Annotated in this window: 61 protein-coding genes and 1 pseudogene (2 of these 62 only partly in view); 12 read left to right on the top strand and 50 right to left on the bottom strand. The window is 60.6% G+C overall.

The window, feature by feature from the left end; genetic code table 11:
• The 5 genes in view from F1002_RS13615 to F1002_RS13595 are tightly spaced (at most 28 nt apart) and all read right to left on the bottom strand, a layout consistent with a single transcriptional unit that may run on beyond the window.
• Positions 1-45, bottom strand: partial view of a 5-carboxymethyl-2-hydroxymuconate Delta-isomerase gene (locus F1002_RS13615; RefSeq protein ID WP_150429581.1) — the start only. It extends 318 nt beyond the left edge of the window; only the first 45 of its 363 coding nucleotides appear in the window; it begins with the start codon at positions 43-45; its stop codon lies off the left edge, out of view.
• A complete protein-coding gene (locus F1002_RS13610; protein WP_223879601.1) occupies positions 26-1,846 on the bottom strand; it encodes an ATP-binding protein in 1,821 nt (606 codons plus the stop codon). The genes F1002_RS13615 and F1002_RS13610 overlap by 20 nt, the downstream gene beginning before the upstream one ends.
• Positions 1,847-1,874: 28 nt before the next feature.
• Positions 1,875-2,669: an ABC transporter ATP-binding protein gene (locus tag F1002_RS13605; protein ID WP_150429580.1), complete on the bottom strand. Its 795-nt coding sequence runs from the start codon at positions 2,667-2,669 to the stop codon at positions 1,875-1,877.
• A gap of 1 nt (position 2,670) precedes the next feature.
• A complete protein-coding gene (locus tag F1002_RS13600; protein WP_191090409.1) occupies positions 2,671-3,486 on the bottom strand; it encodes an ABC transporter permease in 816 nt (271 codons plus the stop codon).
• Positions 3,487-3,490: 4 nt separating this feature from the next.
• The gene (locus F1002_RS13595) at positions 3,491-4,471 is read right to left on the bottom strand and encodes an ABC transporter substrate-binding protein (RefSeq protein WP_150429579.1); all 981 of its coding nucleotides are present in this window, start codon (positions 4,469-4,471) and stop codon (positions 3,491-3,493) included.
• Positions 4,472-5,022: 551 nt separating this feature from the next.
• Between F1002_RS13595 and F1002_RS13590 the strand changes: the two genes are divergently transcribed.
• Positions 5,023-5,565 (top strand): phasin family protein, encoded by a 543-nt coding sequence (locus F1002_RS13590; protein WP_150429578.1) that lies wholly within the window; start codon positions 5,023-5,025, stop codon positions 5,563-5,565.
• Between the two features lie 60 nt (positions 5,566-5,625).
• Here F1002_RS13590 and F1002_RS13585 read toward each other — a convergent pair whose 3' ends face one another.
• From F1002_RS13585 to F1002_RS13540, 10 genes are all read right to left on the bottom strand, one after another.
• Entirely contained in the window at positions 5,626-6,039 is a 414-nt protein-coding gene (locus F1002_RS13585; protein ID WP_150429577.1) for an arsenate reductase ArsC, read from the bottom strand.
• Positions 6,040-6,057: 18 nt separating this feature from the next.
• Complete coding sequence (locus F1002_RS13580; protein WP_150429576.1) at positions 6,058-6,288, bottom strand: VF530 family DNA-binding protein; 231 nt, start codon at positions 6,286-6,288, stop codon at positions 6,058-6,060.
• A gap of 69 nt (positions 6,289-6,357) precedes the next feature.
• The gene (locus F1002_RS13575) at positions 6,358-6,843 is read right to left on the bottom strand and encodes a hypothetical protein (RefSeq protein WP_150429575.1); all 486 of its coding nucleotides are present in this window, start codon (positions 6,841-6,843) and stop codon (positions 6,358-6,360) included.
• A 183-nt stretch (positions 6,844-7,026) separates the two neighbouring features.
• Positions 7,027-7,974 carry an alpha-E domain-containing protein gene (locus tag F1002_RS13570; protein ID WP_150429574.1) on the bottom strand — a complete coding sequence of 316 codons (948 nt, stop codon included), beginning with the start codon at positions 7,972-7,974 and terminating at the stop codon, positions 7,027-7,029.
• Positions 7,968-9,389: a circularly permuted type 2 ATP-grasp protein gene (locus tag F1002_RS13565; RefSeq protein ID WP_150429573.1), complete on the bottom strand. Its 1,422-nt coding sequence runs from the start codon at positions 9,387-9,389 to the stop codon at positions 7,968-7,970. Before F1002_RS13565 ends, F1002_RS13570 begins: the two co-directional genes overlap by 7 nt.
• A 199-nt stretch (positions 9,390-9,588) precedes the next feature.
• Positions 9,589-10,770 (bottom strand): acetyl-CoA C-acyltransferase family protein, encoded by a 1,182-nt coding sequence (locus tag F1002_RS13560; protein WP_150429572.1) that lies wholly within the window; start codon positions 10,768-10,770, stop codon positions 9,589-9,591.
• Between the two features lie 22 nt (positions 10,771-10,792).
• Positions 10,793-11,713 (bottom strand): CobD/CbiB family protein, encoded by a 921-nt coding sequence (locus tag F1002_RS13555; RefSeq protein WP_150429571.1) that lies wholly within the window; start codon positions 11,711-11,713, stop codon positions 10,793-10,795.
• Positions 11,714-11,777: 64 nt separating this feature from the next.
• A complete protein-coding gene (locus F1002_RS13550; RefSeq protein WP_150429570.1) occupies positions 11,778-12,374 on the bottom strand; it encodes a CoA pyrophosphatase in 597 nt (198 codons plus the stop codon).
• Positions 12,371-12,628, bottom strand: a complete 258-nt coding sequence (locus F1002_RS13545; protein WP_150429569.1) for a hypothetical protein — start codon at positions 12,626-12,628, stop codon at positions 12,371-12,373. Before F1002_RS13545 ends, F1002_RS13550 begins: the two co-directional genes overlap by 4 nt.
• A gap of 9 nt (positions 12,629-12,637) precedes the next feature.
• Complete coding sequence (locus F1002_RS13540) at positions 12,638-13,225, bottom strand: TIGR02281 family clan AA aspartic protease (RefSeq protein WP_223879600.1); 588 nt, start codon at positions 13,223-13,225, stop codon at positions 12,638-12,640.
• Between the two features lie 73 nt (positions 13,226-13,298).
• On the opposite strand from F1002_RS13540, the gene F1002_RS13535 reads away from it, so the two are divergent.
• Positions 13,299-14,012, top strand: coding sequence for a type 1 glutamine amidotransferase (locus tag F1002_RS13535; protein WP_150429567.1), 714 nt, complete (start codon positions 13,299-13,301; stop codon positions 14,010-14,012).
• Positions 14,013-14,067: 55 nt separating this feature from the next.
• Here the strand turns inward: F1002_RS13535 and F1002_RS13530 are convergent, their stop codons facing one another.
• The 6 genes and pseudogenes from F1002_RS13530 to F1002_RS13505 form a co-directional block, all read right to left on the bottom strand.
• A complete protein-coding gene (locus tag F1002_RS13530) occupies positions 14,068-14,562 on the bottom strand; it encodes a YajQ family cyclic di-GMP-binding protein (protein WP_150429566.1) in 495 nt (164 codons plus the stop codon).
• Between the two features lie 60 nt (positions 14,563-14,622).
• Complete coding sequence (locus F1002_RS13525) at positions 14,623-14,934, bottom strand: pyrimidine/purine nucleoside phosphorylase (protein ID WP_150429565.1); 312 nt, start codon at positions 14,932-14,934, stop codon at positions 14,623-14,625.
• A complete protein-coding gene (locus F1002_RS13520) occupies positions 14,935-15,156 on the bottom strand; it encodes a DUF2788 domain-containing protein (protein WP_150429564.1) in 222 nt (73 codons plus the stop codon).
• 252 nt (positions 15,157-15,408) lie between these two features.
• Positions 15,409-16,632, bottom strand: a pseudogene (locus F1002_RS13515) (argininosuccinate synthase); the annotation flags it as partial.
• Between the two features lie 39 nt (positions 16,633-16,671).
• Positions 16,672-17,592 (bottom strand): ornithine carbamoyltransferase, encoded by a 921-nt coding sequence (argF, locus tag F1002_RS13510; protein ID WP_150429562.1) that lies wholly within the window; start codon positions 17,590-17,592, stop codon positions 16,672-16,674.
• A 2-nt stretch (positions 17,593-17,594) separates the two neighbouring features.
• The gene (locus F1002_RS13505; protein WP_150429561.1) at positions 17,595-18,767 is read right to left on the bottom strand and encodes an aspartate aminotransferase family protein; all 1,173 of its coding nucleotides are present in this window, start codon (positions 18,765-18,767) and stop codon (positions 17,595-17,597) included.
• Positions 18,768-19,014: 247 nt separating this feature from the next.
• Between F1002_RS13505 and F1002_RS13500 the strand changes: the two genes are divergently transcribed.
• Complete coding sequence (locus F1002_RS13500) at positions 19,015-19,314, top strand: DUF3579 domain-containing protein (RefSeq protein ID WP_150429560.1); 300 nt, start codon at positions 19,015-19,017, stop codon at positions 19,312-19,314.
• Between the two features lie 75 nt (positions 19,315-19,389).
• Here F1002_RS13500 and rpsT read toward each other — a convergent pair whose 3' ends face one another.
• From rpsT to F1002_RS13440, 12 genes are all read right to left on the bottom strand, one after another.
• Positions 19,390-19,659, bottom strand: a complete 270-nt coding sequence (gene rpsT, locus F1002_RS13495) for a 30S ribosomal protein S20 (protein ID WP_150429559.1) — start codon at positions 19,657-19,659, stop codon at positions 19,390-19,392.
• A gap of 99 nt (positions 19,660-19,758) precedes the next feature.
• Positions 19,759-20,181 (bottom strand): type IV pilin protein, encoded by a 423-nt coding sequence (locus tag F1002_RS13490; protein WP_150429558.1) that lies wholly within the window; start codon positions 20,179-20,181, stop codon positions 19,759-19,761.
• 10 nt (positions 20,182-20,191) lie between these two features.
• Positions 20,192-20,695 carry a PilX N-terminal domain-containing pilus assembly protein gene (locus F1002_RS13485; RefSeq protein ID WP_150429557.1) on the bottom strand — a complete coding sequence of 168 codons (504 nt, stop codon included), beginning with the start codon at positions 20,693-20,695 and terminating at the stop codon, positions 20,192-20,194.
• Between the two features lie 5 nt (positions 20,696-20,700).
• Positions 20,701-21,468 carry a PilW family protein gene (locus F1002_RS13480; RefSeq protein ID WP_150429616.1) on the bottom strand — a complete coding sequence of 256 codons (768 nt, stop codon included), beginning with the start codon at positions 21,466-21,468 and terminating at the stop codon, positions 20,701-20,703.
• On the bottom strand, positions 21,465-21,941 hold the full coding sequence (pilV, locus tag F1002_RS13475) for a type IV pilus modification protein PilV (RefSeq protein ID WP_150429556.1): 477 nt from the start codon (positions 21,939-21,941) through the stop codon (positions 21,465-21,467). The genes F1002_RS13480 and pilV overlap by 4 nt, the downstream gene beginning before the upstream one ends.
• Before the next feature lie 27 nt (positions 21,942-21,968).
• Positions 21,969-22,481, bottom strand: coding sequence for a GspH/FimT family pseudopilin (locus tag F1002_RS13470; protein ID WP_150429555.1), 513 nt, complete (start codon positions 22,479-22,481; stop codon positions 21,969-21,971).
• Positions 22,478-25,738: a pilus assembly protein gene (locus tag F1002_RS13465; protein WP_150429554.1), complete on the bottom strand. Its 3,261-nt coding sequence runs from the start codon at positions 25,736-25,738 to the stop codon at positions 22,478-22,480. Before F1002_RS13465 ends, F1002_RS13470 begins: the two co-directional genes overlap by 4 nt.
• A 164-nt stretch (positions 25,739-25,902) precedes the next feature.
• Positions 25,903-26,829 carry a 4-hydroxy-3-methylbut-2-enyl diphosphate reductase gene (ispH, locus tag F1002_RS13460; RefSeq protein WP_150429553.1) on the bottom strand — a complete coding sequence of 309 codons (927 nt, stop codon included), beginning with the start codon at positions 26,827-26,829 and terminating at the stop codon, positions 25,903-25,905.
• On the bottom strand, positions 26,829-27,260 hold the full coding sequence (locus tag F1002_RS13455; RefSeq protein ID WP_150429552.1) for a peptidylprolyl isomerase: 432 nt from the start codon (positions 27,258-27,260) through the stop codon (positions 26,829-26,831). Before F1002_RS13455 ends, ispH begins: the two co-directional genes overlap by 1 nt.
• Positions 27,253-27,735: a signal peptidase II gene (gene lspA / locus F1002_RS13450; protein WP_150429551.1), complete on the bottom strand. Its 483-nt coding sequence runs from the start codon at positions 27,733-27,735 to the stop codon at positions 27,253-27,255. The genes F1002_RS13455 and lspA overlap by 8 nt, the downstream gene beginning before the upstream one ends.
• Positions 27,728-30,526, bottom strand: a complete 2,799-nt coding sequence (gene ileS, locus F1002_RS13445) for an isoleucine--tRNA ligase (protein ID WP_150429550.1) — start codon at positions 30,524-30,526, stop codon at positions 27,728-27,730. The genes lspA and ileS overlap by 8 nt, the downstream gene beginning before the upstream one ends.
• 9 nt (positions 30,527-30,535) lie before the next feature.
• Positions 30,536-31,459, bottom strand: coding sequence for a bifunctional riboflavin kinase/FAD synthetase (locus tag F1002_RS13440; RefSeq protein ID WP_150429549.1), 924 nt, complete (start codon positions 31,457-31,459; stop codon positions 30,536-30,538).
• A gap of 163 nt (positions 31,460-31,622) precedes the next feature.
• On the opposite strand from F1002_RS13440, the gene F1002_RS13435 reads away from it, so the two are divergent.
• On the top strand, positions 31,623-32,660 hold the full coding sequence (locus F1002_RS13435) for a GGDEF domain-containing protein (RefSeq protein WP_150429548.1): 1,038 nt from the start codon (positions 31,623-31,625) through the stop codon (positions 32,658-32,660).
• Positions 32,661-32,678: 18 nt separating this feature from the next.
• Here F1002_RS13435 and F1002_RS13430 read toward each other — a convergent pair whose 3' ends face one another.
• Complete coding sequence (locus F1002_RS13430; RefSeq protein WP_150429547.1) at positions 32,679-34,019, bottom strand: N-acetylmuramoyl-L-alanine amidase; 1,341 nt, start codon at positions 34,017-34,019, stop codon at positions 32,679-32,681.
• Complete coding sequence (gene tsaE, locus F1002_RS13425) at positions 33,974-34,468, bottom strand: tRNA (adenosine(37)-N6)-threonylcarbamoyltransferase complex ATPase subunit type 1 TsaE (RefSeq protein ID WP_223879599.1); 495 nt, start codon at positions 34,466-34,468, stop codon at positions 33,974-33,976. The genes F1002_RS13430 and tsaE overlap by 46 nt, the downstream gene beginning before the upstream one ends.
• Between tsaE and queG the strand changes: the two genes are divergently transcribed.
• Positions 34,463-35,509: a tRNA epoxyqueuosine(34) reductase QueG gene (queG, locus tag F1002_RS13420; protein WP_150429546.1), complete on the top strand. Its 1,047-nt coding sequence runs from the start codon at positions 34,463-34,465 to the stop codon at positions 35,507-35,509. The genes tsaE and queG overlap by 6 nt on opposite strands.
• 87 nt (positions 35,510-35,596) lie before the next feature.
• Here queG and F1002_RS13415 read toward each other — a convergent pair whose 3' ends face one another.
• The 10 genes from F1002_RS13415 to F1002_RS13370 all read right to left on the bottom strand — a co-directional run bounded on the left by F1002_RS13415 (position 35,597) and on the right by F1002_RS13370 (position 45,882).
• Complete coding sequence (locus F1002_RS13415) at positions 35,597-36,316, bottom strand: molecular chaperone (RefSeq protein ID WP_150429545.1); 720 nt, start codon at positions 36,314-36,316, stop codon at positions 35,597-35,599.
• Positions 36,306-36,977, bottom strand: a complete 672-nt coding sequence (locus F1002_RS13410; RefSeq protein WP_150429544.1) for a 4Fe-4S dicluster domain-containing protein — start codon at positions 36,975-36,977, stop codon at positions 36,306-36,308. Before F1002_RS13410 ends, F1002_RS13415 begins: the two co-directional genes overlap by 11 nt.
• Complete coding sequence (locus F1002_RS13405; RefSeq protein ID WP_150429543.1) at positions 36,977-39,550, bottom strand: molybdopterin-dependent oxidoreductase; 2,574 nt, start codon at positions 39,548-39,550, stop codon at positions 36,977-36,979. The genes F1002_RS13410 and F1002_RS13405 overlap by 1 nt, the downstream gene beginning before the upstream one ends.
• Positions 39,551-39,562: 12 nt before the next feature.
• On the bottom strand, positions 39,563-40,417 hold the full coding sequence (locus F1002_RS13400) for a cytochrome c3 family protein (RefSeq protein WP_150429542.1): 855 nt from the start codon (positions 40,415-40,417) through the stop codon (positions 39,563-39,565).
• A 2-nt stretch (positions 40,418-40,419) separates the two neighbouring features.
• Positions 40,420-40,725 carry a hypothetical protein gene (locus F1002_RS13395; protein WP_150429541.1) on the bottom strand — a complete coding sequence of 102 codons (306 nt, stop codon included), beginning with the start codon at positions 40,723-40,725 and terminating at the stop codon, positions 40,420-40,422.
• A 70-nt stretch (positions 40,726-40,795) separates the two neighbouring features.
• A complete protein-coding gene (locus tag F1002_RS13390; protein WP_223879598.1) occupies positions 40,796-41,251 on the bottom strand; it encodes a hypothetical protein in 456 nt (151 codons plus the stop codon).
• Positions 41,252-41,513: 262 nt separating this feature from the next.
• Positions 41,514-42,845, bottom strand: a complete 1,332-nt coding sequence (locus F1002_RS13385) for a sigma-54 dependent transcriptional regulator (RefSeq protein ID WP_150429539.1) — start codon at positions 42,843-42,845, stop codon at positions 41,514-41,516.
• Complete coding sequence (locus F1002_RS13380; protein WP_150429538.1) at positions 42,842-44,671, bottom strand: PAS domain-containing sensor histidine kinase; 1,830 nt, start codon at positions 44,669-44,671, stop codon at positions 42,842-42,844. The genes F1002_RS13385 and F1002_RS13380 overlap by 4 nt, the downstream gene beginning before the upstream one ends.
• 24 nt (positions 44,672-44,695) lie before the next feature.
• On the bottom strand, positions 44,696-45,535 hold the full coding sequence (locus F1002_RS13375) for a sulfurtransferase (RefSeq protein ID WP_150429537.1): 840 nt from the start codon (positions 45,533-45,535) through the stop codon (positions 44,696-44,698).
• Positions 45,536-45,537: 2 nt separating this feature from the next.
• Positions 45,538-45,882 carry an STAS/SEC14 domain-containing protein gene (locus F1002_RS13370; RefSeq protein WP_150429536.1) on the bottom strand — a complete coding sequence of 115 codons (345 nt, stop codon included), beginning with the start codon at positions 45,880-45,882 and terminating at the stop codon, positions 45,538-45,540.
• 226 nt (positions 45,883-46,108) lie between these two features.
• Between F1002_RS13370 and F1002_RS13365 the strand changes: the two genes are divergently transcribed.
• Positions 46,109-47,101, top strand: coding sequence for a TerC family protein (locus F1002_RS13365; RefSeq protein ID WP_150429535.1), 993 nt, complete (start codon positions 46,109-46,111; stop codon positions 47,099-47,101).
• Positions 47,098-47,376 carry a hypothetical protein gene (locus F1002_RS13360; RefSeq protein ID WP_150429534.1) on the top strand — a complete coding sequence of 93 codons (279 nt, stop codon included), beginning with the start codon at positions 47,098-47,100 and terminating at the stop codon, positions 47,374-47,376. The genes F1002_RS13365 and F1002_RS13360 overlap by 4 nt, the downstream gene beginning before the upstream one ends.
• Before the next feature lie 18 nt (positions 47,377-47,394).
• On the opposite strand, the gene F1002_RS13355 is transcribed toward F1002_RS13360, so the two are convergent.
• Positions 47,395-48,246, bottom strand: coding sequence for a DMT family transporter (locus F1002_RS13355; protein WP_150429533.1), 852 nt, complete (start codon positions 48,244-48,246; stop codon positions 47,395-47,397).
• Positions 48,247-48,330: 84 nt separating this feature from the next.
• Positions 48,331-49,467, bottom strand: a complete 1,137-nt coding sequence (locus tag F1002_RS13350) for an aromatic ring-hydroxylating dioxygenase subunit alpha (RefSeq protein ID WP_150429532.1) — start codon at positions 49,465-49,467, stop codon at positions 48,331-48,333.
• Between the two features lie 104 nt (positions 49,468-49,571).
• Here F1002_RS13350 and F1002_RS13345 point away from each other — a divergent pair, with 104 nt between their 5' ends.
• From F1002_RS13345 to F1002_RS13325, 5 genes are read left to right on the top strand one after another with little or no spacing between them, the layout of a single operon-like run.
• Positions 49,572-49,811, top strand: a complete 240-nt coding sequence (locus F1002_RS13345) for an exodeoxyribonuclease VII small subunit (RefSeq protein ID WP_150429531.1) — start codon at positions 49,572-49,574, stop codon at positions 49,809-49,811.
• Complete coding sequence (locus F1002_RS13340; RefSeq protein ID WP_223879597.1) at positions 49,808-50,701, top strand: polyprenyl synthetase family protein; 894 nt, start codon at positions 49,808-49,810, stop codon at positions 50,699-50,701. Before F1002_RS13345 ends, F1002_RS13340 begins: the two co-directional genes overlap by 4 nt.
• A 9-nt stretch (positions 50,702-50,710) precedes the next feature.
• Entirely contained in the window at positions 50,711-52,576 is a 1,866-nt protein-coding gene (gene dxs, locus F1002_RS13335) for a 1-deoxy-D-xylulose-5-phosphate synthase (RefSeq protein WP_150429530.1), read from the top strand.
• A gap of 19 nt (positions 52,577-52,595) precedes the next feature.
• Positions 52,596-53,396 carry a GTP cyclohydrolase FolE2 gene (folE2, locus tag F1002_RS13330; RefSeq protein ID WP_150429529.1) on the top strand — a complete coding sequence of 267 codons (801 nt, stop codon included), beginning with the start codon at positions 52,596-52,598 and terminating at the stop codon, positions 53,394-53,396.
• A 59-nt stretch (positions 53,397-53,455) separates the two neighbouring features.
• Positions 53,456-53,839: a YkgJ family cysteine cluster protein gene (locus tag F1002_RS13325; protein ID WP_223879596.1), complete on the top strand. Its 384-nt coding sequence runs from the start codon at positions 53,456-53,458 to the stop codon at positions 53,837-53,839.
• 48 nt (positions 53,840-53,887) lie between these two features.
• On the opposite strand, the gene rplS is transcribed toward F1002_RS13325, so the two are convergent.
• The 3 genes in view from rplS to rimM are tightly spaced (at most 24 nt apart) and all read right to left on the bottom strand, a layout consistent with a single transcriptional unit that may run on beyond the window.
• On the bottom strand, positions 53,888-54,259 hold the full coding sequence (rplS, locus tag F1002_RS13320; RefSeq protein ID WP_150429528.1) for a 50S ribosomal protein L19: 372 nt from the start codon (positions 54,257-54,259) through the stop codon (positions 53,888-53,890).
• 24 nt (positions 54,260-54,283) lie between these two features.
• Entirely contained in the window at positions 54,284-55,048 is a 765-nt protein-coding gene (trmD, locus tag F1002_RS13315; protein WP_223879595.1) for a tRNA (guanosine(37)-N1)-methyltransferase TrmD, read from the bottom strand.
• Positions 55,045-55,366, bottom strand: partial view of a ribosome maturation factor RimM gene (gene rimM, locus F1002_RS13310; protein WP_150429527.1) — the 3' portion only. The gene runs 191 nt beyond the window's last position; the window shows 322 of its 513 coding nt (coding positions 192-513); its start codon lies off the right edge, out of view; it ends in the stop codon at positions 55,045-55,047. Before rimM ends, trmD begins: the two co-directional genes overlap by 4 nt.

Here is a 55,366-nt window from a genome sequence, read left to right as displayed (position 1 = left end):
GAAGTCGGCCAGGTTGCGGGTGTATTCAAGCGTCAGATGCGGCATGGTTTTCTCCTGCAGCGGGCAAGCGGAGCGCAAAGACGGCACCGCCTTCCGGAGCGTTGTAGGCGCTCAGGGTGCCGCCGTAACTTTCGGCAATGGTAAGCGAAATGGCCAGCCCCAGCCCGAGGCCTTCGCCCGCCGGCTTGGTGGTGTAGAAGGCCTCGAACAGATGCGAGCGCGCCTCATCGCTGAGGCCCGGCCCGTGGTCATGCAAGGCGATGCAGACCAAGGAACCCTCGGTCGCGACGGACACATCGAGCAGCGGTTGGGCCTGCCCAGCCACGGCGTCCAAGCCGTTGCGCAAGAGGTTCACGAGAATCTGCTCCAGGCGGCCCGCTTCGGCCAGGCAACACAAGCCGGCAGGCGGTGCGGCAACGGCGATGTGCGCGCCGATCTCGCGCCGGCGCGGCTCAACGATCAGCAAGGCATGTTCGATGGCCGGCGCTACGCTCACCGCCTGCGGCGTCGCCGCCTCCTTGCGGGCGAAGGTCTTGAGCTGGCGGACGATGCGTCCGGTGCGGCCGACCAGATCGGAAATCATCCGCAGGTTTTCGGCGACTTCCTCGGTACGACCGCGCGCCAGCAAGGCTGAAGCGTTGTCGGCAAAAGTCTGCAAGGCGGCCAGCGGCTGATTGAGTTCATGGCTGATGCCGGCCGACATCTGCCCCAAGGTGGTCAGCTTGCCTGCCTGCACAGCGGCGTCGCGGGTCTCGCGCAGGATGGCCTTGGTGCGTTCCAGCGCGGCGACCTGTTCGGTCAGGTCGGCCGTGCGCTCGGCGATGCGCTCCTCCAGCTCCGCATAGAAACGCCGCAGTTCTTCCCGGCGCTGGCGACGATGCCGGAAGTGGGCGGCCAGCCCGATCAGGAAGGCGACGGCAAACGCCACGGCAACGCCGCCGCCCAGCGCCACGGCGCGCGCCTCGCCGGTGTCGCCGAACTGGACGATCTGCCAGCCCAGGCTGCCGACCGGCCGGGCGTGGATCATCCTTTCGCGCGGCGTCCCGCCCGGCAGGGCGATACGCCGGGGTTCGCCCCCGGTGATGCCGATGGGCTGGTCTGCCAGCAGCGGAACCGGCTGGCTGCCGTATTGCTGGGTTTCCTCCAGCCGTGCCTTGACCGCCTCCGGCAGCGGCGCGAGGGCACGGTAACGCCACCGGCGCTCCGAAGCCAGGAAGACGACGCCATCGCTGTCGGTCAGCAACTGGGTGTCGCCCGTGCCGGACAGGGCCTGCTCCATGCCTTCCAGGCCGACCTTGAGCACGATGACGCCCAGCGCCCGGCCCTGATCGCGGACCGGTGCCGCCAGGAAGTAACCCGGCTCGCCGGTGGTGACGCCGATACCATAGAAACGGCCGAGCCCGCCTTCCAGCGCATCGCGGAAATAGGGACGGAAAGCGTAGTTATGGCCCACGAAACTGCGCGGCAGGCGCCAGTTGCTGGCGGCCAAGGTGTTGCCCCGGGCGTCGATCAGAAAGGCCACGGCAACCGAGGCGCCCTGCTGTGCGGCTTCGAGGTAGGCATTGGCGGCCGCCTGCCGCCGGGGATTGTCCGGTTCGCGCAGCAATGCGGCCAGCGCGGGATCGAGCGCGAGCAAGCCGGGCAGCGATTCGTGCCGGGCCAGCGTCGCCTCGAGCGACAGGGCGAAGGCATCGAGACGCTGCGCCGCCAGATGCCGCTCGCTGTCCAGGTGGCTGTTCAGCAGCAGGCGGTAAGCCAGCCAGCCGAGCAGCACGCAGGCGAGCAAGGCGGCCCCGGATAGCCACAGGGACCTGGATGGGCGGATGACGGCGTCCGGGGAATTCACGCCGTCATCCTAACGGTTTGGCAGGTACTCAGTCGACTGCCGCCAGCTTCATTTCGGCATCGGCATGACGCTGCTGCTCTTCCATGACCAGCCGCCCCAGTTCGCGCTTGAGGTCGTTGAACGCGGGCGACGCCGGATCGCGCGGGCGCGGCATGGCCACAATCTGGTCCCGCTTCACCGTGCCGGGACGGTAGGTCATCACCACGATGCGGTCGGCCAGGTAGATCGACTCCTCGATCGAGTGCGTCACGAAGAGGATGGTCTTGCCCAGCTTTTCCCAGATGCGCAGCAGCTCGTCCTGCAGGTTGCGCCGGGTCAGCGCGTCGAGCGCGCCGAACGGCTCGTCCATCAGCATGATCGGCGAGTCGAGCGCAAGCACGCGGGCAATCGCCACCCGCTGGCGCATGCCGCCGGAGAGGTCTTTCGGGAAGCGGTCGCGGAAGTCCTTGAGGTGCAGCAGGTCGAGCAGTTGATTGACCACGAGGCCGATCTCGGCTTTTTCCTTCTTCTGTACTTCGAGGCCGAAGGCGATGTTCTGCGCCACACTCATCCACGGGAAGAGTGCGTATTCCTGGAAGACCATGCCGCGGTCCGGGCCGGGGGAGCGGATGGCTTTCTGGTCGATGACGATCTGCCCGTCGGAGGGCGCCTGGAAACCGGCCACGGCGTTGAGCAGGGTGGATTTGCCGCAGCCCGAGGGGCCGAGCAGGCAGACGAATTCGCCGGGCTGGATGGTGAGGTTGATGTCTTTGAGGGCCACGACGTCGCCGCCAGGAGTCTTGAAGACTTTTTGCACGTTGTCGATCAGGATGGGGCTGCTCATGTTAGTGCTCCAGGCCACGGTGCCAGCGCAGCAGGTGGTTGTTGAGGCGGCTCACCGCCGTGTCGATGGCCAGGCCAAGCAGACCGATGGTGATCATGCCGGCGATGATCTTGTCGGACCACATGAATTCGCGGGCTTCGAGGATGCGAAAGCCCAGTCCGTCATTGACGGCGATCATTTCGGAGACGATGACGACGATGAAGGCGGTGCCGATGCCGATGCGCACGCCGGCGAGGATGTAGGGTGTAGCGGCGGGGAGGATGACGCGGGTGAACATGGTCCATTGTCCAACGCCGAGGTTGCGTGCCGCCCGCAGGTAGATGCCATCCACCTGACGCACGCCGGCGATGGTGTTCATCAGGACCGGGAAGAAGGCGCCGATGGCGATCAGGAAGAAGGACGGGGGATTGCCCAGGCCGAACCACAGGATGGCGAGCGGGATGTAGGCAATGGGCGGGATCGGCCGCAGGATTTGCATCAGCGGGTTGAACAGGGCGTAGATGCGGGTGTTGGCGCCCATCAGCAGACCGAGCGGCAGGGCCAGGCCGGCGCCGATGATGAAGCCGGCGATGACGCGGTAGAGGCTGGAGTAGGCGTCATGCAGCAGTTCGCCGGAGAAGGCCCAGGCCAGCCAGGATTGCCCTGCTTCCTGGGCTTGCGCCGGCAGCAGGTAGGCCCACCACTTGGCGGCAACGGCCGACGGCGCCGGCATCACGACCGCCGAGAACAGGCCTGCCCGCGAGCAGGCTTCCCAGAGGATGAGCACCAGAACCGGAACCAGCGCGCCGTGGGCGAAGTCTTTGATCTTGCGCATCATGACCTCATTTCACCTTCAGGTCCGCCTTGGCCTTCTGCAGCAGGTCAAGCTTCACCCACTCAGAGGCCTTCAGCGGCTTGCTCATGCGACCGACGCCATACTTGTTCATGTAGTCGGTAGTGATATCGACATGTTCCAGCGAAACATCATAGGTGTAGTCGGCGTTGTCCATCGCGTCCCTGAAATCCTGTGAGGTGATCTGCCCCTTGAACATCTGATCGCGCACGTATTTTTCGGCCAGCGCAGTGTCGTTGTTGAACAGCGTGGTGGTCTCGACAAAACACTTCATCAGGCGCTGCGCAACGTCCTTCTTCTCGTTGTACATCTTCTCAGTCATGACCAGCAGGCGCACCGGCTCGCCCATCTTGGTCGTGTAGGGCTTCATGATCTCGACCCCGAACTTCTTGTTGAGCGCCTGCGAGGACTGCGGCTCCGACTGGCACATGGCGTCGATCTGCTTGGCAGCCAATGCCTGGTTGAGATCGGCGAAGGCGAGGAAGACGATCTGCACGTCCTTGCCCGGCTTGTCCGACCAGGTCAGGCCGGCCTTTTCCAGTTCGGCGTAGAGCAGCAGCTCGTGCGCGCCACCGCGGGTCACCCCGACCTTCTTGCCCTTCATGTCCTGCAGCGACTTGATGCCGCTGTCGGTGCCGGCGACGATGCGCGCGCCGCCCTTGGCAAAGCCGGCTACGGTGACGATCGGCACGCCATTGGCCCGCCCGGAGATGGCGCCATCGGAGGCCAGCGCCGCAATGTCGATCTCCCCGGCGACAATCGCCGGCATGATGTCCGGCCCCTTCGGGAACATGCGTTCCTCGACCTTCAGGTTGTACTTGCCGCAGGCTTCCTTCATGTACGACACCGCGCCGTAATGGGCGAATTTCAGATTGCCGAGTCGAACGACATCAGGTGCCTGAGCTTGGGTCAGAAACGGTGTAGTCAGGCCAAGGCTGGCCAGGACGGCAAGACGAATGTTTTTTTGCATGGAACGCTCCTCCGGGTTTTAGTCAGATCCGCTTGGCGGACGATTACCTATCGCAGGAGGCATGCCAGCACGAAAAAGGCGGCAACCCATTGTATTGACGGTTATTTCAATGGGCGCCAACGCCCAACAAATGCGAAAACCCGGATTTTCATAGCCAAATCGTGCGGAATTCCGCACAACGCCGTCTCCCGCATCGGGATGCCTGCATTTCGCACTCCTGACGCGCTTTTCGGCTCGCCGGAATCAACAAACGAGGCTTGAATTAATCATCGCAATGGCAGCGCAAACAAGGCAGCATCCAGCACGATGGCATTACAGTGTTGCACAGCAACATGAAGGGGGCACAAGCCACCCCTCCTTCATCTTTCACGCACAGAGAAACAAACGCTTGTTTATTTCCATAAGCTAGAAATTCGCCACTACATTCAACAAAAAAGCGACAGCACTTGATTTACATCAACCATACAGCATGCTGCGGTGCAACAATGTCCACTGAATATTGTTACAATCGACCCGTTGTAATTATTAATTTCCAATTTAAGGAGCCTCCGATGTCTATCAATCCCGAACAGTTCGCTGCCGCCAACAAAGCTGCCGTTGATTCCCTTCTGGCCGTTGCCAACACCGCCCTGGCTTCTGCCGAGCGTATCGCCACCCTGAATCTCGAAACCGCCCGTTCGGTGCTCGAAGACTCCGCCGCCAATGCCAAGGCCCTGATGGCAGCCAAGGACGTCAAGGATGTCGCCGCCATCCAGGCTTCGCTGGCTCAACCCGGCGTCGAGAAGGCTGTCGCCTACGGCAAATCGGTTTACGAAATCTCTGCCCAGATGCAAGAGCAAATGGCCAAGATGGTCGAAGCCCAGTTCGGTGACTTCCAGAAGAACGTTGCCGGCATGCTGGAAAAGGCCGCCAAGTCCGCTCCGGCCGGCTCCGACGTTGCCGTCGCTGCCGTGCAAAGCGCCATCGCCGCCGCCAACTCGGCCTTCGACAACATGCGCAAGGCCGCCCAGCAAGTGACCGACCTGACCCAGAGCAACATCGCCGCCGCCACCAGCGCCACTGTCAAGGCCGCCAAGAAGGCTTCCGGCAAGTAATCCGGCTGTTTTTCAGCCATCCGAAGCCCGCGCCTGACGCGGGCTTTTTTCTGCCTGCTTCTACAACCCCAAGGCAACGCGAACAGCTGGAGCCAGCCGGGCACGAATATCGTCGCGCACGGCAATGAAGCTTTCCAGGCTTTCTCCGTGCGGATCGTGAAAACCAACATGGATGCGCGGCACCGGATACGGAAAAACCGGGCAGGTTTCCTTGGCGTTGTCGCAGACGCTGACCACCAGATCAATCGCCGTCCCCATCACGCTCTCCACATCTTTCGGGAACAGGCCATCGGTCGGCAGGCCGGCCAGGTGCAAAGCCTCTATCGCGCCGTCCGCCACCTTGGCTTGCGGCTGCGTACCCGCCGACAGGGCGCGTACCCTGCCCGCCAGATCGTGGTTCAGGATCGCCTCGCCCATCTGGGAGCGGCAGGAATTCCCGGTACACAGCACCAGCACGACTTTCAATGGCGACATGTACTTTCCCTCCCCCGCTCAGCGCGCAGCCGAGCGCAGCATGTAAAGGTACAGCGACTCGACCCGCTCCCTTGCCCACGGTGTACGGCGCAGGAACTTGAGACTGGAGGCGATGCTCGGCTCGTGGTTGAAACAGCGGATGTCGATCTGCCGCCCCAGTTCATCCCAGCCGTAATGCGCGACGAGCTGCTGCAGGATCATTTCCAGCTTCACGCCATGCAGCGGGTTGTTCGGTTGTTCTTGGACCATTCCTGAGCCAACCGGATTCGCGCCGGTCGTGGTGAGGTTAAATCGGCAGGCTGCCTTTCGCGAGGGAAATCAGCGCTTGCGCTGTTTGGGCAGCGGCTTGCGCTGGCGCTGGCCGGGACGGGCCTTGGCGGCTTCCGGCTTCGGTTTGGGCACGAGCAGGTTCTTGCCCCCGCCGGCCGCCGCCGCGCGATGGGCCAGCATGGCGGCGCGCAGCTGTTCAGCCGGAATGGCCACGGCTTCAGCATCGCCAGCGGTCGTATAGGCTGCCAGCAGGCTGCGCAAGGCGCTCAGGCGATCGGCCATCTCACCCTTGCGCGGCAGGGCTTCGATCTGGCTCTCGGCTGCCGGGGTCAAGGCCACCCCGCCGTCGAGCGCAAGCAGCAGACCATTTTGGCCCAGGCGGACGAAAGCTTCACTGAGCTTTTCCTCGTTCGGGATATTGCCCTGAATCAGGTCGATGGCGGCCATGATTTCAGGCAGTTCGGCTGGGCGGCGCTTGGCGGCGAGTGCCGTGGCAAGCAGGAGAAGCGGATCATGATCGTGAATCGGGTACATGGACGGCCTTGAGAAAAGCAAAGATCAACCGAACATCGGCTGGCGTTCGCGAGGTTCGCAGTTTAAAGCCAGCCGCCGTTCATTGCCGGATTCATTTTGGTATTTCGGAAAATAAACCACGCCGCACTCCCTCATGAAAAAGGCCCGAGCAAGCCGGGCCTCGTCCAGGTCATGCCTGCCGCATCAGCTCGCCTCGGCCATCGGGACCAGGAAATCCTTGCTGATTCCGTCGCCGAGCAAGTAAATGCGGTCCATGAAGTCCTCCAGCCATTCGTGCAGGCCGTGCTCCAGAATGTCGCCGATCCGCCCGTAGTGCAGTTGGGCATGCAGCAACCCACCCTGACGCAGGGTTTCGCCCGACTGCCGATTGGCGATCAGGTCCAGATTCTTGATCACGCCATTCAGGCAGAAATGCAGCGAACGCGGCATGTCCTTGTTGAGGATCAGCAGCTCCGCCACGCGGTCCGGCGTGATCACATCGCGATACACCTTGCGATAGACCTCGAAGGCCGACACCGAACGCAGCAGCGCCGCCCACTGGTAGAAGTCGGTTGCCCCTTCGTCGCCATGCGGGCGCAGCACGTGGTATTTGAAATCGAGGATGCGCGCCGTGTTGTCGGCTCGTTCGAGCAGCGTGCCGAGGCGGATGAAGTGATAGGCCTCGTCCTGCAGCAGCGTGCCCAGCGTCGTACCGCGCATCAGCGAGGAGCGTGTCTTGACCCATTCGAAATATTCGCCGATACCGCCTGCATTCAGTTGCTCGAAGGTGCGCCCCCGTGCCTCCAGCCAGGTAAAGTTCAAGGTCTCCCACATTTCCGTGGTCAGCGTACCGCGCACGGCATGGGCATTTTCCCGCGCCATGCGCAGGCAACTATGGATGGACGAGAAATTGTCCGCGTCGCTGACCATGAACTTCAGCACGTTCTCGCCGTTGACCGCGGAATACTTGGCGGCATACGCCTCCTCCAGGCTGTTCAACGCGATGATGGCACTCCAGCTCTGGTTGGCCGCCTCCTCGGACTGCGGCACCATCGACATCTGGTAAGTCACGTCGAGCAGACGGGCGAGATTCTCGGCGCGCTCGATATAGCGCGACATCCAGAACAAATGATCGGCAGTACGACTCAGCATGACTCATCCTCCAGAACCCAGGTGTCCTTGGTACCGCCGCCCTGCGACGAATTGACGACCAGCGAGCCCTTGGTCAGCGCGACACGGGTCAGGCCACCGGGCACCATGTTGACGCACTCGCCCGAGGACAGGACGAAGGGGCGCAAATCCAGGTGGCGCAGTGCAATTCCTTCCTCGACGAAAGTCGGGCAGTTGGACAGTGCCAGCGTCGGCTGGGCGATGTAGCCGTCCGGTTTCGCAATCAGCAACTGGCGAAAGTGCGCGATCTGCTCCTTCGTCGCGGCCGGGCCGACCAGCATGCCGTAGCCACCGGCACCGTGCACCTCCTTCACGACGAGTTCCGGCAGATGATCGAGCACATATTTCAGGTCGTCCGGCTTGCGGCACATGTAGGTCGGCACATTGTTCAGCTTCGGTTCCTCGCCGAGGTAGAAGCGGATCATGTCGGGCACATAGGGGTAGATCGATTTGTCGTCGGCGACACCGGTGCCGACTGCGTTGGCCAGCGTGACGTTGCCGGCCCGGTAAGCCTGCATCAGGCCGGGCACGCCCAGGGCCGAATCGGCGCGGAACACCTGCGGATCGAGGAAGTCGTCGTCGATACGGCGGTAAATGACATCGACGCGCTGCGGACCCTGTGTCGTCCGCATGTACACGACATCGTCCTTGACGAAGAGATCGCGCCCCTCGACCAGTTCCACCCCCATCTGCTGGGCCAGGAAGGTATGTTCGAAATAGGCGCTGTTGTAGGCGCCGGGCGTCAGGACCACCACCGTCGGGTTGCCGATCCCATTGGGCGAGACGGCACGGAGTTTCTCCAGCAGCAGGTCCGGATAATGCTGTACCGGTGCCACCTTGTGGCGGGCAAACAGCTCCGGAAACAGGCGCATCATCATCTTGCGGTCTTCGAGCATGTACGAGACACCCGACGGCACCCGCAGGTTGTCTTCGAGCACATAGAACTCGCCAGCGCCGGCACGCACGATGTCGACACCGGTGATGTGCGCGTAAATCCGCCCCGGCACATCGATCCCTTTCATGATCGGGCGGTACTGCGCATTGTTCAGCACCTGCTCGGCCGGGATGATCCCCGCCTTGAGAATCTCCTGATCGTGGTAGACATCCCACAGGAACATGTTGAGTGCCTTGACCCGCTGGCGCAGGCCGGCCTGGAGCGCCTTCCACTCGGCCGAAGGTATCACCCGGGGAATGATGTCGAACGGAATCAGGCGCTCCTTGCCCGCTTCCTCGCCGTAAACCGCAAAGGTAATGCCCACCCGGTGAAAGGCCAGATCGGCCTCCGCCCGCTTGCGCTCGATGCGCTCCGGCGGCGTCGCCTTCAACCAGTCTTCGTACCCCTTGTAGTGCGCCCGGACGCCGCACTGGGCGTCATACATCTCGTTATAGAAGTTCATTTTGGACTCGTCGCTGAGGAAGCTCTTGTTCCGGATTCAGCAGGTTCCATGCCACCCGGAAATACCCATCAAATCATGCGCCGAATACAACTTCATGACTATTGACGCACTGCAAAGGTGCGCCTGATTTTCAACATGGTGCAAATAAAAAACCCGCTGGATTTCTCCAGCGGGTTTTCCGGAAACGACCGCGAATCGCTTAGACGCGTTCGAAGATCACGGCGATACCCTGGCCACCACCGATACACATGGTGACCAGGCAGTACTTGCCGCCGATACGGTTCATTTCGTAGATCGCCTTGGTGGCGATGAAGGCGCCGGAACAGCCGACCGGGTGGCCGAGGGCGATGGCGCCGCCGTTCGGGTTGGTCTTGGCCGGGTCGAGACCGAGAACCTTGGAAACCGACAGGGCCTGGGCGGCGAAGGCTTCGTTGGATTCGATGACGTCCATCTGGTCCAAGGTCAGGCCGGCCTTCTTCAGGGCCAGCTTGGTTGCCGGGATCGGGCCTTCGCCCATGACGTCGTTCGGCACGCCGGCAACGGCATAGGAGACCATGCGGGCAATCGGCTTCTGGCCGGCAGCTGCAGCCTTGGCAGCATCGGCGAGCACGAAGAAGGCAGCGCCGTCGTTGATGCCGGAGGCGTTACCGGCGGTGACGGTGCCGTCCTTCTTGAAGGCCGGCTTCATCTTGGCCAGCGACTCCATCGTGGTGCCACGCTTCAGATGCTCGTCGGTGTCGAACACAACCTCGCCCTTACGGGTTTGCTTGACGATCGGCATGATCTGCGACTTGAAGTGGCCGGCGTCGATGGCGGCAGCAGCACGACGCTGCGATTCGACGGCAAAGGCGTCCTGGTCTTCACGGGAAATACCGTGCTTGGCGGCCAGGTTCTCGGCAGTGATACCCATGTGGCCGACGCCGAACGGGTCGGTCAGCACGGCAACCATGGCATCAATGGCCTTGGTGTCGCCCATGCGGGCGCCGGAACGCAGTGCCGGCATCAGGTAGGCCACCTTGGACATCACTTCGACGCCGCCGCCGATACCGTAGTCGGAATCGCCAAGCAGGATGTTCTGGGCAGTGGTGACGATGGCTTGCAGGCCGGAGGCGCACAGGCGGGAAACCTGCATGGCGACGGAATCCATCGGTAGGCCGGCCTGAATGGAGGCAACACGGGAGACGTAGGCGTAACGGGAATCGACTGGCATCGTGGTGCCGACGGTCACGTAGTTGATGGCTTGCGGATCGACGCCGGAACGGGCGATCGCTTCCTTCATCACGGTACCGCCCAGATCGCACGGATCCATGTCGGCCAGCGAACCACCGAAAGCACCGATGGGGGAACGAACAGCACTCAGAACGACAACATCTTTGCTCATGAAAACCTCCTGATATAAGTATTCAGCCCACCAGACTAGCGAGCCCCAGCAAAAAGAGCAACAACATCCACACCACCGTGGCTCGCCAGACGAGGCCCACGGCACTCTGCATGAAATCTACGTCGGCCGGATCGCCCAACCCGAGTTCCCCGCGATCGGCAACTTCAACGCCATCGGCAACGGGCCTCCCCAACTGCACGCCCAAAGCCCCCGCACCGGCTGCCAGCACGATACCCAGGTCGCGATCGGGCCACTGCGCCGGCTGCGTCCGCCAGCAATACACCGCATCCTCGAAGTCGCCCACAATGGCGAATGCCGAAGCGGTCGTCCGCAAGGGCAGCCAGTCGATCACACTGAACGCCTGACGGGAAAACAGCGCAAACTGGTTTTCCTCATCGACCTGCTCATTCCAACGATCGCGAACGATCAGCGCAAGGCGATAGAGCAAGGCGCCACAAGGCCCGGGGAGCAGGATGAACCACAGCAACACGGCGAAGACATGCCGGTGCGAAGCCGCCAAGGCCCCCTCGATCGAGAGGCGCGCGATGTCTTCCGATCCCAGGTTGTAGGTCGAGCGCCCTTGCCACTCGGCGAGCAAGGTACGCGCCCGTTCCAGATCGCCGAGGCGCAAGGCCAGCTGAATCTCGGTGTAGTGGTGGCTGAACTGTCGGAAACCCATGGTCAGATAGAGCACGCCGACATTGAGAAGCAGGCCGAACAACGGATTCAGCGCATGCAGGGCGCCATAGGCAATGCCGACCAGAGCGACCGGCAGCAGAACGGCAAAGCACCAGGCCAGAATGCCGTGGCGATAGGCGCCGGCATTAAAACGGGACTCGATGAATTCCGCCCAGGCACCCAGCGGCTCGGCGATGATGCGACGGTAATCGAGGGGCTGCAGCTGCTCGATGAGAAAGACTGCAATCAGCGAAAGAAGACTCATGTGGGGCTGAGGATTGCCGTGTTCGGCTTATTTTCGTATTGCAAAACGCCACGATACCACAAGCTCAGGGCGCCTGGAGCAGCCCGAGCCGTTCGGACAATGAACGAATCATGCCGGCCGTCGCCCCCCAGATGAAATAGTCTCCATAGGGCATGGCGAAGTAATGGCGCAAGGCTCCGCGATAATGCAGCGAATGTTGCTGGTGATTGGCCGGGTCGATCAGGAAAGCGAGCGGAACCTCGAAAATCTCCGCCACCTCGAAGGGATCGGGCTGCAGGTCAAAAGGCGGGCGCACCAGCGCGACGACCGGAGTGACGCGGAACCCGGTACCTGTCCGATATTCCGGCAGGAACCCGACAATTTCCACCCGCTCCCGCGACAGGCCGATTTCCTCCTCCGTTTCGCGCAGGGCCGTATCAACCGGCGACTGGTCATGCGCTTCGACGCGACCGCCGGGGAAGCTGATCTGCCCGGCATGGTCGCGGAGATGGGCCGTCCGCTGGGTGAGCAGGACCGTATGTCCGTCATCCCGCAGAACAATGGGAAACAGGACGGCCGCCGGGGTCAGGGGCTGATCCAGCGCACCATCTTCCTGAACGAAATGACCGGCCCTTTGCTCCGAGAGCAAACTGGTTCGCAGTCGATCCAGATCGACCGTCATTTTGCCAGGGAATCTTCCTCGATTTCCGCATTCACCGATGCCAAGGCATCCTGCAGGGTTTCTTCGGACAGACCATTGATCGTGGTAGCCACCAGGTCAGCCGACTCGACCGCCCCCACCGGCAGCCGCTTGCTGTCCAGGCTGGCAATCAGTACCGCCGCTGAACCGGCCACCCGGAGCAAGGCCTGCCGCTCCCCCATCATCAACTCGATCTCACGGCGCAACAGCGCGATTTCCTGATCTTTCTGCGGCATTGTTCTCTCCTAGAATCGTTTTTTAAGTGTCATGGTGCTGCCATCACGAAGCATTTCCATCCGGTTCAGAAAGCTCATGCCGAGCAGGGCTATCGGCATCTCTGTCTGATGGATCAGCGCATCGACGTTGTGCAGCGTGACATCGCCGATACGGACGGTATCCAGTTGCACCTTGCTCACGACGGCCTGACCGTTGGCCGTATTGGCCATGGCTTTCTGGCCACGGTTGAAATCCACACCAACCCGGCGGGCATCGGTGGCACCCAGGGAAACCATCGTCGCCCCGGTATCGACCAGAAAGCGGACCGAGGTGCCGTTGATCGTACCGGTTGTATAGAAATGTCCCTGACCATCGGCCGTCATGATGATCTTGCCGGAGCCATCCGAATTCACTGCGCCGATGGCATGCTGGCCGACGCGCAACGGACGCTTCTTGCCGCCAATCTCGAGCATGACCTGATCGTTCTGGATGGAGAGCACCTTGACGCCATCGACCGTATGCCCGACCGGTACGGCCTGCGGTTCGGAACCATTGATCATCAACATGGCCTTGCTGCCCATGATGCCTGCCAGACCGACATCCTGGGCATCAGCCATAAACGGCAGCCAAACAAGCAGCAGCGCGAGAAGCGTAAAATGGCCGCTCATCTTTCCGGATGTTTTTTCCGCCATGAAGCCCGTTGCCATCTTTCGCCACTCCCCAACAGAAGGTCCCGGCTATTTTGCCATATTCCTTGAGCAGCAAGGGATTCCGTGGCAGCTGATCGCCATTGACGAGGGTGAAGGCGTGCCCGGAGACCCGCATGACTATTCCGGCCTGTGCTTCATGGGTGGCCCGATGAGTGTCAACGACCCCCTGCCCTGGATCGAACGGAGTTGCACATTGATCCACGCCGCGGTCACCGCCGGTATGCCGATCATCGGACACTGCCTTGGCGGCCAGCTGATGAGCAAGGCGCTGGGTGGCGAGATCACCCGGAACCCGGCCAGGGAAATCGGCTGGGGCGACGTATTCGGGGAAAGCCACACCGTGGGCAAGCACTGGCTGGGCGATCTCGCCGGACAGAGCGGCAACGTCTTTCACTGGCACGGTGAAACCTTCAGCATCCCGAATGGTGCAACCCGGCTGCTATCGAGTCCGCACTGCGCCAACCAGATGTTTGCCCTCGGTCCCCATCTGGCGATGCAGTGTCACGTCGAAATGACCCCGGAAATGGTCGCCCGATGGTGCGAGGACTGGACGACAGAAGTTCAGGGGGCTGCCGACCAACCCAGCGTACAAACGCCGGAGCAGATGGCGAGCGAACTTTCCTCCCGCTTGCCCGGCATGCGACGCCTGTCCGAACAGCTCTATTCGGTGTGGATTCGCGGCCTGGCCCGCTGAAAGCAAAAAGGGCGGCCATCGCCGCCCTTTCCTGCATTGGCAAGTAACCAGGCGCTCAGTCGCGGAAATTCCCCGCCTTGATCGGAAAGTCGGTCACTTCCTTGCGGATCAGCGCGATGCAATCCTGAAGATCGTCACGCTTGGCCCCCTGGACGCGCACGGCATCGCCCTGGATCGAAGCCTGCACCTTGAGCTTGGCATCCTTGATCATCTTGACGAGTTTCTTGGCCAGTTCGGTCTCGATACCCATCTTGATCTTCAGGTCCTGCTTGACCTTGTTGCCGGAGATTTTCTGCACCGACTGGTGGTCGAGGCGCTTGGTGCTCTCGACCTCCTTCTTCTCCATGGCCGGAAAAAGGATGTCCTTGATCTGGTCCAGCTGGAAGTCGGAATCGCCGTGCAAGGTGATGACCTTGTCCTTCTCGTTGAACTCGACCTTGGCCGAGGTGCCCTTAAAATCGTAGCGGTTGTCGATCTGGCGAACGGCAACGTCGATGGCGTTCTTCAACGCCACCATGTCGGCTTCGGATGTGAAGTCAAAACTGGGCATGAAATCTCCTCAAATCAAAAAGCCCGGCGCGACGGCCGGGCTGGTTGGCGCACCGGCTGCTTAGCCGAAGTGGCAAACGTAGTGGTACGGCTCGTCGCAGGCAATCTCGAAGCTGGAGTTACCCGGCACGTTGAAGGACTGGCCGTCACCGTAGGTTTTCCACTCGCTTTCGCCCTTCAGCTTGACACGGCACGAACCGCCAACACCTTCCATGACTTCAGGCGCACCGGTATTGAAGGTCAGGCTGGACGGCAGGATCACGCCGACCGTCTTCTTGGTGCCATCGGCGAGAACCACGGTGTGGCTGACGCACTTGCCGTCGAAATAAACATTGGCCTTCTTGACCACCGAAACGTTGTCGTATTGCGACATTTAAATACCCCAGATTTTCTGAATGACACTCTTGGCGATAAAACCGACCATACCAAAAGCCAGCACGAAGAAGAGTACGAAAGTCCCCATCTTGCCGGCCTTCGATTTCCAGGCAATCTCGCCGATGATGAACAGCATGAAAAGGATGAAGGCGCCGACGCCCCAGGTCGAGAAGAAATCCGCGATCTGTTCTTCGTTGAACCCGAATACGGTGCCGTCCATCGCTTAACCCTTCTTCTTCGCCGCCGGTTTCTTGGCAACAGCCTTGGCCGGCGTGGCAGCCTTCTTGGCGACCGGCGCGGCAATGGCCTTCTTCACCACGGCCTTGGCAGCTACCGGCTTGGCAGCCGCTTTCGGTGCTGCCTTGGTGGCTTTGGCTGCCGGTTTGGCAGCGGCCTTGGCTACCGGCTTTACTGCGGCCTTGGCCGCAGCGGCTTTCGGCGCAGCCTTCTTGGCCGCCGCCGGCTTGCCGGCCTTCTTCGCCGACAGATTGGCCGCGATACGCATGCGCAGGGCGTTCAGCTTGATGAAGCCGCCAGCGTCACGCTGGTCGTAGGCACCGGCGTCATCCTCGAAGGTGGCGATAGTCGAGTCGAACAGCGAATCGGTCTTCGAATCGCGGCCGACAACGATCACGTTGCCTTTGTACAGCTTCAGGCGGACGGACCCGTTGACGGTCTGCTGGGTATGGTCGATCAATACCTGCAGCGCCTTACGTTCCGGACTCCACCAGTAGCCGTTGTACACCAGGCTGGCGTAACGCGGCATCAGGTCGTCCTTAAGGTGGGCGACTTCGCGGTCCAGGGTAATCGATTCGATGGCGCGGTGAGCACGCAGCAGGATGGTGCCGCCCGGGGTTTCGTAGCAGCCGCGCGACTTCATGCCGACGTAGCGGTTCTCAACCAGGTCGAGACGGCCGATGCCATGCTTGCCGCCCAGCTCGTTGAGCAGGGCCAGCACTTCGTGGGCCTTCAGTTTCTTGCCATTGACGGCAACGACGTCGCCCTTGGCGAATTCCAGGTCGAGGTACTCGGCCTTGTTCGGTGCCTTTTCCGGCGATACGGTCCAGCGCCACATCGACTCTTCGGCCTCGGCCGCCGGATCTTCAAGGTGACGACCTTCGTAGGAAATGTGCAGCAGGTTGGCATCCATCGAATACGGGGAGCCGCCCTTCTTGTGCTTCATGTCGATTTCGATGCCATGCTTCTCGGCGTAGGCCATCAGCTTCTCACGCGACATCAGGTCCCATTCGCGCCACGGGGCGATGACCTTGATGCCCGGCTTCAGCGCATAGGCGCCCAACTCGAAACGCACCTGGTCGTTGCCCTTGCCGGTAGCACCGTGGCAGATGGCGTCGGCGCCGGTTTCGTTGACGATCTCGACCAGGCGCTTGGCGATCAGCGGACGGGCGATGGAGGTGCCGAGCAGGTACTCACCTTCATAAACGGTGTTGGCGCGGAACATCGGGAAAACGAAGTCGCGGACGAACTCTTCGCGCACATCGTCGATGTAGATGTTCTTCGGCTTGATGCCGGCCTTCAGGGCCTTGGCGCGCGCCGGCTCGAGCTCTTCACCCTGACCGAGGTCGGCCGTGAAAGTGACGACTTCGCACTTGTAAACATCCTGCAGCCACTTGAGGATGACCGAGGTATCCAGACCGCCCGAATAGGCCAGCACAACCTTCTTGATGTCGCTCATTTGCGTTCCCTTGTTTCGATTTTGATTCAATCCAACTGCTCAGCCTTGGATGCGGCCCAGCAGCAAATATTCCATCAGCGCCTTCTGCACATGCAGACGGTTTTCCGCTTCATCCCAGACCACCGACTGCGGCCCATCGATCACCTCGGCTGTGACCTCCTCACCCCGATGCGCCGGCAGGCAGTGCATGAACAGGGCCTGCGGATCGGCCACGCGCATCATGTCGCCATCGACGCACCAATCGGCGAAGGCCTTGAGGCGCACCTCGTTTTCGGCTTCGAAGCCCATCGAGGTCCACACGTCGGTATTGACCAGATCGGCGCCACGACAGGCATCCATCGGATCGGCAAAAATCTCGTAGTGCGCCGCGGTAACACCGGCAATCAGGTCCGGCTGCAATTCATAGCCCGGCGGGGTCGACACATGCACCTTGAAATCCAGCACCTCGGCCGCCTGCAGCCAGGTGTTGCACATGTTGTTGGCGTCGCCGACCCAGGCCACGGTCTTGCCCTGGATGCTGCCGCGATGCTCGATATAGGTGTAGATGTCGGCCAGGATCTGGCACGGATGGTATTCGTTGGTCAGGCCATTGATCACCGGCACACGCGAATTGGCCGCGAAGCGCTCGATGATCTCCTGCTCGAAGGTCCGGATCATCACGATGTCGCTCATCCGCGAAATGACCTGCGCCGCATCTTCGACCGGCTCGCCGCGCCCCAACTGGGAGTCGCGGGTATTCAGGTAGATCGCCGCACCGCCCAGTTGATGCATGCCGGCTTCGAAAGACAGACGCGTCCGCGTGCTCGCCTTCTCGAAGATCATCACCAGCGTGCGGTCCTCAAGAGGCCAATATTTCTGATAGGACTTGAACTGGTTCTTGATCCACGCCGTGCGCTCGAAGACGTAGTCGAGTTCGCTACGGGAGAAATCCTTGAATTGCAGAAAGTGTTTGATTGCCATAATTAAGCAGCCAGAAATTCCTTGATCAGCGGTGCGGTACGCTCCACCAGCTCACGTGCATCGGCCTCGCTGAAAATCAGCGGCGGCAGGAAGCGGACAACGCTATCCGCCGTCACATTGATCAACAGGCCAGCCGCCAAACCGCGGCCCACCAGTTCGCCACATGGACGATCGAGCTCGATGCCGATCATCAGGCCGTGGCCGCGAATATCGACCACCCCGCGGGTTCCCGCCAGGGCTTCGGCAAACAGCTTGCGAATCAGGTCACCGATATGGGCTGCATTGGCCAGCAAGCCCTCCTGCTCGATGACTTCGATGGTGGTCAAGGCAGCCGTCGAAACCAGCGGATTGCCACCGAAAGTCGACCCATGGTTGCCCGGCCCGAACAGGCCGGCCGCCTTGCCGCCAACCAGGCAGGCACCGATCGGCACACCCGAGCCGAGGCCCTTGGCCAGCGTTGCGATATCCGGCTGGACACCGACCTGCTGATAGCCGAACCAGCTACCAGTACGCCCCATGCCACACTGGACCTCGTCACAGATCATCAGCAAACTGCGAGCATCGCACAGCTCCCGAACCTCTTGATAGAAGTCCGGATCAGCCAGATGGATACCCCCTTCGCCCTGGATGACCTCAAGCATCACGGCAACAACATTGTGGTGATGCTCTACAACATAACTAATTGCCTCGAGATCGCCATAGGGAACCCGAACGAAACCGCTCACCAGCGGCTCGAAACCGGCCTGCGCCTTGCGGTTGCCGGTTGCCGAAAGCGTTGCCATCGTCCGGCCATGGAATGCTTTTTCCATCACGATGATGGTGGGCAGTTCGATTTGCTTCTTATGCCCGTAAAAACGAGCCAGCTTGATTGCCGCTTCGTTGGCTTCAGCCCCCGAATTGCTGAAGAACACCTCGCTCATGCCGGACAGCGCGCACAACTTGTCGGCAAGTTGCTCCTGTTCGCGAATACGGTACAAATTGGAGGTATGCAGCATGCGGCCGGCCTGGGCGGAAATAGCCGCAACCAGCTTCGGGTGGGCGTGACCCAGCGTCGAGACAGCGATGCCGGACAAGGCGTCCAGGTACTCCCTGCCCTCGATATCGGTAATCCGGCACCCCTGCCCGTGACTAAAAGTCACCGGCAAACGAGCATAGGTATTCATGACATGCGACATGAGGCAACCTCAGAAAACGAAAACGGCGGCAAATGCCGCCGAAACGACCACCACCACGAGCGAAACAAGCCCGTCGGGCAGCAGAAAGCTGAATTTTATGAGAAAAACAAGTCCTTGTATAGAACGGAAACCGGCACCGACACGGGAGTTACAGCCCGTTCACCTGCCCTGATTATGGAAAGTTCAATCGCTTCTGCTAGAATGCGCCCACGCAAGGTCGTATCGCCCGCAAACGCAGAGTAAAACAATGACAATCCAAGAATCGACCACATTCATCATTGTTGGCCTGACCAAGGAAGGACGAAAGTTTCGCCCCAGTGACTGGGCCGAACGCCTATGTGGCGTCATGTCCGCCTTCGGCGCCGAACGCAAGATGAAATATTCCCCCTACGTCGGCCCCGGCGACTACAACGGCGAAAAAGCGGTCTTCGTCGACGGCCGCCTCGGCGAACTCGAACCGATGGCCTACCGTTTCATGCTCAACTTCGCGCAGGATAACGACCTGCAAATTGTCGACGGCGTCTGCTCGATCGACGACAAAAAATAAGCAACGGCAAGTACAAATAACGACAATAAAAAAGGCGCCCGCAGGCGCCATTTTTATTGGTCCAACCTATCGATATCAGGCAGCAGCAAGCGCCTTGATCTGAGCGGACAGACGGCTCTTGGTACGGGAAGCCTTGTTCTTGTGAACAATCTTCTTGTCAGCAATGCGATCAAGCACTGCGACGGACTGCTGGAAGACGCCCTGTGCGGCGGCTTTGTCACCAGCTTCGATCGCCTGACGCACACGCTTGATCGCGGTACGCAGGGTCGAACGCAGGCTGGCGTTATGGGAGCGCTGCTTGTCAGCTTGACGGGCGCGCTTGCGGGCTTGTGCGCTATTGGCCATGAATATTCCGAACGACGAAAAGATTAAAACAGGGATTATAGCAAAATAACTGCACGACTATCAAGACACAACGGCACCTGCCTGAAATTTCCGTCCAGATCAGAACTTCCAGCTACCATTATTCACACTACCTCCTCTAGCTCCGCTTTGTGTCAGTGTCTGTGTACCATCTACAGCTTGCAACCCAGATGCTCCCGGTGTGGCAGTAATTGTAAAGGTTGTATCAGTGCAGGCAGTCACTACCGCATAGAAGTCGCTGGTTGGGTCGGCACCGCCTCCACATGTATTGCCGCCAGCCACCGTTACATAGCGTCCATTGGCCGTGAAATAACGTTCCAATACCTGAGAACGCTCAACCAATAGCCTCTGAACATCCGCTCGACGAGATGCTCTTACATTGTTCTGGTACGAAGGGACCACGATACTCGCTAAAATACCGACGATCACAACCACGATCATGATTTCAATCAGGCTGAATCCTGCTTGCCTTGCCTCTCCCTGTGCGGAATGCCTTGCGCTCATTACTCCCCCTCTACGAAATTGGACAGACATAGGTTACGGTCTGCAAAATTACGACAGCCCGACTATCGACCCCCTCACCACGCCCCATGATGCTGTAGGCCTTGCAGTCGGTTTTGTCTGCGGCTCGCAACGCGTCATTTAGCTGAGCGACTTGAAACTTGCCCCTCGTCATCTGGCCATAAGCCGTGGTAATCGTTGCAGATCCAGGATCTGCCCACACCGACGGGATTGCGTTGACCGCTGCCGATGAGGCCGACACAGCCCCCGCAGTAACCGCACAGCCATTCAAACAGGTTTGGCCATTGTCAGCCCCAAGCAACGCAGCCTCACCTTGACGCAACGCTTGCTCAGCTGCTTGCATGGCCCTGTTTCTGTCCATGTAGTTCCCAGCCATTTTCTCGCCCAGAACGGAACTGCGAACTGAATTAACCACCAAGATGGTCAACACTAGCAGGACCAGCATGGAGACAATCAGGACAAAGCCTCTTTCCTTGGAGCGACACAAAGTCTTCATGGCAGCTACTTCACAGGATTTCGAATCAGGATGGTGGAACGGAATGTCCGATAAAGTCGATTGTCGTTTTGCGAATTGGCGACATCACCATTGCTGCAATCCTTGTAGGCTGCAGCTTTCGCAAATGACCTACCCGACTCCTCCGAGCGCAATACAATGCAGGCCTTGACGGCGACGATCTGCAATGGGGTCGCCTGCGCCGTTGCCAGCACATAGGTATCGGCAACGCAATCCCCTGTCTTGGAGACACTGACCACGACATCGGGACCGCAACCGAAGTCCTTGACCGTCGTTGGTCCATTGTCAACCCCAAAATCGAGTCGAAAATCGACGAGTTCGCTGGCGCCGCCAACCGGTGCGATCCAGTCCACTGCATCGCACTGCAACCTGCCGACACCGCCCGCAATGGTCAGCGTCCGGACCGCGTTTGCGTTGTTCGGCAACACAGAGCCGTCGCATCCAACCTGATTGGTTCCGTCAGCAATGAAACGGACGCTGGCCGACGTGGCCGATGCGGCGGTCACAGGGCTGGCCCCGCCAAGGGTGAGGGTCGGATTGGGGCGAAACCCGGCTTGCGTCAGGACTCGCTGCAACATCGACAACGCAAAACGCCCATCCTCAGAGAGGGTCGCCTGCATGGCCTGGAGCCGGTTCGCCTCCCGACTTCCCAAATACATCTGTGTTGCGGCCAAGATCGCGACTAGTGCAATGACCAAGGAAACCATCAACTCGATGAGCGTAAATCCTCGGCATTCAGTCATTCCGTTTTTCATTCGATCACCGTTACATAACTTTCATCGGCTCCGGCCCCGCGATCATCCAGCCAGGTAATGGTCAGCGTGTAGCGAAACCCTTGGGAAGCAGCCACCGACACCAAACCAAACCGGCCATTCGGAAGCAAGTTACGTAGGTTGGCATTCCATTCCGTCATATCGGCTGCAACTTGGAAGGTTGCGGGACACCCGGTCACGCTAGCCCCCGACTGAACACAGGTTGCAAAGTCCGGCGCTGCAGTCAAACCCACTGCAAGATTTGCTGCTTCATCGACACCAATGTATGGCATGCGGTTTGCCCTTATTCGATCGGCCAAATCGGCGGCCAAGTCAGCGGCAATGCTCCGGTAATGCGAACTATCGCTCCAGACGAGCGTACGCGCCTGAAGCGAGGCAAGTCCCAACAGGCCCACCGCCAAGACCAGCACTGCCACCATAACTTCAATGAGAGACATTCCGAATTGGTGTTTCATGTATTCACCCAATCGATACGATTCGCTTTACGGGCATATCGTTGCATTGATCTGCTTGCTGATACGCCCGGATACTGCCACATTGACCTGTTGCTCCCGTCGCCCTGGCACGCATAACGTAAACGTCGTTGCCGTCGCACTCCCGATCGTGCCAGCGAACACAACGGATACTGCCGCGTTGCTGTTCACCGTCATGTCCCGTTTGCTTTGGATTCGCTGCGTAATCGCAGCACCATCCCAGACCATGAGGCCATTCGCCCAATCCGTGGCACTGGCAGAACACACGTTATCGGTATCGGGATTGGCCGCCGGACAAACTGTCATACTGGCTCTTTGCTTGACTGCTTCCAGACGGGCGATATTTAGCACGTGGATGAGCAGGTCCGTCTGAGCAGAAAGCCTGGCATCCCGGATCATGTTATTCATCGACGGCACCGCCACCATGCTCAGAATGCCCAGAATAGCCAATCCGATCAGCAATTCGACCAACGTGAACCCACCGTACTCAGTTCCAAGCGACCTCGCGCACCTATGGATCACTTAATTTCCCTCCACAGCGTGGTCTCGAGCTTCACTCCTGTACCAGGCGCCTTGTTGATGTCATCCTGGCTACATCCGGGCGTACCCAGCTTGCACTTGATCAACTTGCCGCCCGAGCCGCCATCTGCAGGCCGGCCCATCGGATTCCCCTTGGTTGTCCCGGCAGCGGCATTCCCGGTGTAGATCGCCATCAGATTCGCTTCCTTGAGCGCGATAACACTACCCGCGTCGCCATACGTACTGGTTCCGCTGGAGGAAATTGTAATCAGTTTGCTCGAATCCGAAACGTAGGTCAGTTCGGTCGGAATAGCATCAGTGGACAGACCACTGGCATACGCATCACCAGAACTAAAACTCAGTTGATCATCGACTGTCGATTTACCGTCGACCTTGATATCGATGAACGAATATGGCTTCTTAGTCTTGTTGACCGTAACCCCGCCCGTCAGTGGATCGACCCCCATTACCCAGCCCGCCCCACCCGGCATGCACTTTTCTGCTGCCAACGGAATACCCGTGCCAAACATCAACAAATAATCAAGCAAGACCGGAGAACTGACCAGCCTCTCGGAGGAAGCCGGAAGATCGATATACCAACCCTTCTTGGTCTCCGTAGACAGCGTCAGATCAAGCCTCACTCCGCTTGCTAACGGTTCGACCTTGCGGTAGGTTCCGCTCCGGTACCCAGTGGCTGCAACAGATACATTCACGGCATCGTTCACCACGCGTTGCACAAGGCTGGCCTTTGAAACCGTGATAGGGGTTGCCGACATGTCATCAAGCACCCCATAAAAACTCTGGGTCGTCGTCGTTGATCGATCCGAATCCAGAAGAAGCTTTCCTGTACCAAATAAAACAAGGTTGCCGCGTGAGTTTCCCGACGCATCGGAAACTGGTTTGATAGCTGGGCGCAGCGTAATTGGCTGTGATGATCCTGCATCGAAGATCGGATTGGCAGCCACCTTGAAATTGTTCGGATCATCAGACGTCAAATCGAAGCGCCAGAGCTTCCCATTCATATCTCCGGCATAGACATAATCCAGGATGCCGTCCTGTCCAAAATCCACACCAGCTGGAGAAGACAAGCCACCGATTCCCGTCGAGTTTCCCGGTATCGCAATCTTCTTGATCAGTTTGCCGTTATCGGCATTGACGACATAGAGGGCAGACGTATTGCATGGCTTTGTCACACCTGAAACGGTCCTCGTGCACTCCGCAGTATTTTCAGCCTTACGCTTTCCGCCAACCGCCGTATCGTCATAATCATTTTCATAACCATTGACCAGAATCACGGCAGGGACCACGGTACTTGCCGAGGTACGAACGTTATAGATCAAAGGCGCACCAAAAGTGTAGCCCATGCCTGTATCATGCTGATCATTCCATTCCCACTTGAATGCATTGTTAGCCGCAGCGGTCAGGGTTGCCGAATCCGTCGCATCAAGCGCATAGAACCCTTGCCCGCCCTGGGCAAGACCACCCACAACGACAGTCTTCCATGTCGGGGAAGCCCCGAGTTTGAGATCAGCCTGGCGTGCTTCTCCATTTGCCCCGTAAACATGCGCAGTACCACCCGAAGCACCGTAGGTTATGGAGGGCAACGCAGCCAGATGCGGATATACAGCCGCCGGGACGTAACCCATAAGCTCCGTCATATCGGCCACATTGAAGGCATGCATCATCCCGTCGTTTGAACCAATGAAAACGACATTGCGCGCTGCATTGGTCGTCTGGAATGCTGCATAGCTGGCATCCGAGGTGGCTCCCGATGGTGCAGCGACCACCACGGGTTGTGCATCGGTAATGTCACCGAGCAACCCGTTGCTACGCGCCCGATTGCTGCCATCGATGCCACGCACAAAATTGATCGCATTCTTTTGGTCAATCGCGGTACTGCCAAGATCGGCCAGTTGGGCGGCAGTCATCAACGTCGTTGCCGTATCCAGGAATTCGAACGCCCCTGTACCCGATACCGCTGCACCGGCCCCGACCTGCCCCGTAGCCGGGGCCCACGTCGACGACCAGATCTTGCGACTGGCCGCCGCAGGAACCAATGACTTCGCATTGGGTGTGCACTGCCCGGAAACGATATTTCCCGAGGAGTCGAATGTCATGCTAGCAAAATCGTAACAGCGCAATTCACCATACCAGCCATTGGGATTAAAGACAGGCTGGAACACTTTGTTGCCTGCAACCTTATACGGATTGGTCGTTGCAACACCACCGGCATTGGAAATCGACGCGATGATGCTCGCAACCACCGTATTTAAGGCATTAGACAATTGAGACCGATTGCCCGCTGTGTAATAAGCCCCCCCGCCGACCGTTGCGGAAGCCTTAAGAACAGGGTCATCAACCGCGAAGCCTACGGTATAGGTAATTACATTTTGCTTCGGAAATTTTGGATCATCAAAGCTCTTTCCATCCAGATCATTGCCACCTACGCGCATATCCTTGTCAAACGAAAACATTGCCACGTCACGAATAGAACGACCGTAACTTGCGCCATCGTCTACCGTTCCAACAAATTTGTTCGAACCAACCCCCGCCGCTTGAACTGAACCTTCAAGGACAGCCGGGCAGGTTACAGACGACACGGTATTCGCATCTTGGCAAGCCTTGAACGTTTTGGTCAGCGCCCCCCCATTCGTATCATAGGATCTGTAATTAACTCCCGCAAAACCAGGCAAACCCGGAATTTTGTTGTCTTTCGTTGACACACCATCGGTAATGACGATGTTGAAATTCTTTTGGCACCGATACTGTATGGGACTGGTGTATTGCCCGCCTGGAGCATTCTTGGTTTTGCCAAAGTAGGAAGTTTCGCCTGCCCAATAGCGAGACATCTCAAAGAGCGTCTCTCCTAAAGGAGTCCATGTGTCAGGACCCAAGGCGTTAATTGCAGTATCCAAAGTTGCCTTGGTCGAGCCCACTGGTGCCTGCAAAACTCCCGCAGTTTCGTTAGAGTTTGGATCGAACGAAAACAAGCCCCAGCGCAAACTCTGGTTGTTACTGATCAAGTCCTTTGCAACGTCGCGTGCAATAACGATCTTTCGATCAGTCCCCCCGCTCGGAGGATAGCTATTCATACTCCCCGAGTTATCGACATGCAGCAAAACATTGGGAGTAACAGCCGTTGATAAGGCCGGAGGTAGCGCTGGCCACGGCTCGGCGGCAAGGACGGGCAACGTCAAAGCCGGATAGGCCAGGCAAAGTGCCAGCTTGATCGTGTTTATCTTGAATCCATTGCGTTTCATCGCAACCTCCGCTTCAGTTCGTACCCACAGCCATCGATAGCAGCCTGCCACACGCAAGCCATCTTGCTATGGGACAATCTAAGCCAATTCAGCGCAATGTGTTAGCAGGCGACGACGAACGGAAGTGAATCTGAAACCAACGGTATGTTGCCGTCAAGAATCGACTACCGACCAGCAAGTTCCTTCGGCAACGGAAACGAAACACCTTCATCAACGCTGGGGCTACGCGTAATCGAGGCACCGGTCAACTCACTGATGCGCTCGACTACCTGTTTAACGAGGACCTCTGGCGCAGAAGCGCCCGCCGAGATGCCAATGCTTTTCTTCCCGCGCACCCACTCCGGCTTGACTTCAACGGGACCATCCACCAGGAAAGCGACAACCCCCTTACCCAGTGCAACCTCCTTCAGCCGCCGTGAATTCGAACTGTTCGGGCTGCCCACGACAATGACCAGATCACATTGCTCGGCCAAGGCTTTAACCGCATCCTGCCGGTTTTGGGTGGCGTAGCAGATGTCGTCCTTTTTCGGCCCCTGAATATCCGGAAAGCGAGCCCTCAAGGTCTCGATAACCTGTGTCGCGTCATCAACCGACAAGGTAGTCTGGGTAACGAATGACAAGGAATCCGGATGCTGGACTTGCAGCTTCTGGACATCGTCCGCCGTCTCGACCAGATACATCCCCCCCTCGCTCTGCCCCATCGTCCCTTCAACTTCAGGATGACCTTTGTGGCCGATCATGACGACTTCGCGGGTCTGGTTGCGCATTTTGCCAACTTCGACGTGCACCTTGGTAACCAGCGGGCAGGTGGCATCGAAAACCTTGAGGCCACGTGCTTCGGCGTCGGCACGAACGGCTTTGGAGACGCCATGTGCACTGAAAATGACCGTACTACCGGACGGCACCTCGTCCAGTTCCTCGATAAAAACAGCCCCCTTCGCACGCAGGTCGTCGCAGACGAACTTGTTGTGCACGACTTCGTGGCGGACATAGATCGGCGCACCAAACTTTTCCAGTGCCCGCTCGACGATGGCGATGGCACGCTCGACGCCGGCGCAGAAACCGCGGGGGTTGGCGAGGATGATTTCCATTACATGATTCCGATGATTTTCACCTCGAAGCGGATCGTTTTTCCGGCCATCGGGTGATTGAAGTCGAAGAGCGCGTGCGTGGCGTCCAGTTCGCGCAGAAAGCCGGCGAACGTACCGCCGTTGGGCGCGGTGAATTCGACGACGGAATTCTCCTTGAGTTCCATTTCCGGGGGCAGGCCGTTACGCGCGATGCGCTCGACCAGGCGGGCATTGTGCTGGCCAAACGCCTCATCCGGGGGCAGTTCGAATACAAAGTGCTCCATGGCCGGCAGGCCGATCAATACCTTTTCGAGATTCTCGGCCAGTTGCCCGCTCCCCATCTGCAGGGTGGCCGGGCTCATGTCGAAGGTGGACAGGAATTCTTCGCCATCCTGTGCGGTGATCCGGTAATGCAGAGTCAGGTAGCTGTCGGAACGAACGGTATTACTCATCGGAAGTTTCTTTCTTGGCAAAAAGCGTGGCCCAAACCATAAGGACGGCACCTAGCGTGATTGCGGAATCGGCAACATTGAAGGCCGGCCAGTAGTAGCCGGCGGCATGCCATTGAATGAAATCGACGACAGCACCAAAACGAATACGATCGATCACGTTGCCCAGCGCCCCTCCCATGACCAGCGTCAAGGCCAGCGCCATCAGCCGCTGTTCGGGATATCGCTTGAGTTCCAGCGCAATCCATCCCGACACGCCCAAGGCCAGCACGCTGAAAAACCAGCGTTGCCAGCCCGGCTGGTCGGCAAGAAAGCTGAAAGCCGCCCCCGGGTTGAAGGTCAGCACCCAGTTCCAGAACGGGGCTACGTAAATGGTTTCGCCATACTGCACATGGTTGAGCACCACCCACTTGCTAAGCTGGTCGAGCACGACAACGATCGCGGCCAGCCCGTACCATCCATTTGCCGATCTAGGCACAGGCACGTACCTCGCCATCGCCGTACAGGTTGCTGACACAGCGGCCGCACAGCGTCGGGTGCTCCGCATTCGTACCGACCTCTTCGCGGACGTGCCAACAACGTTCGCACTTGGCATGCTCCAGCGGGGTGGCCAGAACCTGCTCCACATCGTCACGAACGGCACTCGCTGCCGACACGATGAAGACAAACTTCAGGTCGTCGCCGAGCGACGCCAGCGCCTCGAATTTCTCGCCTGTGCAATGGACAGCGACCGCGGCCTGCAGCGCCGAGCCGATCTTGCCGGCCTCGCGCTGCGCTTCGAGCGCCTTGGTCACGTCGGCGCGGGCGGTTCGGATCAGGCTCCACTTGGCAAGCAGTTCACCTTCGCCCGCCAGCGCCGGCAGTTCGTGCCATCGCTGGAACATGACCGAATCGTCTTCCTTCCCGGTCAGCACAGCCCAGACCTCTTCAGCAGTGAAGGAGGTGATCGGTGCCAGCAGACGAACAAAGGCTTGCGTGATGTGCCACAAGGCCGACTGCGCCGAACAGCGGGCCACCGACTTAGGTGCCGTGGTGTACAGGCGATCCTTGAGGATATCGAGATAGAAACCGCCGAGGTCTTCGGAACAGAAGGTCTGCAGTGCCTGGACTACGCGATGGAATTCGTACTTGTCGTAATCGGCGCGGCAGCTGTCCTGCAGTTCGCGGGTCAGGGCCAGGGCGTAACGATCAATCTCCAGCCATTGCTCGACCGGCAGCATGTCGGCTGCGGCATCAAAGTCGGAGACATTGGCCAGCAGGAAGCGCAGGGTATTGCGGATGCGGCGGTAGCCTTCGACGACGCGTTTGAGGATTTCGTCGGAAATGCTCAGTTCGCCGGAGTAATCGGTCGACGCGGTCCACAAGCGCAGGATATCGGCGCCCATCTTGTCCGAGACCTGCTGCGGTGCGATGACGTTGCCCTTGGACTTGGACATCTTGTGGCCCTTGCCATCGACCACGAAACCATGCGTCAGCAGCGCCTTGTACGGAGCGCGGCCGTCGATGGCGCAGCCGGAGAGCAGCGAGGACTGGAACCAGCCGCGATGCTGGTCGGAACCTTCGAGATAGAGATCGGCCGGATGTGTCGATACGGCAGCATGCGAGCCGCGCAGGACATGCCAGTGCGTCGTGCCGGAGTCGAACCAGACGTCGAGCGTATCCTTCATCTTGACGTACTGTCCGGCCTCGGACCCGAGCAATTCGGCGGCATCGAGACTGAACCAGGCTTCGATGCCGGCTTTCTCGACGCGCTGTGCAACCAGTTCGACCAGCTCGGCAGTACGCGGATGCGGCTGGCCGGTTTCCTTGTGCAGGAAGAACGGGATCGGCACGCCCCAATTGCGCTGGCGTGACACGCACCAATCCGGGCGGGTCTTCATCATGCCTTCCAGGCGGGCGCGGCCCCAGGCCGGGAAAAACTGGGTTTCGTCGACGGCACGCTCGGCGATCCAGCGCAGGGTCGGCTCGCTCTCATCCTTGCGGTTTTCCATGCCGATGAACCACTGCGTCGTGGCACGGAAAATGATCGGCGTCTTGTGGCGCCAGCAGTGCGGGTAGCTGTGCTGGATGCGTTCCTGCTTGAGCAGGCGGCCCTTGGCTTCAAGTTCGGCAAGCACCAGCGGATTGGCTTCCCAGACGGTCTTGCCGGCCAGTTCGCCGGTCGACAGTGCGGGAATGGTGGAGATGAACTTGCCATCGTTGCCGACCGGGTTGTTCACCGGCAGGCCGTATTTCTTGCCGATGTTGTAGTCGTCCACGCCATGTGCCGGCGCCGTATGCACCAGGCCGGTACCCGCCTCGGTCGTCACGTGGGTACCGCAGATGATGGCCACATCGCGGTTCTGGAACGGATGCTTCAACAGCATCTGATCCAGTTTGTCGCCGGTGCATGAACCGGCCACCGTCCCCTCCAGCCCGTAGCGCTTGAGCGCCGCCTCGGCCAGTTCGCGAACCAGGATCAACCCGCCCTTTTCAGTCTCGATCAGGTCGTAGGTCAGCTCCGGATGCACGCTGACCGCCTCGTTGGCCGGCAGTGTCCATGGCGTCGTCGTCCAGATCACGGCAAAAGCCGGGCCGCGCAAGTGGGACAAGCCAAAAGCCGCGGCGAGCTTGGCCGCGTGATTTTCATGAACCTCGAAAGCGACATCGATGGCCGGAGAATTCTTGTCTTCGTATTCGACCTCGGCCTCGGCCAACGCCGAGCCGCAGTCCAGGCACCAGTTCACCGGCTTCAGGCCCTGGTACAGGTAGCCCTGCTCCAGGATCTTGCCCAAGGCACGGATTTCCTCGGCTTCGGCCTTGAAGGCCATGGTCAGGTAGGGGTTGTCCCACTCGCCCAGCACGCCGAGGCGAATAAAGTCCTTCTTCTGCCGTTCGACCTGTTCGGCCGCATAGCTGCGGCACAACTCGCGCACCTTGTCGGCCGGGATGTTCTTGCCGTGCAGCTTCTCGATCTGGTGCTCGATGGGCAGACCATGACAATCCCAGCCCGGCACGTAGGGCGCATCAAAACCCGACAGCGTCTTGGAACGAACGATGATGTCCTTCAAGACCTTGTTGACCGCATGGCCGATATGGATGTCACCGTTGGCATACGGCGGGCCATCGTGCAGCACGAAGCGCGGACGCCCGGCGCTGATTTCTCGGATGCGCTGATACAACTTTTTCTGCTGCCACTGGGCAACCCATTGCGGCTCGCGCTTGGGCAGGTCGCCGCGCATCGGGAACGGAGTATCGGGGAGATTCAGCGTGTCTTTGTAGTCAGCCATTTTGCGTGCTCACAGCTTGAAGAAAGCCCGCGCCGCCGCGGCATCGGCCGCGATCTGCGCCTTGAGGGCGTCGAAATTGGGAAAACGTTGTTCGTCGCGCAACTTGTGCACGAAACGCACCGAAATATGTGCGCCGTAGATATCGCGATCGAAATCGAACAGATGCACTTCGAGCAGCGGCCGGGTCGTTCCGCCGACAGTGGGGCGAACCCCAAGGTTGGCAACGCCGGGCAGGGGCTTGTCATCCAGACCGCTGACTTCGACGGCAAACACGCCGGACATCGGCAAGGGGTTGTGCTTGATGCGCAGGTTGGCCGTGGCGAAGCCGAGCTGTCGGCCCAGTTTCTGGCCATGCAATACCTGCCCATCCATGATGTAAGGGCGACCGAGCAAACGGGCGGCATGCTCCATATCGCCCGTCGCCAACGCCCGCCGCACGCCGGAACTGGAAACACGTTCGCCATCGACCATCACGCTGCCCATGGCTTCGACGGTGAAACCCCAGCGGGCGCCTGCCTGTTGAAGATAGGCATAGTCACCGCTACGCCCGCGGCCAAAGCGGAAGTCGTCACCGATGATCAAATGCTTGACCCGGCACCCGAGGACCAGCACCTGCTCGACGAACTCCTCGGCCGACAGTGCGGCGAAGCGGGCATTGAACGGGCACACCATGGCCTGACGGGCGCCGCACTCGGCAAGCAATTCCAGCTTCTCGCGAACCGTACTCAAGCGGGCCGGTGCCGAACCCGGGGCGAAAAACTCCCGGGGATGCGGTTCGAAGGTGAGCACCATGGGCACCAGCCGATGGTCGCGCGCGTAGCCCGCCAAACGACCGACCAAGGCACTGTGCCCCAGGTGGACGCCATCGAAATTGCCGATGGCAAGCGCAACAGGAGCAGGAACAGGGCGTGAATGGCCGCGAAAGACGCGCATGGATTACTGGGCAGGAAAAACGTTGAATTATAACGGTTTGCCGCCCCCTCGGTGGACCCTGGGCAGCGCCGCCCCATAGGCAGTCTGCACAGCCCCAACAATCAACACACTCAATTTCGCTATAATTAACAAATTGAGCCATTCAATTTTCCGACCCGCAGTCATGCATGAATTGATCAACCACGTCATCCAGATTTCGTCGCGCCGGGATCGCACGGAGATCAACTCATCGATGGTGGATGCGCTACGGACCTTGTTCCGTCCGCAGCAGCTGACCATTTACCGCTGCTACCCCGGCACCCGGAAGCCCATGGTCTTTGCCTGCGCCAGTCACGGTCCCGATGGAAAGCGGCTGCGCAACGCCTACGTACCGGACAAGAAATTCTGCCAGCCGCTCGAACGCGATCCCATTCTTGCCCGCTGCCGCAAAGAAAAGTCCGCAGTGCTCGACTACCTAGCCGACGGCTCCCATCGCATCGTGTTCCCGATCATGGATCACAACGAGCCGATCTACCTCATCGACCTGGTCCTCTCGGACTGCTTTTCGGCCGACGAGCGCGTGACCCTGATGGGACTGGTCGAGTATTTCGGCAACCACATCGGACTGCTTGATTACGGTGAAACAGACACACTGACCGGGCTGTCCAATCGCAAGACGTTCGACAAACACCTCTTTGAACTCCTCGGCAAGGCGTCCATCGATCCGCAAAACGGCACCCATGAAAGCCGCCGGCGTGGCTGCGACAGCAATCCGCATTGGCTTGCCGTCTGCGACATTGACCATTTCAAGCGCGTCAACGACACATTCGGGCACCTGATCGGCGACGAAGTGCTCATCATGCTGGCCCAGGTCATGCGCCAGTCCTTCCGCTTCGACGACCAGCTGTTCCGCTTCGGCGGCGAGGAATTCGTGACGCTGCTGCAGCCGATGACCGAACAAGACGCGACATCGACGCTGCAACGCTTCAGGAGCCGGGTCGAAGAGCAGTCATTCAGCCGGGTCGGCAACATCACGGTCAGCATCGGATTCAGCGCGCTACAAGCGCACGACACCCCGACCGATGCCATCGACCGCGCCGACGAAGCCCTTTATTTCGCCAAGCACAATGGCCGCAACCAAGTGGCCTGCTATGAACAACTGATTGCGACAGGCGATCTTTCTGCCAAGGAAATCGCCAAGGGCGAGGTCGAGCTGTTCTAAGCCCCCGCCAAAGCCGGCCTACGCCAGCTTGGCCTTCGGCCCGGGAGGATGCTTGATGAAATACTGGCGAATGCCACGCACGATCGCACCCGCCAGCTTTTCCTGATAGGCATCGTCGTTGAGGCGCGCCTCTTCCTCCGGATTGGAAATGAAGGCCGTTTCGATGAGGGCTGACGGGATATCGGGTGCCTTGAGCACAGCAAAACCGGCCTGTTCAACATTGGCCTTGTGCAAGGTATTGATCGACCCCAGTTCGCCCAACAGGTACCTGCCCAGCTTAAGGCTGTCGTTGATGGTTGCCGTCTGCGACAGATCGAGCAGTGTACGCGCCAGGAAGAGATCCTTGTTGCCGAGGTTGACGCCCCCGATCAGGTCGGCATCGTTTTCCTTTTGCGCCAGAAGACGGGCCTGCGTACTCGAAGCCCCCTTCTCGGACAGGACGAAGACCGAGGAGCCGCGGGCATCCGGCTTGATCCAGGCATCGGCATGGATCGACAGGAACAGGTCGGCGTGGACGCGGCGCGCTTTCTGGACACGCATCTGCAAAGGTACGAAGAAATCAGAATCGCGGGTCAGCACGGCACGCATGTTCGGCTCGGCATCGATGCGGGCCTTCAGGCGACGGGCGACTTCGAGCGTCACCGTCTTTTCATGGGTTCCCGCCCTGCCGATGGCGCCGGGGTCCTCGCCGCCATGCCCGGGGTCGAGCATGATCGTCACCAGGCGATCGACGACGGGTTTGCCTGACTTTTTGCTGGTCTGCACCTCGGGCGCCTCGACCGGAGGCTTGTCGGACTTCCTGGCCGCCGGCTCTTCGGGCCGTACCTCGGCAATCTGGAAGTCCTGCCCGCCCTTCAAGGGTTCGACCGCTTCCTTGCGGCCTTCGAGCAGCGCCATCATGGGGTCCGGCGGATTGACCGGATAAACATCGAGCACCAGACGATGACCGTATTCGCCGACCGGTGCCAGCGTGAACACCTGTGGATTGACCTTGCCCTTCAACTCCATCACCAGACGAACGACGCCCGGCTTGAAGCGACCGGCGCGCAACAGCTTGATGTTGGGATCGTCGGTCGCCACCTTGCGCGCCAGGCTATCGAGAACACTGTTGAACTCGACGCCTTCGATATCGACGACCAGGCGATCCGGATTTTCGACCGTGAAATGCGTGAACTTGAGTGGCGCGTCGTGTTCGAGGGTAACGCGGGTGTAATCGGCGGCCGGCCAGACGCGCACGGCCAGCACGGATGGCAGCTTTGCTGCGGCGCCGGCTAGCGGCGTAACGGAGACGAGCAGCGAGGCGCCGGCATATTTCAGGAGTTGGCGGCGCCCATGGCTGGGATGAGCGCGTCTAGACATGCCTGCCCTTTCGGTGAATCTGCCACGGCTTCGAGGACACGCCCGACACCTGCATGATAAAGGCGCAACCGCAGGTCTGCCGGCGGAAGGCAGCCTTGAGCGCGCTCCGGCCATTCGACCAGGCAGAGCGCAGTGTCATTAAAGTATTCATCAAAGCCCGCATCGAGAAACTCCTCGGGTGACTCGAAACGATAAAAATCAAAGTGATATAAGTATAATCTCGAAATTACGTAAACTTCAACCAGTGAATAGGTCGGACTTTTGACTGCCCCGGCATGACCAAGTGCCCGAATCAGGGCCCGTGACAAGGTTGTCTTGCCGACGCCCAGATCCCCTTCGAGAAAAACCACCATGCCCGGCTGCAGCGCCGGCGCCAGCTTTTCACCGACCGACTGGGTGGCAGCCTCGTCGGGCAATTCGAAAACAGCGGTAACATCAGGGCTATGCACGATCAGGACTCCACGGTGGATTACGCGGCACTCAAGGAAAAAATCCGCGAGGCCGGACAACAACTGGGCTTTGCAGCCATTGGCGTGGCCAAGGCCGACCCCGGTATGGCCGTCGCCGGGCTACGCGCCTGGCTGGCCGAGGGATGCCATGGCGCCATGGATTATATGGCCCGCCATGCCGAATTGCGTGCCCAACCCGAGCGCCTGCAACCGGGAACGCTGACCGTCGTCAGCGCTGCACTGGACTACCTGCCCCACGCCAACATTGTCGACCAGCCGGAACAGGCAGCCATTTCCCGCTATGCGCAGGGCCGCGACTATCACAAGGTCATCCGCAGCCGCCTGCAAAAACTCGCCGACCAGGTAACCGCCCTGATCGGCCCGTTCGGTTACCGCGTCTTTTCCGACTCGGCCCCGGTCATGGAAGTCGAATTCGCCCGGCAAGCGGGTCTCGGCTGGCGGGGAAAACACACGCTGCTGCTCTCCCAGCAAGGCTCTTGGCGATTTCTCGGCGAAATCTACACCGACCTCCCCCTGCCACCGGACTCCCCGACGGAAGCGCACTGTGGAACCTGCACCGCCTGTATCGACGCCTGTCCGACCAGTGCCATCATCGCGCCTTACCAGGTGGATGCCCGCCGCTGCATCTCCTACCTGACCATCGAACTGGATGGTCCGATTCCCGAGGCATTCCGCCCGCTGATGGGCAATCGTATCTATGGCTGTGACGACTGCCAGCTGTGCTGCCCGTGGAATCGCTTCGCACGGATCGGTGACCGGGAGTTTTCCCCGCGCCACGGGCTGGATTCCGCCAGCTTGATCCAGTTGTCACGATGGACAGAGCAGCAATTCAATGATCGCCTCGCCGGCAATCCCATACGGCGCATCGGCCACCAACGCTGGTTGCGCAATATCGCCGTCGCGCTCGGCAATGGCCCGGCAACGCCTGACGCCGTGGCGGCGCTACGCGACTTGGGTAATCACGAATCGGCTCTGGTGCAGGAACACGTTGACTGGGCACTCCGACGACTCGGTTGCTGACGAACCGGCAACCACTACGAGCAAGGCAGCCGATCAAGCCATGTACCAGGCCAAGGCAAGCGCGCAGAGACTCAGCGCGCTTGCCCTCTACCAACTGGGGCCACTGGCACCGGGCATGAAACGAATCGGTGCCACTTCGGCCTTGTCGAGAACCAGCTTGCGATTGATGCGCTCGGCCATTTGCTCCCGCGAGGGAATCGGCAGTTCATAAACCTCGTCGAGCAACCGGCGGAAGCGCAGCAGCCAGACATGAGTCAATTCAACCAGCGCGGCATAGAAACGGGTGTCGCATTGCATGGAGACACGCTGGGCAAAGTCGGGAAACCAGTAGCCGATGTGCTCGTCGATAAAGCCCGCCGCCGATTTCAGATCGATCGCCGGATCGACCAGAATATGGCGCAGATACTGCAACTGCAACACGAAATGGTCGTCGAAGCGGTTACGCCAGTCGGCCACCTGCAAGCGAGCGGCTGCGTAAAGCTCCCGAAGTTCGAACATCGGCGCCGCACAGGCCAGATGGTCGTCGGACAGCCAGACTGACTCATAAGGCGAGGCGCCCAGGCTATTGTTCAGATAGATGGCGGCAAAATCGGCCGCCAGTTCGTCAAGCGATACCGCGTCATTCAGGGCGTCAGCCATATTGGCGTAGGCGGCCAGTCCCTCCTCGCCATCCGGCGGCAAGGCCAGGCCATAAGGGAAGTCGGCTGCGCGCAGCGCGCCCAGGAGCGCCTCCTCCAATTCCCGGTCGTGCAGACGGATCAATTGTTCAAGGTCGTCTGCCAGCGCCACAAACAGTTCATTTTCCATCGACGCGCCCCTTGCTGTGCGGAATGAAAGCAATCGACGGACGGGTCAGCTCGGGATTGGCCATGTTCCTGACCTGCTTGACCGGTTTGTCGTTCGGCCCCATGGCGGTGGTCTTGAGCGTGCCATTCCAGATCTGTTCGATGGGGCCGATATCCAGCACCCGCATCATGCAGGCCATCACGCAGTAGGGCTTGCGACCGGCTTCCAGTTCGTCGATGCACATGTTGCACTTCTTGATCACCAGCTCCTGCGGGTCCCACTGCGGTGCGCCGTAAGGGCAGGCGGCCTCGCACTTGCGGCAGCCGATGCACAGTGTCGAGTCGATATCGACGACGCCATTGTCGGCCCGCTTCCAGATCGCCCCGGTCGGGCAAGTCGGCAGACAGGCCGGTTCGGCGCAGTGGTTGCAGGCCATGTTAACCTTGTACGCATGGACATCCGGGAAGGTGCCGCCCTCGACGTACATGACTCGCCGGAAGCGCGGCCCCGGCGGCAGGCCGTTCTTGTCCTTGCAGGCAATTTCGCAGGCGCGGCAGCCGATGCAGTCAACGTTGTGGTGGATGAAGCCCATCTGCACGGCCGGCTTCACCGGCTCGTAGGTCTGCGCGACCTTGCGTTCGATCGCTGCCTTGAGTTCCTGCTTGTCGATCTTCTTGACCATTACTTGTCCCTCCGGAAGATCACGGAGCGCGAGGTTGCCTGCGTATCCCAGCCCGGATGGTGGTCGAGACTGGTTTTCCTGAAATCGACCAAGATGGTGTTGTAGGCGAAGGCACCCGCCGGGCTGGGTTCGTCCAGCGTCAGGAAATCCGGATTGCCGGCACGGTCGGTACCATCCTTGGCCAGATCCATCCATGCCCCTTCGTACAAGACGACGACACCCGGCATGCAGCGTTCGGTTACATACACGGGAACCACCACCCTGCCCCGCTCGTTCCAGACCTCGACGATGTCGCCCGTGACGATACCGCGCGCCTTGGCGTCACGCGCGCTGATGGTGATTTCCTGTTGGTAGGTTTCGCGCAGCCACGGAATGTTGTGGAAGATCGAATGGGTGCGCCAGCGCGGATGCGGCGTGACCATGTGGAAGGGGAATTTCTTCGCTTTCTCGTGATTGAGCGACTCGAAAGGCTCGATCCATTTCGGAATGTACGGGATTTCGTAGCCGTACTGGGTCTTGGTCCAGTCCTTGATGTTGGCCAGCGTCGTCGACAGGATTTCGATCTTGCCCGAGGGCGTCTCGAAGGGCACGCCCTGGCCGATCTGCTCGGCGAAGGCAACATGCGGTTTGTCGAACTTGAACTTGTAGACACCGTGCTTCTTGAAGTCCTCCCACGGCATCGTCACGCCCTGGTGCTTCTGCACCTTGTTCTTCCACCAGTCGGTCAGGTAGGCCTCGTCGGTGGCGTCGTTCCGCTCGAAATAGTCGCGCTGCGACTTGGGGTTGTAGCGCTTGCCGAAGTCCTTGACCGTCGGATCGAGTTTCTCGATGCGATAGGCCAGTTCGGTGAATACCTGGAAATCGGTCTTCGACTCGCCCAGCGGCTCGATGACCTTGGGCCGGTGGATGTAGTAGTGCCCCTTGTACCAGGGCAAGGCCACGTCCTGACGCTCGAAGTGGGTGGCGATGGGAAACAGCACGTCGGCCCACAGGCCGGAGGGCGTGATGGTCGAATCCATGCAGACCACCAACTCCAGTTTCTTGATGGCCTGGATTTCCTTGTTGATGTTGGTCAGCTGGTTGAACCAGTCCGAGCCATGCCAGAAGATGGCCTTGATATTCGGAATCTTGCCGTCCAGCTCGTCGTTGCGCGGCCAGCAACCGATTTCCTCGCGCTTGACGTTGGGGTAGTTGAGGACGCAATGCGCCCAGCGGTCCGACTTCAGCGACGCGTACCAGACGTTGGCGTACTGGTCGTACGGGTAGGCCACCGCTTCAGCGTGCCAGCCCTTGCCGACGCCCTCGGCGCAACCGCCCAGAATGCCGATGTTGCCGGTCATCGCCTGAAGGGCGGCGGCCATCCGGTTGTATTGCTCGCCATACGACGCCCGCCCCGGTGCCCAGCTGGCCTTCAGCGCAGCCGGCTTGGTCGTGGCGTACATCTCGGCCAGCTTCTTGATGTCGGCGGCCGGCACGCCGCAGATTTGCTCGGCCCACTCGGGCGTCTTCGGCGTGTTGTCGTACTTGCCGAGGATATAGTCCTTGAAGTTCTCCCTATCCTTGAACTGCGGCGGCGTCGTGCCGGCGTCCATGCCCTGGCAGAATTTGTCGATGAACTTCTGGTCCTGCAGGTTGTTGGCGAAGATATGGTGCGCCATGCCGGCCAGCATGGCGGCATCAGTATTGGGCTTGATCGGGATCCACCAGGCGTCGTAGCTGGCGGCCGAGTCGGTGTATTGCGGATCGACCACCACGAACTTGCAGCCGCGCTGCTTGGCCAGCCGCATGTAGTAGAACGTGTTGCCGCCGTGGAAGGTGTAGGCCGGGTTCCAGCCCCACATGATGATCAGCCTGGAGTGCGCGAAGGCGTCGTCCTCGTTGCCGTCGGTAATGGTGCCGAAGGTCATCCGCGAACTGAAGGTGGTGCCCTGGTAGCTCGGCACCGACCAGGAGTTGGTCCGGCAGCCGAACATGCCGAGGAAACGGGCAAGCAGCCCCTCGATCTGGTCCGACTTGTGCAGCACGCCGTAGGAGGTGCCGGCATAGGCCTGGTCGAGGATGGCGGTCGGACCGTACTTCTGTTTCAACTCGACCATCTTGCGGGCGACATAGTCCAGCGCCTCGTCCCACGATACCCGCTTGAACTTGCCCTCGCCGCGTTCGCCGACGCGCATCATCGGGTAGAGCAGCCGTTCCGGCGAATACAGGCGGCTACGATAGGAGCGTCCGCGCAGGCAGGCGCGCAATTGCGGCACCTGCTCGGTCTCGAAACCGAATTTGCCGCCCTCCTGGTAACGCCCGTCGTCGGTGGACAGGCGAACGATGACATCGCCCTTCTTGTGCGCCACCAGCATGTGACGCGAACCGCAATTGTGGTCGCATGAGGTGACCACCGTCGTCAGCTGGTCATCGCGGGGGTAAGGCTCGTAGGCGAAGGCCTTGGCCTCCTTCTCGCCGCTGCCCAGCTCGACCAGACCGCTGGTCGTCGCGACGGCAGCCCCCGCTCCGACGGTTTTCAGGAAGTTGCGGCGCGTGGGGTTGAGGAGATCGAGCCAGTTTGTTTTCTTGTCCATGGTCGTTCCTGCTTATTTCCGGGTAGCAACGGGAAGCTGAAAGCGCGCTTCCGATTCGGTCGGCCTGTCCTTGGCCCATTCGGGCACCTCGGGTGGCATGCCCGCCCAGGCATGCCGCGGATAGGGGTAGTTGATGCGGTACCACGAACGCCCGCCGTGGCAGCCATAGCAGGTATCGGCATTTTTGGCGCCAGCCGCCTCGATGGCTTCCGCTTTCAAGTAGCTCACCTGATGGCGATTGGTGCGGATCGCCGCATGACAGGTCAGGCAGCTGTCGCCGAACATTTCCTTGCTCTCCGGCCAGGGCGACGGCAGGCCCATGACCTGGACGTTCATCCGGCCATGGCACTTCAGACAGGTGGTTTCGGGATTGACCTGCTTGCGCAGCGTGAAGGCATCCGTCGACTGCGGCATGGCAGTCGCCGACGAACCGGGTGCCTCCTCGCGCGGATCGCTGCCCTGATGGCAGGTCGTGCAACTCAGGTTCATCAGCTCCTTGGCCATCGGCGTCACCAGATGGCGGCGATGGAACGTTTCCTGTTCGCCGGTGTAGGTGCTGAGCTGCTGATACCAGGCCTTGCTGGACGCGGCCTTGATGCCGGCCGGCGAGGTCTCGCGCACCTTGTCCTCCAGCACTTCCCTGTGGCAGGCCAGGCACTGGGCGTCGGTCGCCTGCTCGATGGCCGGCTTGAAATGGATGGGATCGTAAGTGGCGCGCAAATGATCCTTCCCGAAATTGACCGGGCCTTGGGCAACGGCCTTCGCCGTCTGCGGCGGCTGGCGGACCTGCAAACCCAGGTAGGCGCCAACGGCAGTCGCAACCGCCACCAGCGCGAGAATCAGAATGCCGGTTTTTGGGCTTTCCATGATCAGTCTTTCTTCTTATCGTTATCGTGCAACTGGCGAATATCGTAGCGCCCCTGCAGATTGGGCCGGTTGAACGGGGTGTACCACGCCCCCTGGTCGCTCAGGAAACCCAGGCCGGTTCTCGGCTCACCGACCCCCTTCAGTGCTTGCGCCCTCCAGGCGTCACTCTGTTCGAAACGTTCGACGACCGGTGCCCCGGCCGGCCGCTGATAGGGCCGCAGACCGGCCACTTCGCTCACCTGGGCCGGAGCGACCGCGATCAGGCAGAACTGCCCGATCAGGAATACCGGCACTTTGATCTTGCGCATCACGATGCTGACTCCATCGAAAAAGGGGCAGAGAGGCAAATGCCTCCGCCCCATTGTGGCATCGGGCCGATTACTTCTTGCCTTGCATGCCGCTCATGCCCTTCTGGCCTTCCATGCCCGACATGCCACCCATACCGGACATCCCTTTCTGGCCTTCCATTCCGGACATGCCCCCCATGCCCGACATGCCCTTCTGACCTTCCATGCCGCTCATGCCGGACATGCTTTCCTGCTTGGCGGCCTTCGGCTTCTTGGCCTTCTTGCCCTCCATGCCTTCCATGCCCGACATGCCACCCATGCCGGACATCCCCTTCTGGCCTTCCATTCCGGACATGCCACCCATACCGGACATACCTTTCTGCCCTTCCATTCCAGACATGCCTTTCTGCCCCTGCATGCCGGACATGCCGCTCATTCCTTTCTGACCTTCCATGCCGGACATGCCCTTCTGTTCGGCGTGCACGTTGGCGGTGGCGGCAGCCAGGGAAACGAAGGCAACAGCAGCCATAGTCGACAGCTTTTTCATGTAGGTTCCTCTCATGTATTCGTAGGTATTCGCCCCCGCCACCTTGGCAAAAGCGGCCTCGGCAAGCGCCGAGACCCTTCCCTTAATGCATGTTCCGCGCCACTTTTGAGCAGCCCGCCAACCCACTGTTTTAATTGGATTTTCACCGCAACCCACCGGAAAGAAAATGGCACCGCCTGCCAAATTGGCAGAACACCAAAGCCGCTTTAACCCCAAGCCATTGATTTTCAAGCAATCTGCAATATGCCATTTTGGCAGACGCTCAGGAATCCAGTTCGTACAGCTTGATCAGGCGGTAGATGTTGCGTTCGCTGATCCCCAGAGCAGCAGCCACCTGCGCACGGTTTCCGGCATGCCGGATCAGGCTCTGGCGCAGGCATTCGCGCTCCACATCGGCCAGTTTCGGCTGGTGTTCGAAGGCGTAGATCACGGCGTCGTCCCGGCGCGACAACAGCGGCCCGAAATGTTCCGGCCGGATACGCTCGTCCCGGCCGGCCAGGATCGCCGCCCGTTCGATCAGGTTGCGCAGTTCGCGCACATTGCCCGGCCAGTCGTAGGCAACCAGCAGTTTTTGCGCCTCGGCAGTCAGCTTGCGTTCGATGCCGCGCGAGAAGCGTTGCAGGAAATGCATGGCCAGCAAGGGAATGTCGTCGCGCCGCTCGCGCAGGGGCGGCACCTGAATGACGAAACTGGCCAGCCGGAAATAGAGATCGCTACGAAAACTGCCGACCTGGCTCAGTTCGGCCAGGTCACGGTTGGTGGCCACGACGAAGCGCACGTCGGCCTTCAGCGTCTTCGCTCCGCCGACCCGTCGGAAGGTGCTTGTCTCCAGCACCCGCAGCAGCTTGGCCTGGTTGGCCGGCGAGGTTTCGCCGATCTCGTCGAGAAAGAGCGTACTGCCGGCCGCTTCCTCGATCAGCCCCTTCTTCTGGCGGTCGGCGCCGGTGAAGGCGCCGCGCTCGTGACCGAAGAGTTCGGATTCAAACAAGGTTTCCTGCAGCGTGCCGCCGTCGATGGTGACCATTTCCCGTCCGGCCCGGACACTGCCCTCATGGATCGCCTGCGCTACCATTTCCTTGCCGGTTCCCGACTCACCCTGGATCAGGACCGTCGCATCGGTCGGGGCAACGGCTTCGATCATCCGCTGCAAGGCCTCCATCGCCTTCGACGTCCCCACCAGCGGCCCCGGCCGGCGCGACTCCAACTGCCGCTGATAAAAGGCGTTCCGGCTGCGCAATTCAGCATTGGCCAGTTCGCGGCGGATGGTGATTTCCAGTTCGTCGAGGCTGACCGGCTTGGTCAGGTATTCGACGGCGCCCGCCTGGATCAGGCTGACCGCATTTCGGATCGACCCGTAGCCCGTGAGCACGATGACCGGGAACTGGGACGACAGGGCTTCGACCAGTTGCGGCGTTTCGGCATCCGGCAGCTTGAAATCGAGAAAGACCAGATCCGGTTCGCGCTCGGCCAATATCCGCGATGCCTCGGCCCAGTTCCCCGCCCCGACGGCTTCCAGCCCCATGTCGCCGATCTGCTCGACCAGCAACTGGTTGAATACACGGTCGTCGTCGACCACCAGAATCAGTTTTTTCATGCCCCCACCTTTGCAACCGGCAGTATGACCCGGAAGGTCGTCCCCACGCCCTCCCGGCTTGCCACTTCGATACGGCCGCCATAGCGCTCGACGATACTCTTGCAGATGGTCAGCCCGAGGCCGGTACCGCCTTCGCCATCGGCCCGGCGGCTGTAGAACGGATCGAATATGCGACCGACCGCCTCGTCGGGTATGCCGCAACCGCCGTCGATCACCTCAAGCACTGCTTCCGTCTCGCCACCCAGCGTCCGCACCGTCAACTCGCCGCCACGCGGCATGGCATGGTGGGCATTCTGCACAAGGTTGAGCACCAGCATGCGCAGATCGCTGTCATCGGCCAGTACGCGCGGTTTCGCCGCATCGAGGGCAAGGTGCTGAACGATACCGTGGCTGCGGGCATCGAAATCGAGCAGGCTGACCGTATCGCCGATCGCGCGGTTGAGGTCGACGACCTGCGGAATCTGCTGCGGCAGCCGGGACAGCAGCAGCAGGCGCTGGGTAATACCGGTACAGCGGTCGATTTCGACGCTCATCATCTCCAGGTAACCGGCCAGCCTTTGGGGATCGGCTTGCCCGTTGCGCAAGCCGCGCAACAGGCCATCGACCGCGAGCCGCATCGAACCCAGCGGATTATGGATCTCGTGGGCGATGCCGGCCGCCAGCAGGCCGAGTTCGGAGAGCCGCTGTTCCTGCGAATGTCGCACAGCCAAAGAGAGGTCGATGATCGATTCGACGATCAGCGCCTCGCCCTCATGCTGCAGGCGCACCGCATGCACTTCGACCGGCAGTTCGCGACCGTCGGCGGCGCGATGATGGTGGCGGCACTTGACCGCCTGTCCGTCGCGCTGCAATTCATGCACCGGACAGATGACCATGGTCGGTGCGCACGGCACTTCACGGCCATGACTGGAGCGATGGCACGCCGCGCCGAGAACCTGTTCCGGAGTCACGCCCAATTGCCGGCAATAGGCGCGATTGGCGGCCAGCACCCGGAAATCACTCTGCCGGATGACGCGTACACCGTCGGGCAAACCATCAAGCAATTGCTGCAGGTAATGCTGCTGCTTCTCGGAGCGCCCGATCTGCTCGGCCAAACGCGCCGCCATGCCGTTGAAGCTGGCGGCTAATCGGCCTATTTCATCCGCCTCGCCCACCGGCGCGCGCGTCGCCAGGTTACCGGCCGCCAGCGCATTGGCCGCCGCATCCAGGCGGCCGAGCGGAGCAATGACCCGCCGGCGCAACAAGCCCCAAACCGACCACAGGGTCAGGCCGAGCACGGCGATACCCGCCGCCGAAAACAGCGCGGCGCTGCGGTAGGCGGCATGGCGAATCGTTTTTGCCTCGTAGTCGACCACCAGGATTCCGTTGATCGGATGCAGATCGATCGGCCCGTGACAACCGATGCACGGTAGCTGGTTAGGCACCGGATTGACCGAGCGCAACACGTCGCCTCGCCCATTGCCATCGACAAAACGACTGACCGTCACACCCGGCCTGGTTTCCGCGGTCAACTCGGGAAACGTACGACCCAGCTGGCCATCCGCCGACGCGAAGCGCACCTCGCCGTGCGGCGACAGGATCATGACGCCGGCAATGCCGGGCTGCTGCCCCAACTGATGAACGATGTCGCGCAACCCCGGCACATCGCGCTTGAGCATGGCGTTTTCAAGGGCCACCCGGAGCAGGCGGTTAACCTGCTCCGAGGTTGCCGCCCGCTCCCGCTCCAGCTGGTCGCGATAGAGCGCAAGAAACAGGATGCCGAAGAGCAGCGAGGCCCCGCCGGCGACCAGCAGCACCTGGCGGAGGATACGGCGTGACAGCGACATTCCGGCCCCTCCCCGCAGCCCCGCTCAGCGGGCGACCGGCCGCCCCGGGTCGGCGCACCACTCGCTCCACGACCCGGCATAGAGTCGCGAACCGGGCAAACCGGCAATTTCCATGGCCACGATGTTGAGACAGGCGGATACGCCCGAACCACACTGGTGTATCACCTGGTCGGGCGGCGACCCGGCGAGGAGCGCCAGCCACTCCGCTCGTAACTGTGCCGCCTGCTTGAAACGGCCGTCGGCCTGCAGGTTGTCCTTGAAGAACCGGTTCACCGCACCGGGAATGTGGCCACCGACCGGGTCGATGGTTTCGTTCTCGCCACGGAAGCGGTCGGGCCCACGCGCGTCGACCAGCAGCATGTGCGCCGTCTCGATGCGCTCCTGGACGTAGCCGGCATCCACCTGCAGCTCCCGGGGGCTGGCCGCGAAAACACGCGGCATAGGCGTCAGCAGCCAGTCGGCCAGCATGCCGCCCGCCGCCTGCCAGGCCTGCAACCCGCCATCGAGCAGGGCAACGGCATCGTGCCCCAGCCAGCGCAGCAGCCACCACAGGCGGCCGGCAATCATCCCTTGGGCATCGTCATAGACCACAACCTGCGTTGCACTGCCTACCCCCATGGCAGCGAATCGCTGTACCAGCTTTTGCGCGTCGGGCAAGGGATGGCGGCCGTTGCAACCGGTCATCGGCCCCGACAAGTCGCGGTCGCAATGCAGGAAGAGCGCCCCCGGAACATGGCCTGCGGCATAGGCGCGCTCGCCGTAGCCGGTATCGGACAATTGGTGACGAACGTCGATCACCAGCCAGTTCGGGTCGTCGAGATGCGCCTGCAGGGTCGCGACATCGACCAGCGTCGTATAGCTCACGCTTACTGCTCCAGCCAGCCCTTCGCCTCCTCGGCGTTGTCGAAGACCTCGACATCGGCATTGACGAAGGTCTGCGAAATCCAGGCGCTCCAGGTCACCCACTGGCTGTCGGTGACCACGGCGACGCGCTTGAAGTCGTTGGCGTGGGCCCGCGAGAACTTGACCTCCTCCCAAGCGACATCGAGGGTCAGACCGGCCATCTGGGTCAGGTCGAAATACAGATCGACCGGCCCCTCGAACCTGACCTTGAAATTGACGACCTCTTCAAACTCCTTGTAGTCGGCCAGCGTGAATTCACCGAAGACGGAGACATTGACACGGTTGGCCTGGTGGTCGATGACGATCATTTTTATGCTCCTGGCTGTCTTTGTGATTCCAGTTTAACCCGGAATCCCCCGGCTTGCGGCCCTTTCCGGAAAATCCGGCGGCCTCGCCAAGACGGCGACTCTTCGCTCCGCCCTGAGCGACGATCCGGTTTTTCCGATACCTTTCGCCAACCGGAAGTCCACAATGAAAAAAACGCGCCACCCGGCCATGAGGCCCGGACAGGCGACAAACGAAAGGAGTCTCGCAATGGAGTCGATCGGTACCTGGTGGATGTGGGCGGGATTCTTCGCCATCGTCCTCGTCATGCTCGCCATCGACCTGTTTGTTGTCGGCGGCAGCAAGCAGCATCGCGTCAGCGTGCGCGAAGCCGCGATCTGGTCGCTGATCTGGGTCAGCATCTCCATGCTTTTCGCCGGCGCCTTGTGGCTTTATCTCGACGGCACGGCAGGCCGCGAACTGGCCAACCAGAAAGCACTCGAGTATGTCACCGGCTACCTGATCGAAAAATCGCTGGCCGTGGACAACGTCTTCGTCTGGCTGATGCTGTTCAGTTTCTTCGCGATTCCACCGGAATTGCAGAAACGCGTGCTGATCTTCGGTGTCCTCGGTGCCATCGTCCTGCGCACCTTGATGATTCTTGCCGGCGTCTGGCTGATCGCCCATTTCCACTGGCTGCTCTACGTCTTTGGTGCCTTCCTGCTGATCACGGGTATCAAGATGTGGTGGTTCGCCGACGAGAAGCCCGATCTGGCGAACAATCCGTTGATCAACTGGATACGCCGCCACATCAAGGTAACCGACCAACTGCATGGCGAAAGTTTCTTCATCAAGCGGCCTGAAGGTGGCGTGCTGGTCCGTTACGCCACGCCGCTCTTCCTGGTGCTCGTGCTCGTCGAGTTTTCCGACGTGATCTTTGCCGTCGATTCGATCCCGGCCATTTTTGCCATCACGACGGACCCGTTCATCGTCCTGACTTCCAACATCTTCGCCATCCTCGGCCTGCGCGCGATGTACTTCCTGCTGGCCGACATGGCCGACCGCTTCTCGCTGCTCAAGTACGGGCTGGCCATCGTGCTCATGTTCATCGGCACCAAGATGCTGCTCATCGACGTCATCAAGATTCCGGTACTGCTCTCGCTGGGCGTAGTCGCCGGCATCATCGCCACCTCGGTCGCCCTGTCGCTGCGCCGGAGCGGCCCCTCGACACCCAACCCGGAGCCGGAGAAGGAGATGTCATGATTCCGCTGACCTATCCGAGCAATCTGCTGTCGGCAAACGTACTACGCCACGGCAGCCTGCTGCGCGAAGTTGCCGGCAGACAGGATCGCGTACCGCAGGATCAGCGCGTCGACCTGCCGGAAATCCAGGAATCCTCCCGCGTCAGCTTCAGCGACGAAGCGCGCGCCTACGATGCGAGCGGCCTGGGTAACGAGCAATACCGGCAGGCACCGGCTGGTACGAACCCGGAAACCGCACAAAAACTGCGCAGCTACGAAGTGATCGCCGACTTGTAATCGACAGGCCGGGCGATTTCAGTCGCCCTCCGCCGGATTTGCCCTTGAGAAATGGGTCGCGGCCACGCCGGAAGCGATGATCAGCACAATCGCCAGCCATGACGATGCCGCCATGACCTCGCCCCAGATCAGCATGCCGAACAGGCTGGAGAAGATCACCGTGCTGTAGGCCAGTGCCGCCGACATCAGCGTCTTGCCACGCGAATAGGCGCGGGTCATCGCCAGCTGGGCGGCAGTCGCGAAGCAGGCGACTCCGAGAAGAAGAAGGCCACTGCGCAAATCCACCGTATGGACGTCGCTGAAAAGCAGCCACAGTCCGCTCCCGATCGACGACACCAGCGAAAAATAGAATACCGTGCGCGTCTCCGCTTCGCCGCGCGCCCCCAGTTCCCGTACGCTGAAGTAAGCCATGCCGGCGAGGATGCCCGACCCCAGGCCGATCAGGCCGCCCATCAGTTGATCGGCGTGGAATGTCGGCTTGAGCAGCAAGGCGACTCCGACCAGGCCGAGCAGCAAGGCGCCGAGAATGCCTTTGCGCATCTGCATGCCGGCAAATCCCAGATAGAGGGCAAGGAAAATCGCCGAGGTATAGTTCAGGGTGACTGCCGTTGCCAGGGGCAACAGTGTGATGGCATAGAAATACGAGAACAGCGCCGAGAAACCGACCGCTCCGCGGGCAATCTGCCAGCGCCAGTGCGGCGTCCCGAGCGGCACGCCACGCAGGCGCACCAGGCCGAACATCAGGATCAGCGAAATGGCGCTGCGCCAGAAAGTGATCTCGACCGCCGAATGCGTAGCGGCGGCCAGCTTGACGCAGACGCCCATGCAGGCGAACAGGAAGCTGGCGGCGATCATCCACAGGGATTGCATGCGGTGGAACTCGAAAAATAAAAAGGGCGCCGGATTTTACCCCGACGCCCTGCTGCGACGCTGCGCGGAATCAGCGCGCCTCGCTTATCTGGCTTCAATTTCCTTCTGCATGACCCGGCGATAGAACTCGTGGAAGTGCTGCATGCCGTCCTCCATCGGGCTCTGGTACGGCCCGACCTCGTTGCGCCCTTCGGCCAGCAGCGCCTTGCGACCACGATCCATGCGCTCGCCGATGTCGTCATCCTCGATGGCCGTCTCCATGTAGGCGGCACGCTCGGCCTCGATGAACTCGCGCTCGAAATCGACGATTTCCTCGGGGTAGTAGAACTCGACGACGTTCATCGTCTTGTCCGGCCCCTGCGGAATCAGGGTCGACACGACCAGCACGTGCGGATACCACTCGACCATGATGTTCGGGTAGTAGGTCAGCCAGATGGCGCCCTGCGGCGGCGTTTCGCCGCGGTCGCCGTAATACTCGCGGACCACCTTCTGCCAGCGGTTGTAAGCGGTCGAGGAAGAATCCTTCATCAGCGAAGTGATGCCGACTTTCTGCACCGAGTACCAGTCGCCGAATTGCCAGCTCAGATCGTCGCAGGTGACGAAATTGCCCAGGCCCGGGTGGTAGGGGACGACATGGTAGTCCTCCAGATAGACCTCGATGAAGGTCTTCCAGTTGTAGTTGCACTCGTGCATCTCGACATGGTCGAGCTTGTAGCCGGTGAAATCGAGGTCGCGGGCGACCGTCATCCCGGCCAGGTCGACATTGGCCGAGCGCGGCCCCTTGAACAGCAGGCCGTTCCAGTTTTCCAGCTTGGCCTTGTTCAGGTTCAGACAGGGATTCTGCGGAAAATGCGGAGCGCCGATCAGTTCGCCACCCTGTTCGTAGGTCCAGCGATGGATCGGGCAAACGATCGGCCCGTTGAGGGTGCCAGCCCCCTGCAGCATGATCGCCTGACGGTGACGACAAACGTTGGACATCTGCCAGATGCCCGCATTCTTGCCTTCGGCGCCGCCGTTGAGCAGCATCTGGCCATGATCCTTCCACTCCAGCGAACGGTAATTACCCGCTTCCGGCACCATCAATTGGTGACCGACATAGCCGGGGCCGGCATCGAAGATGAGCTTTTTCTCCAGCTCATGAATCGATTGATCGAAGTACCAGTCCACAGGCAGTTGGGAAACTGCGGGGGCCAAACGGGACAGATTCGCCACGTCAGACATTCCACACTCCAGCGGGTTGAAAAAACAGGATTTTACCCCGCCCCGCATTTGACCTGAAGCCCCCGGATGGAGTATTTTCGCGTGTTTCCCAGAACGCCTCTGACATGGATCAAACACCCATCGCCGACATGAAATTCGAGACGGCCCTGACCGAACTCGAAGACATCGTCTCCAGCATGGAAGGCGGCAAGCTCGAACTCGAAGCCTCCATTGCCGCCTACAAGCGCGGGGTGGAACTGATGAAGCACTGCCAGGCCCAGCTCGCCGATGCCGAGGAACAGGTTCGCGTGCTGGAAGGCGGGGAATTCAAGAACGTCGACAGAAACACCCTGGAGGCCCAGTGAGCTCCCTGCCCTTCGCCGAATGGATGGCGGTCACCCAGGATCGCGCAGAAACCGCCCTCGGCCGCTTCCTGCCCGCCGGCGACAGCATTCCAGCCCGCCTGCACGAAGCGATGCGCTATGCCACCCTCGGCGGCGGCAAGCGTGTCCGCCCGCTGCTCGCCCACGCCGCCGGCGAACTGACCGGCGCCACGCCGGAAGCCCTCGATGTCGTCGGCTGCTCCGTCGAAATGATCCACGCCTATTCGCTGGTACACGACGATCTGCCCTGCATGGACGATGACGTGCTACGCCGTGGGCGCCCGACCTGCCATGTCGAATTCGATGAACCGACCGCCCTGCTCGTCGGCGACAGCCTGCAGACCCTGGCCTTCGAATTGCTGGCCAGCCAGGTAATCGGTCAGCCCAAACAGCAACTTGAAATGGTCGCCCTGCTTGCCCATGCCAGCGGTTCGCGCGGCATGGCCGGCGGCCAGGCCATCGACCTCGCCTCGGTCGGCAAGCCGTTGACCCAGCCCGAGCTGGAGCTGATGCACGCACTGAAGACCGGCGCCCTGATCCGCGCCGCCGTACTGCTCGGCGCCCTCGCCGGCCAGCCGCTGTCGGCCGACGAACGCAACAATCTCGACCGTTTCGCCAAGCGTGCCGGCCTGCTTTTCCAGGTCGTCGACGACATCCTCGACTGCACGGCGAGCACCGCCACGCTGGGCAAGACCGCCGGCAAGGACGAAGCTGCCGACAAGCCGACCTACGTCGCCCTGCTTGGCCTGGAGAATGCCCGCGCCTACGCCGACGAACTGCGTGCCGATGCGCGCGACGCCCTGACCATTTTCGGCGACCACGCCACCCGCCTGAACCAGTTGGCCGATTTCATCTGCCACCGGCAATTCTGAACGGAACCCATGAGCTATCCGCTGCTCGACACCATCCAATCCCCGGCCGACCTGCGTCGCCTGGAGCGCAAGCAGCTGCCGCAACTGGCCGCTGAATTGCGTGAATTCCTGATCGAATCGGTCTCCCAGACCGGCGGCCACCTGTCGTCCAACCTCGGCACGGTCGAGTTGACCATCGCCCTGCATGCCGTGTTCAACACCCCGGATGACCGCCTGGTGTGGGACGTTGGCCACCAGTGCTACCCGCACAAGGTGCTGACTGGCCGCCGCGAAGGCATGGGTAAGCTGCGTATGCGCCATGGCGTCGCCGGCTTCCCGAAACGCTGCGAAAGTCCGTACGACACGTTTGGCGTCGGCCACTCCTCGACCTCCATCTCGGCAGCCCTCGGCATGGCCTTGGCTGCCAAGCACAAGGGCGAGGACCGCAAGGCCATCGCCATCATCGGCGACGGCGCCATGTCCGCCGGCATGGCCTTCGAGGCACTGAACAACGCTGGCGTCGCCGACGCCGACATGCTGGTTATCCTCAACGACAACGAGATGTCGATCTCGCCGCCGGTCGGCGCGCTGAACAACATCCTGACCCGACTGACCTCGAGCAAGACCTACAACGTCGCTCGCGAAGCTGGCCGCCACATGCTTGGCTTCGCCCCGCCGCTGCTCGAACTGGCCCGCCGCGCCGAGGAGCACGTCAAGGGCATGATCGCCCCCGGCACCCTGTTCGAAGAATTCGGCTTCCACTACTACGGCCCGATCGACGGCCACGATCTCGACGCCCTGATCCCGACGCTGGAGAATCTGAAGAAGCTGAAGGGCCCGAAGTTCCTGCACGTGATCACCAAGAAGGGCCAAGGCTACAAACTGGCCGAGAACGACCCCATCCTCTACCACGGCGTCGGCAAGTTCGCCGCCGGTGAAGGAATCCAGTCCGCCAAGGGCACTGGCAAGCTAACCTATACGCAGGTTTTCGGCGACTGGCTGTGCGACATGGCCAAGGCCGATTCCCGCCTGGTCGGCATCACCCCGGCCATGCGCGAAGGCTCCGGCATGGTCCGCTTCGCCTGCGAGCACCCTGACCGCTACTACGATGTCGGCATCGCCGAGCAGCACGCCGTAACCTTCGCTGCCGGCCTAGCCTGCGAAGGACTGAAGCCGGTCGTCGCCATTTACTCGACCTTCCTGCAGCGCGCCTACGATCAATTGATCCATGACGTCGCGCTACAGAACCTGCCGGTCGTCTTCGCCGTCGACCGCGGCGGCCTGGTCGGTGCCGATGGACCAACACACCACGGCACCTTCGACCTGTCCTACGTGACCTGCATTCCGAACATGGTGGTCATGACGCCGTCCGACGAGGCCGAATGCCGGCGCATGCTGTCCACGGCCCATACCCTCGACTGCCCGTCGATGGTGCGCTACCCACGGGGTAGCGGCACCGGCGCCATCCCGTCGCCCGGGCTCGACACCCTGCCGCTCGGCAAGGGCGAGATTCGCCGTCGCGGCAAGGAGATCGCCCTGCTCGCTTTCGGCCCCCTGCTGGGTGCTGCCCTGGCCGCCGGCGAAGAGCTCGATGCGACTGTCGCCAACATGCGCTTCGTCAAACCCATCGACGAAGCACTGATCATTGAACTGGCGGGGAACCATTCCCTGCTTGTGACCCTCGAAGAGAACGCCGTGATTGGCGGCGCTGGTTCGGAAGTCGAGCGGGTGCTGGCGGAACGCGGGCTGACTGTGCCGGTACTACGCCTCGGCCTGCCTGACCGTTTTGTCGATCATGGCGAACAAGGCCAGCTCCTTTCCGAGTTGGGCCTCGACAAGGAAGGCATCGTGCGCGCGATCCACGAAAAATCCGGCGCCCATGCCGACCGACAATAAATTACCGAGAGAACAGCGAATGAGCACCCCCACCCCCAACATTCCCGATGTCCAGAACTCCGCCGATACGCGTCAGATCGCGATCAACAAGGTCGGCATCAAGTCCATCCGTCACCCGGTCAAGGTGCAGGACAAATCGACCGGCGTGCAGCACACCATCGCCATGTTCAACATGTACGTCGGCTTGCCGCACAATTTCAAGGGCACCCACATGTCCCGCTTCGTGGAGATTCTGAACAGCCACGAACGTGAAATCTCGGTCGAGAATTTCCCGACCATGCTGCGCGACATGGTGGCCAAACTGGAAGCCGAAACCGGCCACATCGAGATGAATTTCCCGTATTTCATCAACAAGACTGCTCCGGTTTCCGGCGTGCAAAGCCTGATGGACTACGACGTCACCTTCATCGGCGACATCTGCCACGGCAAGATCAGCACCTCGGTCAAGGTTGTCGTGCCGGTAACCAGCCTGTGCCCCTGCTCCAAGAAGATTTCCGAACGCGGCGCCCACAACCAGCGCTCCCACGTGACCGTCACCGCCCGCACCAACGATTTCGTGTGGATCGAGGAAATCGTTCAGCTGGTCGAGCAGGAAGCCTCCTGCGAACTCTACGGCCTGCTCAAGCGCCCGGATGAGAAATACGTCACCGAACGCGCCTACGACAACCCGAAGTTCGTCGAAGACATGGTCCGCGATGTGGCCGCCCGCCTCAATGCCGAAGCGCGCATCGACGCCTATGTCGTTGAATCGGAAAACTTCGAGTCCATTCACAACCATTCGGCCTACGCGCTGATCGAGAACGACAAAGCCGCTCGATAAGGAATGCTACCGGGCCGGCAAAGCTCACTTTCCGGCCCCCTGGACCAAGCAGCCCCCCCGTGAGCAAAATCCAGATTCCCCAAGCTCAGGCCGATGGCCGTGTCTTCTACGACATGGCTGGAGAGGACAATCCCTGCTTCGGCTGCGGCGCGTGCTGTTACCACTACCGGGTTTCCTTCTATCACGGCGAACTCGATAGCCAGCCCGGCGGTTTTGTCCCCAGCGAACTGACTTCCGCCGTCACGCCCTTTCTGGCCTGCATGCGCGGCACTGAAACCGGCCTGGGACGCTGCGCTGCCCTGCAAGACGATGGCCGTTGCGCCATCTACAGCCATCGCCCATCGACCTGCCGTGAATTTCGTGCCTTTCAGGACGATGGCTCGCCGCATCCGGAATGCCAGCGACTGCGCCAGCTTTACGGCATCGACGAACCGTCAACGTAAAACGGGGCGCCGCAGCGCCCCGTTTCTTGTGAACCTTCAGAGAGCCGATCAGGCCTTCTTGAAATCCAGCTTTTCCTTGATACGAGCCGACTTGCCGGAACGCTCGCGCAGGTAGTACAGCTTGGCGCGACGAACGTCACCACGACGCTTCAGTTCGATCGAAGCTACCAGCGGAGAATAGGTCTGGAACGTACGCTCAACGCCTTCGCCGGAAGAGATCTTGCGGACGATGAAGTTGGAGTTCAGGCCACGGTTGCGCTTGGCGATAACCACGCCTTCGTAAGCCTGCAGACGCTCGCGAGTACCTTCCTTGACCTTCACCTGAACGACGACGGTGTCGCCCGGGGCGAATTCGGGAATGGTCTTGCCGGCGGAAACGCGGGCAATTTCTTCTTGCTCAAGTTGTTGAATCAGGTTCATGTGAGATCCTTAAATTAAAAACATCTACTCACCGCATTGCTCCTCTCCGGAAATTTCCGCGAGGAGTTGCGTCTCTTCCGCGCTCAACACGCGGTGCGCCAGCAAATCCGGCCGGCGCTTCCGGGTTCGCATCAGCGACTGCTTGAGCCGCCAACGACGAATTCTTTTGTGGTCACCGGACAGCAAAACCTCCGGCACCGACTCGCCCTCGTATATTTCCGGGCGGGTGTAGTGCGGACAATCCAGCAAACCACCGACAAACGAATCTTCCACCGCCGAGGCGGCATCTCCGAGCACCCCCGGCAACTGGCGGACAACGGCATCGATCAACACCATCGCCGGCAACTCGCCGCCGGAAAGTACAAAATCCCCGATCGAAATTTCTTCATCGACACAGCGCTCGATCAAACGCTCGTCAATCCCTTCATAACGACCGCACAGAAGGATCAAGCCTTCATCGCCAGTCGCCAGCTGCATGACCCGCTCATGGGTCAGTGGCGCGCCTTGCGGCGAAAGGTAGATGACCCGGCTTTTCGCCAGCCCGACCTCACGCTGCTGCAGCTTCGCGGCATCAATCGCCTTTTCCAGCGGCCCCGGCTGCATCAGCATGCCAGGCCCCCCCCCGAAGGGACGATCATCAACCCGCCGCCAGGCATTGTCGGCGAAATCACGAGGATTCCAGCCTTGCCAGACCCAGCGCTGCTCTTCCAGCGCCCGACGGGTAATGCCACTGTGCGTTACCGCCGCAAACATCTCCGGGAAGATGGTCACGCAGTCAAACCGGATCACCAGTCGCTGCCCCACTCCACGCGGATCAGTCCCGCTTCCTTGTCCACCGCCAGCACCACCGCCGAGACAAACGGCAACAGGCGTTCGGCACCTTCCGCACCAACGACACGCAGCACGTCATTGGCACCCGTTTCGATCAACCCGGCCACCTTGCCGAGTTTTTCGTCTGCGGTATTGACGACTTCCAGGCCGATCAAATCGCCCCAATAGAACTCGTCTGCACCGGTCGCCGGCAACGCATCGCGCGGCGCACCGACCAACACCCCTTTCATGGCTTCAGCGTCCGTGCGGTCGGCAATGCCATCAAGCAGCACCACT

Source organism: Dechloromonas sp. CZR5, from assembly GCF_008711155.1.
In the GTDB taxonomy this organism is placed as follows: domain Bacteria; phylum Pseudomonadota; class Gammaproteobacteria; order Burkholderiales; family Rhodocyclaceae; genus Azonexus.
Note: the sequence above shows the minus strand (reverse complement) of the source record. Positions and strands in the feature narration are given on the sequence as shown.

Bases quoted from the DNA above. Each gene is read 5' to 3' on its own strand.
- F1002_RS13605 (WP_150429580.1), bottom strand. From the start codon at position 2,669: ATGAGCAGCCCCATCCTGATCGACAACGTGCAAAAAGTCTTCAAGACT.
- F1002_RS13600 (WP_191090409.1), bottom strand. From the start codon at position 3,486: ATGATGCGCAAGATCAAAGACTTCGCCCACGGCGCGCTGGTTCCGGTT.
- F1002_RS13595 (WP_150429579.1), bottom strand. From the start codon at position 4,471: ATGCAAAAAAACATTCGTCTTGCCGTCCTGGCCAGCCTTGGCCTGACT.
- F1002_RS13590 (WP_150429578.1), top strand. From the start codon at position 5,023: ATGTCTATCAATCCCGAACAGTTCGCTGCCGCCAACAAAGCTGCCGTT.
- F1002_RS13585 (WP_150429577.1), bottom strand. From the start codon at position 6,039: ATGTCGCCATTGAAAGTCGTGCTGGTGCTGTGTACCGGGAATTCCTGC.
- F1002_RS13580 (WP_150429576.1), bottom strand. From the start codon at position 6,288: ATGGTCCAAGAACAACCGAACAACCCGCTGCATGGCGTGAAGCTGGAA.
- F1002_RS13575 (WP_150429575.1), bottom strand. From the start codon at position 6,843: ATGTACCCGATTCACGATCATGATCCGCTTCTCCTGCTTGCCACGGCA.
- F1002_RS13570 (WP_150429574.1), bottom strand. From the start codon at position 7,974: ATGCTGAGTCGTACTGCCGATCATTTGTTCTGGATGTCGCGCTATATC.
- F1002_RS13565 (WP_150429573.1), bottom strand. From the start codon at position 9,389: ATGAACTTCTATAACGAGATGTATGACGCCCAGTGCGGCGTCCGGGCG.
- F1002_RS13560 (WP_150429572.1), bottom strand. From the start codon at position 10,770: ATGAGCAAAGATGTTGTCGTTCTGAGTGCTGTTCGTTCCCCCATCGGT.
- F1002_RS13555 (WP_150429571.1), bottom strand. From the start codon at position 11,713: ATGAGTCTTCTTTCGCTGATTGCAGTCTTTCTCATCGAGCAGCTGCAG.
- F1002_RS13550 (WP_150429570.1), bottom strand. From the start codon at position 12,374: ATGACGGTCGATCTGGATCGACTGCGAACCAGTTTGCTCTCGGAGCAA.
- F1002_RS13545 (WP_150429569.1), bottom strand. From the start codon at position 12,628: ATGCCGCAGAAAGATCAGGAAATCGCGCTGTTGCGCCGTGAGATCGAG.
- F1002_RS13540 (WP_223879600.1), bottom strand. From the start codon at position 13,225: ATGGCTGATGCCCAGGATGTCGGTCTGGCAGGCATCATGGGCAGCAAG.
- F1002_RS13535 (WP_150429567.1), top strand. From the start codon at position 13,299: ATGAAGCCCGTTGCCATCTTTCGCCACTCCCCAACAGAAGGTCCCGGC.
- F1002_RS13530 (WP_150429566.1), bottom strand. From the start codon at position 14,562: ATGCCCAGTTTTGACTTCACATCCGAAGCCGACATGGTGGCGTTGAAG.
- F1002_RS13525 (WP_150429565.1), bottom strand. From the start codon at position 14,934: ATGTCGCAATACGACAACGTTTCGGTGGTCAAGAAGGCCAATGTTTAT.
- F1002_RS13520 (WP_150429564.1), bottom strand. From the start codon at position 15,156: ATGGACGGCACCGTATTCGGGTTCAACGAAGAACAGATCGCGGATTTC.
- argF (WP_150429562.1), bottom strand. From the start codon at position 17,592: ATGGCAATCAAACACTTTCTGCAATTCAAGGATTTCTCCCGTAGCGAA.
- F1002_RS13505 (WP_150429561.1), bottom strand. From the start codon at position 18,767: ATGTCGCATGTCATGAATACCTATGCTCGTTTGCCGGTGACTTTTAGT.
- F1002_RS13500 (WP_150429560.1), top strand. From the start codon at position 19,015: ATGACAATCCAAGAATCGACCACATTCATCATTGTTGGCCTGACCAAG.
- rpsT (WP_150429559.1), bottom strand. From the start codon at position 19,659: ATGGCCAATAGCGCACAAGCCCGCAAGCGCGCCCGTCAAGCTGACAAG.
- F1002_RS13490 (WP_150429558.1), bottom strand. From the start codon at position 20,181: ATGAGCGCAAGGCATTCCGCACAGGGAGAGGCAAGGCAAGCAGGATTC.
- F1002_RS13485 (WP_150429557.1), bottom strand. From the start codon at position 20,695: ATGAAGACTTTGTGTCGCTCCAAGGAAAGAGGCTTTGTCCTGATTGTC.
- F1002_RS13480 (WP_150429616.1), bottom strand. From the start codon at position 21,468: ATGAAAAACGGAATGACTGAATGCCGAGGATTTACGCTCATCGAGTTG.
- pilV (WP_150429556.1), bottom strand. From the start codon at position 21,941: ATGAAACACCAATTCGGAATGTCTCTCATTGAAGTTATGGTGGCAGTG.
- F1002_RS13465 (WP_150429554.1), bottom strand. From the start codon at position 25,738: ATGAAACGCAATGGATTCAAGATAAACACGATCAAGCTGGCACTTTGC.
- ispH (WP_150429553.1), bottom strand. From the start codon at position 26,829: ATGGAAATCATCCTCGCCAACCCCCGCGGTTTCTGCGCCGGCGTCGAG.
- F1002_RS13455 (WP_150429552.1), bottom strand. From the start codon at position 27,260: ATGAGTAATACCGTTCGTTCCGACAGCTACCTGACTCTGCATTACCGG.
- ileS (WP_150429550.1), bottom strand. From the start codon at position 30,526: ATGGCTGACTACAAAGACACGCTGAATCTCCCCGATACTCCGTTCCCG.
- F1002_RS13440 (WP_150429549.1), bottom strand. From the start codon at position 31,459: ATGCGCGTCTTTCGCGGCCATTCACGCCCTGTTCCTGCTCCTGTTGCG.
- F1002_RS13435 (WP_150429548.1), top strand. From the start codon at position 31,623: ATGCATGAATTGATCAACCACGTCATCCAGATTTCGTCGCGCCGGGAT.
- F1002_RS13430 (WP_150429547.1), bottom strand. From the start codon at position 34,019: ATGTCTAGACGCGCTCATCCCAGCCATGGGCGCCGCCAACTCCTGAAA.
- queG (WP_150429546.1), top strand. From the start codon at position 34,463: ATGCACGATCAGGACTCCACGGTGGATTACGCGGCACTCAAGGAAAAA.
- F1002_RS13415 (WP_150429545.1), bottom strand. From the start codon at position 36,316: ATGGAAAATGAACTGTTTGTGGCGCTGGCAGACGACCTTGAACAATTG.
- F1002_RS13410 (WP_150429544.1), bottom strand. From the start codon at position 36,977: ATGGTCAAGAAGATCGACAAGCAGGAACTCAAGGCAGCGATCGAACGC.
- F1002_RS13405 (WP_150429543.1), bottom strand. From the start codon at position 39,550: ATGGACAAGAAAACAAACTGGCTCGATCTCCTCAACCCCACGCGCCGC.
- F1002_RS13400 (WP_150429542.1), bottom strand. From the start codon at position 40,417: ATGGAAAGCCCAAAAACCGGCATTCTGATTCTCGCGCTGGTGGCGGTT.
- F1002_RS13395 (WP_150429541.1), bottom strand. From the start codon at position 40,725: ATGCGCAAGATCAAAGTGCCGGTATTCCTGATCGGGCAGTTCTGCCTG.
- F1002_RS13390 (WP_223879598.1), bottom strand. From the start codon at position 41,251: ATGAAAAAGCTGTCGACTATGGCTGCTGTTGCCTTCGTTTCCCTGGCT.
- F1002_RS13385 (WP_150429539.1), bottom strand. From the start codon at position 42,845: ATGAAAAAACTGATTCTGGTGGTCGACGACGACCGTGTATTCAACCAG.
- F1002_RS13380 (WP_150429538.1), bottom strand. From the start codon at position 44,671: ATGTCGCTGTCACGCCGTATCCTCCGCCAGGTGCTGCTGGTCGCCGGC.
- F1002_RS13370 (WP_150429536.1), bottom strand. From the start codon at position 45,882: ATGATCGTCATCGACCACCAGGCCAACCGTGTCAATGTCTCCGTCTTC.
- F1002_RS13365 (WP_150429535.1), top strand. From the start codon at position 46,109: ATGGAGTCGATCGGTACCTGGTGGATGTGGGCGGGATTCTTCGCCATC.
- F1002_RS13360 (WP_150429534.1), top strand. From the start codon at position 47,098: ATGATTCCGCTGACCTATCCGAGCAATCTGCTGTCGGCAAACGTACTA.
- F1002_RS13355 (WP_150429533.1), bottom strand. From the start codon at position 48,246: ATGCAATCCCTGTGGATGATCGCCGCCAGCTTCCTGTTCGCCTGCATG.
- F1002_RS13350 (WP_150429532.1), bottom strand. From the start codon at position 49,467: ATGTCTGACGTGGCGAATCTGTCCCGTTTGGCCCCCGCAGTTTCCCAA.
- F1002_RS13345 (WP_150429531.1), top strand. From the start codon at position 49,572: ATGGATCAAACACCCATCGCCGACATGAAATTCGAGACGGCCCTGACC.
- dxs (WP_150429530.1), top strand. From the start codon at position 50,711: ATGAGCTATCCGCTGCTCGACACCATCCAATCCCCGGCCGACCTGCGT.
- folE2 (WP_150429529.1), top strand. From the start codon at position 52,596: ATGAGCACCCCCACCCCCAACATTCCCGATGTCCAGAACTCCGCCGAT.
- rplS (WP_150429528.1), bottom strand. From the start codon at position 54,259: ATGAACCTGATTCAACAACTTGAGCAAGAAGAAATTGCCCGCGTTTCC.